A 57,671-nucleotide genomic window follows, 5' to 3' on the forward strand; every position below is an offset into this window, starting at 1 on the left:
AACATACCGATAATTCCTGGTTTCGAAAGCAAACTTGCCAAAGAAATTCTTTTTTCTAGATACCAATCACTAACGGTGTTTGTCAAGAAAGTTGTCGTATTTGTTCCTTTTCATATCTTCATGCAAAAACACTACCACGTATCGCTAGCTGACCACCTTAAAAATAAATGGATCTTACGGTTCCATCCATTTTTAAGGTGGAAAATTATGCCCCCATCAAACATTCCACACGAAATTCGTAATTTACTTGTTTTCTAGATTATCTTTCATTGGGTTTAATGCTACTGAATTATGTGCAGTCCAATCCCTTGTTGAACGTGACCATCGTTCTGGATGCTTTAATTTTGCTTCTTCATAGATTTCTTTTCTCTTCTCGAGAACCTCAATATATTCTCCAGTATGACACTGATGTGGTGTCACAAATTTTAAGCCACTATGTTGATGTTCAACGTTATACCAATAGACAAATTTAGCTGCCCAAATACGTGCCGATTCAAGTGTATCAAAGCCTTTAAATGGATAATCAGGTCGGTATTTCATGGTTCTAAACATCGCTTCAGAATAGGGATTATCGTTGCTGACTCTTGGTCTTGAATAGGAGCTCTGAATTCCTAGCTTTTCAAGCAAGGCCTGAAAGGTCGCAGCTTTCATGGGGCTCCCATTATCCGAATGAAGAACCAGAGGTTCACCTGCAATTCTTTCACTAATAACGGTTTTCTTAACTAGTTCTTCGGCATATACAGCGTCTTCAGATTCCCAAACTTCCCATCCAACTACCTTACGGCTAAATATATCAATGATCATATACAGTCGGTAATAGGCACCCTTAATAGGACCTGGAACCCATGTAATATCCCATGTCCATACTTGATTTGGCTTCGTTGCCAAGTAGCTTTCCGGAAGCTTTCGCTCCGGTCGTTTGCTTCTTCCACGATGATTTTGCATAAATTCAAAACGTAATACACGGTAGAAACTAGATTCAGAAGCGATGTATATAGATTGGTCGGCCAACTTGGGTACAATTTGTGAAGGTGGCAAATGAGCGAACTCTTCTTTTTTAACCACTTCTAGAATTTCCTGTTTTTCTTCAGGGGTTAACTTGTTTTTTGGCTCAGGTCTGATCACAAGCGGACGTTGGTCTTCTTTGATGCCACCTTCTGATATCCAGCGTTCGTAAGTCCGTACACTAATATTAAGCTCTCGACAAGCTTCGGCTAATCGCGCACCATGTTGATTGGCTTCTCTGATTAGTTCTACTGCTAATGCGCGATCTGACGGGCGAATCATTCTTCCCCTGGGTCCCCCCAAATCGCTTGGGCCTTTTTTCTTAAAAGTAATAATGCCGCAGCTTCAGCCAGTGCTTTCTCTTTTATTCTTAAATCTTTCTCTATGGTTTTAGATCGTTTTTTTTCTTCTTTTAGTTCTTGATTCAATTGTTTGGTTTGATCAAATGCACGCCCATTTGCGTTTAGACAAGCAGCTCTCCAAGCATCAATCTGTTCTTTGTAGAGACCTTTTTTTCGGCAGTATTCAGCCAATTCTGTATGGTTTAAGGAGAAGGTTTCCATCACGATCAGGAACTTGTCCTCACTATTCCACTGTTCGGATCCTTGACCATCACCAGGAGTGGCACTCCCACCAATACGAGATTCCCTCCGCCATTTGTAAAGGGTCGTTTCAGTTATTCCAGTCTCTTCACTTAATTGATTAATAGATTCATTGTTTGGTGGCATCATTCTTCTTAAAACAGACTCTTTGAATTCCTTGCTATATCGTTGCCCAGGTTTACTCCTCATGTCGATTGCCCTCCGTGTTTTTTTATAATTATAACACTAAAGTTCTATACGACATCTAGCCTAACACAGGGGGCTAACCTCAGACATTCCGCTAATGACTATGCCTCCAAATGCCCGGTCGGAGTATGACTGTAAAAATTCAAATACAATTGAACCCCCAGTCGAATAACCACAAAGGAAAGCTTTATTGATTCCAAGATAATCCAATATGTTTTTGATATCTTCCACAATTAACGAATAAGTAATGGGTTGAACTGAATACTGACTTCTTCCGTGACCTCGAATATCAAAAGTGATTACTCTAAAATTTTTAGATAATTCATCTACTTGATATTCGAAATTTGCGCTTGTGAGTAATGGAGGGTGAATAAAAACAACTGAAGGTCCCTCTCCTTTAACCTTATAATAAAGGCTGATACTGCCCAAATCCAACAATGGCATGATGCTAAACACCTCAGTAGTCAAAGTGGTTCTAAATACAATTTATCCATTATTTTAATGAAAATACACCACTATTATTTCTTTATAATAGGAGTTATTTTATTAATGGCTTCCTTATTGGTATTATTCTTAACAAATAGGATTACCATACTTTTGAAATAAATCCATGAAAACTTCCTGTCCAATTCGGACAGTCTGATTAATTAGGTAATCAGACTGTTACTTTTTGGACATATTATCCATGTCTTTATCATTAATTTTTATCCGAAGGGAGAATGTCAAATGGACTTTTTTCATGGTCAAGAAACACTTACGGCCATTCAATGGGTTTTAAGGGCGGTAGTAGGCTATTTGTTTATGCTTATCATGGCAAAATTAATGGGACAGCGATCCATTTCGCAGCTAAATTTGCTCGATTTTGCGATTGCTGTAGTCATTGGCAACATTATCGCCCACCCTTTGTCTGACGAAAAATTAGGCTTAAAAGGATCTATGATCACGATGAGTGTACTTGTCTTTTTATACGTATCAAGTGTTTTCGTATTATTAAAATCAAAATATTTAAGGAAATTCGTTTTGCCTAATCCATTCCCATTAATTAAAGATGGTCAATTTGTTTATAAAAACTTAACGAAGGCAAGAATTTCAGTGGATTACATATTATCAGAGGCCAGAAAAGAAAATATTGATGATCTTAAAAAACTTTCGCTAGCCTTATGGGAGCCTGATGGAACGATTTCATTTTTTGTCAGTCCTAATTATCAAGCTGTTACCCGGGGTGATTTAAATATTATGACGGAGCCGTTTGATTTTCCAAAAATTGTTGTAAGAGAGGGGAATATAGAAAAATCCGTCCTGCAGCAAGCAGGAAAAGAGGAAAACTGGCTCCTATCAGTCTTAAAAACAAATCATAATGTTGTCCTGGAAGATGTGTTATTAGCCACTATAGATAAGAGTTATCAGTTAAAAATCTTCTTATATCGATAAGGAAAGTCAGATCAATCGTTTTCTTTATGGAACAATGCGAGGTGTTTCGACTGTTTCCTCTTGAAGTACATGAAGTCCACCGACTACTTCATAAGCTGAACCAATTGACACAAGAAAATCTCCTGTAATAGCGAGTTTTTGTTCTTGCAGACGTTTTACTATATCGATTTCCCCTATTTGACTTGAAACAGAAATAGCCTCTAATATTTGGCCAATCGTCTTAATCAAAACACCAGTTAGTATTTGTTGTTCCCCTATTGAATTTGTGTCTTCCTCAATATGCAAAAGTCCTGATAAACCTTTAATTTCAATAATCTGACCTATTACTTGAATCCATAGCCCCAATTCAACCTCTTTTTCCAGTTCTAAAATTTTTTTATCGCTGAAATCTTGTCTATTATTGCTTTTATTTTTCGGATATTCCATTAGTACCAAACCCCAGTACTCAAATTTTCTTTTATTTTATGTGAATCTAATGCTTTTGTGTTGACCTTCGCTGTGGTCAAACTTAAATTTTGTTATTAGTTTTCCTCCTTCAAATTTGTTTATTGCCTGGTTAAAAGTCTCTGTGCATAATCCCTATAGTGCCCTATAAATAATACAGTCAAAATGATTAAGGAAAAAAACTAATCTAAGGAGTTTAGTAGAAATACTCCACTCGTGGTAAAATATACCAAAGGGAGTGGTGAGACCTTATGGAAAAAAATTATACTGTTTTCTTTCTATTATTATTTATTGCGTCTATTTCTGGTGGAATGGCACTTAAAGATTATTTCGATTTTTCCATGATTATAGGTGTTGGATTGGCGACAATATTTCTTTTTGCTTCAGCCTATTCTCTTGCTAAAAAGAACAGGAAAAGGAACTCATAAAACTAAATGATACCTAGGCTATTGGGAGATGGTTAATTGTTAAAAGTGCTGAGAATTATTTTAGCGGTCATTGTTGTATCAATCTCAGGATATGGCTTACTTACTAATAATTTTGAGGTCCAACCATATATGATGTTTTTGTTGGGCATCATGATGTTAGTAACGGGCATAGACGAACTTCAAAAAGGACGAAAAGAGTATGGTTGGTTGAGTATAATTGTTTTTTTGTTTTGTATATTTGTATCGTTCAAAGGAATGATCTCAAACTAGCAATCTGAATTGGTGAATTTTATAGTCAAGGTGATTTTTCTTGTTTCACAAATACTTGTGAAACAAGAAAAATCGGGCGGTGCCTGGCACCTTTTTTATTCTACCCGCGGAATGGATTGCGAAGAAATTGTAAAAAGCCCTGAGCTTTTCAATTTGAGCTACAGGGCTTTAATCAAATATTCATAATAGAAATGGCTTAATCATTTACAGCCATTGTGCAACTTTATCAATTGAGAGACGAACAGAAGGACGTCCAGCATCTTGTGCTTTACCAATTGAAATCAGCATAACTGGCACGTAGCGGTCTTTATCTAATCCAAATGTTTCCGCAATTTTGTCCTTGTCATAGCCGCCAATTGGATTCGTATCATAGCCAAAAGAACGGGCGGCAAGCATTAGTTGCATTGAAACTAGACCAGCATCAACTAATACAACATCCTTCATTTCTTCCCGAGATATGTTTTCATAATAGCCAGTGAAAGAGTTAAGTAGCTGTTCCTTGATTTCTAGCGGCATAAAGCCTTTCTCTACTGCAGAACCGTAAATTTCCTCGGCATTATCAAAATTGTCCAAATCACCAAATACAGCAATGACAGCAGAGGATGTTTCTACCTGAGTTTGATTGAATCTTGCCAGAGGTGCCAGCTTTGCCTTTGCTTCTGCACTCTCAATCACAAGGAAGCGCCATGGCTGCATATTTACTGAAGATGGAGCAAGTGTTGCTAATGAAAGAATTTCTGTCATTTCTTCATGGCTAATTTTTACGGATGGATCATAATTTTTGATTGAACGCCGTCCAGTGACGATTTTACTGAAGTCATTCGTTAATTGTTTAGTAGCAGTTGTCAATTTTAAACCTCTCCTTATATCACTAAATTTTTGATAGAATGCTTACCAACATTTATTTTAAGAATCTACATTCTTAGGATTGTGTTAGTTTTTTCAGAGAATGAGACTTGATGTTTTTTTAAAATTCCCCTTCAACATTTTAGACTATTTTATTAAAATTTGTCTAATTTAGAAACTCACTATCAAATGCTTGCTTTTTTTCCCAGCATTTAGTATCAATCATTTAAAATAGACGGAGAAATTCCGCTTAATTTGAAAATAGCATTAAAAATAGCTTCAATAGACGGAGAGATTCCGCTTATTGAAGCTAAAAGCATGAAAATGGGAGATTTTTCTTTCCATAGTCGGAAAATCTCCGCTTATTTACCCCAAAAATGAACTCCCATCTGCATCTAACCGGAAAATTTCCGCTTATCTTCTATATTAATTGCTTGATGTTTGTGGAAATTTTGATTATGTCGAGATTGCCAATCTAAGATTCCCACCAAAAAGAATTAGAAATCTGGATATCTGACCCCAATTGTGTTGTTTCTCCGATTTTAGGAGCGATTAGATTAACTTCTTTTTCCTTTGCCGCTATTAATGCTCGCTCAATCGGCTCGGTCCAACCATGATAGGCAAGTGTAAAGCCGCCCCAGTGGATTAACATCATCTTCTTCCCGCATACATCTAAGTGTGCCTGCACAGCTTCTTCGGGTGTCATATGGACCCAGGACCAGCGTCTGTCATATTGACCGCCTTCCATTAATGTAATATCAAAAGGTCCATATTTCTTACCAATATCCTTAAAATGATCACCATACCCACCATCACCGCTAGTATAGAAACGGGTGTTTTTTCCAAGAATGACCCAACCGCCCCAAAGCGTTGAATTACGATTAGAAATCCCTCTACCAGAAAAATGTTTAGATGGGGTCAATGCCATCGTTAAGCCTTGGAAAATCGTTTCATCCCACCAATCCAGTTCCGTTATTTTCCCACCATCGACTCCCCAACGAATCAAGTGAGCACCTACACCAAGAGGAACGAAGAACTGATTGACTTTGGACTTTAGCATTTTAATAGATGGATGATCTAAGTGGTCATAATGATCATGGGTAATCAGGACAGCATCAATTGTCGGCATTTCGTCAATGACATGCAGAAGACTTCCTGTGTAGCGTTTACTTCCTATAAAAGAAACAGGTGAAGCAATTGGCCCAAGCATAGGATCTACAAGAATTTTTTTATGGTCGATATTAACTAAAAAAGCAGAGTGGCCAAGCCAAGTCACACTATCTTCTTTACTATTAATTTTGTTCCAATTAATCTCGGAAACCGGAATTTGTTTGGTAGGTGTACGGTCTTGGCGGCCTGATATGAACTCTTTCAACATCGATACATTATCAGAGAAACTCCTAGCCATGCTTGTCGGCACCTGATTAACGAACTTCCCGTCGACATAATGATCATATTTTTTATATACATCATGTTGTTCTTTACTCGAGGTTCCTCCGAATACCGGATGAAGTTTTAGAAAAATGGTTATGACCAAACATAATAGAAGTAAAAATATCAGTAGATATATCATTTATTTTTCGATGATTCCTTTCATAGCCCTTTGGTAATGGGATTCTTACTATCTTACTATACAATATACATCATAACCCCCCTTTCCATATAACATGTAAAAGAATAATAAAAAAAGCCCTGTTTTGCAGGGCAATCATAATTTGTTATATTCCTCATCTGATACTGGTTCCAACCATTCAGTTGTACCTGCGGTGATGCGATGTGTTCAAACCAGCTGTCTTTCGCAGCACCATGCCAGTGTTTAACCCCATCATAAGTGACTATGACATCGCCTGCTTTTAAGAATTGTGCATATGCTTCATTTTTTCAACTACTGGAAAAATAACGCCATTTTTCACATCTTCATGTTTTGCCACTTTTATTCCTTTTAAAGCTCATTTTATATTGCCCTTTATGTAAAACTACTTAAAAGAATATATAAGAGATAAAAGCAACTCCCATTAAAAAAGAAAGAGCTAATTTTCCCCAATTAATAAGAATTGATTCAACATTTTTTAAGGTTTGGTTCGTTACAAAAAAACACAAGAAAAATACTATAATAATGATAAATCTAAAATTTGAGAGTTTTAATGAATCAAATATATAACTTCCTAAATATTGATTATGAGGAATCTTTATACTGAGAAGTATACAGACAAGCATGATTAATCCTGATGTTACTCCTACCGTTTTTTTTATTTTATCCATTGTAAAATCATCCTTTATGCTTATTATTGGATAGCTGATAATTCAGTTTCTTTTATCTTCCCATGCTCCAATAAAAAACATCTAGTAGCTATTTGTTTACAAATTTCTGGAAGGTGAGAAACGAAAATTATTATTGAACCTTTTTTTGCATGATCTATCAATATATTCTTGGCGATTTTTTGAGCGTCACTATCAAGGGACGAGAATGGTTCATCTAATAAAATAATAGATGATGATTTACGCGCAAAAAAAGCAGACCAATATAATTTATGTCGCATTCCTAAAGAGTATTCTTGAACAGGCTGTTTTAAGGCGGTTTCCATATTAAATTTTTCTATCATTTTAAAGAAAAAGCCATTAAAATCCTCATGGGAGATATTGAATAATTGTTGTATAAACTTTGCATTTTCTTCTCCAGTTAAATAATCAAATAGATATGGTTCAGAAGGTATGTAAATTAAATTAGACAACAATTCTTCCCTATTAATAATCAATTTCCCATCAAGATAAATTTCAATTTCCGTATCAATAAGTTGTGCAATAATGCGAAGTAATGTGCTTTTTCCTGAGCCATTAGATCCTTTTAGCCAAATGATGTCTCCATTATTGGCTGTAAAAGAAATGTTTCTTAATAAATCCTGATCCTTTTCATAGTTAAACTGTAAATCTTTTATTTCTAGCACAACAACACTCCTCAATAAGAAAGTCCAAATTTAGTTTCTAAAATTCCTGCAATAAACAGCAATATAACAATTAATAAGGGTGGCATAATAATTTCTAATTTAACAATTTTGGGGGACACATTTCTTTTTTTAATAGCGGTAATTAAAAAACTCCAAAGCATAAATGGGTAAAGACATGCTATTAGGACCGCAGGTATTTCAAAAATACCATGTGGAAGAAATGCTGTAAAAATTGCCTGAGTCATGTTATTTTGAATAATCATTTCAATGACAATGCCTATCATTACTCCATTTGTGATTAAAATTATTAAGCTGCCAATTCCATAGGTTAAAAATCCTACTAAGACCAGAATAAGACATTGTTTCATATTATGGGAAAAGTAATAAAACCAATTGTTATCTGGTGGATTAGGTGGTAACGGCACCTTATGGCTTTGAAAAACTCCCCCCCACAAACAAGAAAAAAAGAAAACTAACAATATAAGAATTAGTTTTCGAGAATATTTAGACCACATCAATTCATTACGCATTTCAGTTTTAATTTTTTTCATGCTTTATTTACCATCTTTTTTTATATTTTTTATTTACGAAAAAATACCAGCTAAATACTCCTAAAGCAATCAGAAATAGAAAGGAGTCATATAATAGGGATAACCCCAAACTGTCTTTAATAAAAACTGCAATAAAAAACAAAAGAAATAGAACTCCACTAATTGCTCTGTTTGGAATAGTAAAAAAATATTGTAATGTTTTTGATTCATAAGTATCCATACGAATCATATATATATTGGCGTAATCAAAACGACTGCATAACTGCAACCAATATGTACTGACGAGAACATTTACAAAAAACAATACCCAAACACCAACAATACCAATAATAAATTCAATAATAGATCCCTTTATTATCAATGCTCCCAGTATAAACATAATGGTAGTTACAATTTGTACAGGTGATAACAAAATATAGATTAACTTTCTTTTACTACTCATATATTGATTAATATTCAAATGCGGAGACAATTTAGTTAATTCTATTTGTCTCAACTCACTTGAAGGATGAAGAATTGGATAATTCATTAGCCATATCCCGATAGTCTGTGATACTACGAGCCAAGATACAAACCAAAATGCAATGATAAAACTAGAGTAGGAATTTACACTTCCAATAAGAAAAATTGAAAATCCTATTATTGGAGATATTGCCGGTGGCATAAACAAAAACATTTTTTGTGGTATATTGCACGTGTTAATAGTCCTTTCCATCACGACTAAATCTCTATGTATCCATGGATTATTAGGATAAATCCGTCTACTTAACCACTGATAAAACTTAAAGAATGGGTTTTGAGAAGTTAATAAAATCATTGGGTTCTTTTTAGAAATAAAGTTTATTCTAGTTGACTGAAAAATAAAATAATAAACATTTAAACCTATATATATCAGGAAAAATATACCGATTATGTAATAGGACCATTCAGAATGTGACCACTTAATCCAAATATTTTTGACAAATTCAAATCTGATAACAAAAATATGCTTAACTGTATTTGAAAAATACTGTAAAGATTTTACTAAGCCTTGTTGATAAATATTGTTTGTAATAGGCTTTTCTATTAATGGAAGGAGCAATAATTTACTTAATATCCATATTAAGCATGAGGAAAGTAATAATTTTATGAAATAAATTACTTCACTATGTATTGTATTTTCAACTTTCATTCCCCAGGTATTTAATACTAGATTTTTCAATTTTGAAATATAAATAAATGAGACTAACAATATCCAAACTAATGTCAACAAAATTCCAGCCATAAAATTAGGTGATATTTGAAAAATTACAAATATAGCTATTATTTCAAGGGATAATTCATGTAACCAAAACATCAGCAACTCAGAAATCAAAGCGAAATTCAGTAGTTGATTTCGGTTATAGTGCGATTGCCAAAGCAAGTCGTTTAATGGATTGTTGCTTACTCTAGAAAAATGTTGTCGCGCTGTTGTACTTGGAAGCAAAAAATTAAATAGTAATACCCCAAAAACAATAAAATTTCTTACAGTAATATTTGTAATGCTTTCAAAAAAAAATGCAAATAATAAAAGTAGCATATTCTGAGATAGTAAAGAAAATATCCAACTTAATGAAGCAGGAAGTTTTATTCCTAGTTTATTTTTCAATTGCTCTGTTATCCCAGCAAAGTCTTGACGCATTTGGTCGAGAACGATGGTTTTTAATATAAAGCTATAAGAATTCATAATGGTTATGGCCTCCGTTGAACACTATAAAAACCGTAAATTTAAATACATAGGTAATAGAAGAGGGAAAATCTCTTCTATTACCTATTAAGCTAGCAAAAATACCTACCAGACTATCGCTTGAGCTTTTAAATTGTTTGCAATTTTCTTTTTAATGTAAATAATAGCGAAATCAATTGCAGCAGCAGTCGGAGCAAGTCCGCCCGCTGAGAGTATTGCCATAATTGTAGATACCGCAATCGCTGCGTACCCTACAGCATCAACAACATTAACAATTTGTGTTGCAAGCGGCTTACCAACACCAAAAAATCCCATAGCTTCTAACATTCCAAAATCCTCCTTGAATCCAATTTTTGTCTAATATTTAGACTATTTGTCTTTTTTTGACAATTCTCATTGTACTATACAAAAAATGGTAATTCAATTAGAATTTGTAAAAAATGTAAATAATGTTATTTTGTGGTGACTTAATCGTGTTTCTATCATAATATTCATTAATTATTAATTATCAAAACTATCATCTCCATTCACTATTTTCCGATATGATATTTATCCATCTTTTTAGAGGACCATTAATCTTTATTGTTTCTCTGAAGATGGTCATTCCACATGAGCTAGAAAATTCAAAAAAAAGAAAACCCTGTTGACGTTTTATTTGTCGTTTGGGTTTTCTTTTTTTTGAATAAAATAGTCTCTCAATATTTAAGGGGACTATCCAACTACATAAAGCGGTTGCTGCTTATTTGATAAATCTAATAAATTACTGAAGGTTTCCCAAGAGTTAAATCTTCAGGACAGGCCACGAGAAAAATCTATATTTCTGTGCGCAATTTACATCGTGCTTGTATCAATGACAAATCGATACTTCACATCTGAAGCTAATACGCGTTCGTAGGCTTCGTCAATTTGGTCGGCCGAAATGACTTCAATCTTAGGAGTAATGTTATGCTCTGCACAAAAGTCTAACATTTCCTGAGTTTCACGAATGCCGCCAATCATTGAACCGGCAAAGGAACGGCGGTGACCGATAAGATTAAACACATTGAGTGACAATGGTTCAGCCGGCGCACCAACGTTTACTAGAGCACCATCAAGCGCTAGCAGTGATAAATAGGAATTAAGATTAATTTTTGCACTAACAGTATTAATCATTAAATCAAAGGTTCCAGCAAGTTGCGCGAACGTTTCTGGGTTACTTGTTGCATAGTAATGATCTGCGCCAAGCTTGAGGCCATCTTTCTGTTTCTTCAATGATTGTGATAGGACGGTAACCTCGGCACCCATCGCATGGGCAATTTGACAAGCCATATGGCCAAGACCGCCCATCCCAATCACCGCAACCTTTTTCCCTGGACCAGCGCCCCAATGGTTTAATGGAGAATAAGTCGTAATCCCTGCGCAAAGTAGTGGTGCAGCAGCAGCAAGCTCGATTGATTCAGGAATTCTGAGCACGAAATTTTCCTGTACGACGATATGGGTTGAATAACCACCTTGCGTAGGCTCGCCGTATTTGTCAACACCAGCGTAGGTTTGGATATTTCCTTTGAGGCAGTATTGTTCCTCACCTTTACGGCAGTTCTCGCACTCGCCGCAAGAGTCAACCATACACCCAACTCCGACTCGGTCACCAAGCTTGTATTTTGTCACGTGAGGACCAACAGACGTCACAATCCCCGCAATCTCATGCCCAGGTACGAGCGGATAATTCACCGGACCCCATTCTCCGTGTGCAGTATGTATGTCTGAATGACAGATCCCTGCATATTTAATTTCAATTAGAACATCCTGCGAATCAAGTTCCCGACGTTTAATTTCAGCTGCACGAAACGGTTTGTCCGGACCATCAACAGCTCTAGCTTTAGCAGTAATCATCAATAAAATCCTCCTATCGATACTTTATTCAAGAGAGAGTGTATGTCTCAGGAAAATGAATCCATCATGCTTCACTTCTCCCTTCTCTTTCTCTTGCAAAAATAATTCTATCCCCTAGAGTTAACTCGAGGTCAAGTCATTTATTTATTCTTTAGAACCTCATTCTAAAAAAACTCAATCTATTAAACCCGCTAGATTTTCGCATCCATTGTTAAATACCTTTGACATAGATTAATGACAATGATAGAATCCCCTCATTAAGATAGAGTTAACTCGAGGTCTATTTTTATAAAAAGAAAGGAAGATTCCTGTTGAAGACCTATTCAATCAGCGAAGTCGCAAAAGAGTTGAATCTGACCGTATATACCTTGCGCTACTATGACAAAGAGGGACTTATCCCATTTGTCGAACGGACAGAAACTGGTATCCGCTTGTTTAAAGAATCCGATATCGAAGCATTAAGGATTATTGAATGTTTAAAGGCTACTGGGATGCCAATTAAAGAAATCAAACATTTCATCGATTGGTGTTCTGAAGGGGATGCCACGCTGCAGCAAAGATATGACATGTTTTTGGAAAGAAAAGCGAGTGTAGAAGCACAGATGGCAGAACTCAAAAAAACAATGGAACGCATCGAGTACAAATGTTGGTATTACAAGACTGCTTTGGATGCTGGGACGGAGAATGTTCATAAACACGATAAAATAGAGGTTAGGAATTGATAGGAGACAAAGTGTATTGGTAAATAGCAGTATAATGTGAGGTCGGTTTCGCTCCATTCAACAAAAAACCGTACGAGCAATAAACACTCAGTACGGTTTAATAAGTAATAGTATCATAACTTTGACGGGACTACGTGGGAGCCCCACATATCAGTTATCTTGCCATTTCTCTACTTTATCTAACTAATTATTTTTGTTGTCTATTCAATAATTTCCGTATGGAAGCAAAGTTTCATATGGTTTACCATTGTTTCGCCGAGGTCAGTAAATGTTGCCACACCTTGTTTATGAATGGCTGTTTTGAATCCTTCTGCGTCTGCTCCTGCAACAGTTAAAAAGTCGCAAATATCGGTACATACACCAACAGTATGAACCATACCTACTCCTAAACCTCTTAAAGTTTCAGCCAAATCCGTTTGAAAGAATGCATTATAATTCGTTTTGGGCGTATAAATTACATTCTCATGATCTTTATTATTTTGAAACCAACCATGTAATTCTCCGTACAATTGCTGGCCTTTTGTACCTACAATATTGTGCTTTGGCCATAATTCAAAGTGTGGGTCATTAGGTTGGTGTGCATCCATTGTTACTACAACGACATTTCCTTTTGTTAAAAAACTAGTGGCCAATTCGATAATATAAGGCACTATGTCTTGTGCGGGCTTACCAGCCGTTAACGTACCATGATCCGCTATAAAATCATTACTCATATCAACAATTAATAAAGCTTCCTTTGCCATCTTAATTCAACCCCCTGCAAAAATTCGGTGCCAGGCACCGCCCGATTTTTCTTGTTTCACAGATATTTTGTGAAACAAGATTTTTCGGGTGGTACCTGGTACCACAAAAGCACCACAAATATTCTTAATAGCCATGTTGTTCCTTTAGTAAATCATCTTCTTCAGCTGGACTCAATATGCCGTACGCTTTTCCAACTGTTCCTTCCCTGAGTTTCCATATTTCGTTATGCTCGGCGACAATATTACTAAAATCGTTGTTGCTCCATTTATTTATCATGGCGTACAGATCTATATTTTTGTTAAAGTCTGGATTTTCCTGAAGCACCTCTCGAACTGCCAGAAGATTAACCTCACTCATTAGGATAAATCCCCATTTTTCTTCCGAGCGGACTTTCTGATGGGTCATCTTGTGAAGGATTTCTAACAATCCCTTTTCCGACGGAGCATCAGCAATTCCAAGATCAATTTTAGCCTGATCAATTTTACCCCTTAATTCTTTTATATGTGTCTCTTCTTTTTCCTTTACTATTCTAGCAAATTCTTTTTTTAACAAACTAACTCTTTCGATAAGTTCTTGTTTTTCCTTGCCTTTAGATAACAATGCCACCGCTTCCTCCGCAGCATCGTTATTCTCTTGAATCGGATTCATTTCCGCGCTTATCACCTTCGATTCTGCATCAACGATCGCTTTTTTAATATTTTCATTTTCAATTGTTTTTTGGGCTTCAATCGTTTCTTTGGGCTCTTCCTTTTGAAAGAAAAGAAAACCAATTGTTCCTCCGCCTGCTAATAATAAAATTGAAAAAATAATGATTAAAAATTTATTTTGTAAATACAAGTTGTTACCCCCGCTATATATAAGTTTCATAGACATATATTACCATAAATATTCCAGTAAAGGATTTTTATTGGTTCTATCTGTTAGTAAGGATTTTTTAATCTGCTATTTACTGAAAGGGTTTATGATTGTAATTTTTAGGCAAACAGAGAAAAATTCCTATTGTTTCTCCCTAACACAATATTAATTTTAGAAATTTACAAAAATTGTAACTTATGTTAAATTCTTTGTAGTCATTTAATCTTGGGAGGAAAATATATTGTATTCAATAAAAAAACTTGGAATTTTATTAACCATTACCGGTGCATCTTTAATTATTTTTAGAGTATTATATTTTGAACCTCATGAATCTCCCTATTGGTTACTTGCTTCTGGAGTAGTATTATTTATTGCTGGTTCTATTATTACACCTACTTATGAGAAAAAGAAAAAAGCATAAGCTAAAATAAATATAAATTATCCATGAAATTGCACACAAATAAGCGCTCTCCATGTACTTGGAAAGCGCCATTTGTTGAAGCGTGTGGATAAATATCCGATTTGTTACTCTCCTACTTGTCCATCGCCATCTCGATCGTCCATATATTGATAGAGCCATGAATCGCGTGTAATTGGCATTTTAAAGCCAGCAGCTTTAGCTTCAGCGATTGTAACTCTTCCATCATGATTGGTATCCACCTTACCAACATCTTCATTACTAGTTACCGTTTCGTTTGCAGGTACAGTGTTTGTTTGCGGTGGCGTACTGCTCGCACCTGTCGTTTTCCCTAAATTTTTGTTCACTTCATCTGGGTTTACATTGTCAAATTCATCCGTAACGGATCTGCCCTGAATTTTGTATGTGAATTTATAATGGTTTGGAGTTTGCGTCTGAGTATTTGGATATTGAATCACCGCGACGAAATCTGTACAACCGCCTGCATCTCGAATCACTTTTTCCATATAAGCTTGATCGCCGTGCTGATTGAGAATGCTGTTTTGAGGTGTAATGTTATAGGCGTTTGATACTCCCCCAAGTGCGTCTGCAATCACATGACCTTGATCTAAGTCTGGGCTCTCTGTACCGGGAACCCTTGCTTCATCAGAATAGTATCTCCCAGACGATAAAACATGTTCAGTTTTATGATTTTGGAGTGTTATCTTTTTTGCTTCAACACGAATCAGCTGTCCGTATTCATTTGTAAAAGCCCAATATTCCCTGTCGCCAAATCCGACATCAACTCTTGAATTCGGCTTTCTATATCCTGACATATCTCCGCCATCCACTTCAATTACTGTATACTTACTGTAGTCAAAGTCACCATTAACACTTGTTGTCGTTGGTGAACTAGTGGCCGGAACGCTTTCACTAGTCGTTTTTTCGGCTTCATCGTCAGATGTACTTTGCTTGCTTTCAACAGTGGCCTCTTTCTTTTTGCTGACTTCTTGATTCATTTCCGGATTATTTTGTTGAGAACAACTAGTAAATATAATAAGCACTGAAAGGAGTAATAAAATAACCCCCCATGATTTTTGATACCATTTTTGTTGCATATTGCACCTCTATTTAAAAATGGAATAACTATATTTTACTATATTTATCTGAGCAATAGTGTAAATATTAATATTTTTACCTTGATTTCCTCATAAGTAAAGTCATACCAATTCGTTTTACCCCTGAAAAATAAAAACGGCATTCCTTTTTAAAAGAATGCCTTGGTTGGTATATGTTTATTAGGGTTAACCTTTTGATAAAGATATTATGTTATTCGTTTTGGGTAAAATAAACCCAAACTATGCACTCATCCCCATAATAGCCCCAGTAAAAAATGGAATGATCCAAATCATCCAAACCACTAAACTTATTTTATGAAAGCGCAGCTGAGCTTTTTGGTTGTTGGCAACAATCACAATTGACGCCCAAACAACATGAAATAGCATTAATAAAATAGCAAGCGTTCCAGTAATCCCATGTAAATTGAATACAAAGCCGCTTTCATTTATACTCATCAACGTCGTTCCGACCGTATCAAAACCAAGCCCGAGCCAAAAGATTAATAAGTGCCATTTTTTCAAGCTGCCCTGCTGTTTTTCACTCCAAACACCAAGCGTGTATAACAAAAAAGCTAAATTTATCGTAATGATCGCATAAAGAAGCATCGTGTATTTTCTCCTCTCACCCTGTATATGCTCTCAATATCTCTGTTCATTATTTTCAGGGATTAATCGTAAATCCAAATTAAATTCATCTTAAATTTTTCTTAATTTATTTTTTTATAAAAAATAAATAGACTAGCCTCCTTACGTGATTTTAGGAGAGTAGTCTATTTTTTCGATTCAATCCAGCTTCTACAAGCAAATTCCGTTTCAACAATTAATAGAATCAATCTATTAATGTTTTATCCAATTTCATAAACTTCTACTGTAAATCTCTTCCCAGGCCTTGGTGAAATAATCATCAATTTCATTTTGCCGTTCTTTTTGGAGTTTAATGGTTGTGACATATGATTTGGACATTGCCAGAAATTCCGACCAGTTAAAGGCAACTGGATTCCAACCTGAAATCCACATTTTTACAACATTGCCCCCCATCGTTACACTGTGTGCCATGGTGAGCATTGATGCAAGTTTACATTTATGTTGTATATTTTTATTTTTAGTAAATAAAGATTTGAAGTTTTTCATATTGTAGTAAATCCGAATCACGAGTTCTATTATTCCCGGTACAAGACTCATTGTGGCAAAATGTCGTAAATCATATCCGTTCGAATACATAAATCTGGCCACGTTTGTGTAAGACACTGTTGCTCCATTTTCTCTTAATGTAAAAGGTGATTTCGTGTTTATACATTGTAAAAGAGAAAAAAATGGAGGCTGTACACCGGCTGGAGTCGGAATATCCGATAAGGTGTGAGCAAACACCTTGAGGATTGCCTCCAATACATTTGAACTGGCATTCCCCGTGTTTACAACATGAAGGATGCCATTCTTATCAATCGTTGTCATCGTTCCCCGTAAAATATCAATCACGCCAAATACAAATCCGAGAATTGGGTCGTGTCCTAAGCTCATCAACCGATGAAGCTTTGGACTAAGTCCATCAATGTTTATTCCGCCCGCCTGATCATTTCGGCTTAAGTCATATGGAACTTTTGCGTAATTTTCTAGCTTCTTTTGCATTTGACCCAACCATTGATAAAACGGCTGGTCCGAACTCGAATCATTCCCACTCTTCCCCATTATGATTTCGCACTTTTCATTTAAGAACTTCGTCATGGGGCTGCCTTCATAGTGTTTCCCTTTAAAATCCATATCTTTAGGAATTTTAACAATGAAAAAGTCAACTAAAACGGCCACCAGAGAAGCAAAAGCCACAATACTGTAGTCCCACTGATCCCATGGAAGCTTCCCAAACATTTGATCATATTTTTGAAGAGATTGTTTTGCACGCTCTGTCCCCAAAACCTCAAGAAGCGGATCCTTTGTCTCATCAAAACCATGCTTGGTAAGATATTCATTAACACTATCGAAATACTCCTTTTCATTTGAAAAAGGTAACAATGGTAAGGGCTTTAAATGGTCCAAATTTTTTGGTAAAATCGGCTTTTCTATCATTTCCTGAACCTCAAAGGAGAGATCCAACTCATCTCGGTTAATCCCTAAAGTGCTGAACAACTGCTCAAGCTCTTGATCTACTGAATCCAATTCTACAGAAACGATTTCCTCCGTTTGTTTAACCCCTTTGGTAATCTCTGTTAACTCCGATAACCTTTTATTGACCTCCCTTAGCTGATGATGTTGAGCAAGCACCGCACGTTCAGCGTCACGCTTCTTCATGCTGGAACCCCTTTTGAAGCTGAATTTCCCGCCCACGCATTGTGGTTAAAGCATCCTTCAAGATTTTTATCTCTTTTACGACCTTAGTTAATCTCGCTTTATTCAACTGAGACTCCTCAGCTATCTCAATAACCTGACTAGTAAAATAGTTAATATCTTCTATTAAATAATTAATTGTGTTTTGACTGTTCAAAATAGCTTCTTTTAATAAGAATTCACGTTTATTTGCTTTTTCTCTTTCACTTCCACCCGTTGCCCATTTAACCGTCTTATACGTTCCAACTCCAATTAAAACCGCAACACCAATTCCAGTTACCATCGCACTTAAACCGAAAAGACCGCCTAAACCGAGCGTAGCTAAACCGGAAGTAATCCCAACAGCACTTACACCGGCTGTTCCACTTAAATATACCGCAGCAATCGGTACACCCACTGCTCCACCTTTGGCTGCCATATCCTTAATGTTTTTAGTAATTTCACTATCACTGATTTGTCCATTCAAAATTTTACCCTCTAGTTCACAAGCTTCTTCTAAAAAGGAAATTTTGTCATCAGAAACCGAATAAATACGAGCAATTGAATGAATGAAATTTCTTTGAGTCTCTGCTAATCCATTTATGCTTGCCTTAGAAATGCGGATACAATCCTTCAATAGTGAAAGGTGAAGAACCTCCTCAGACCCCTCTGGTATTTCTGTATCCATCTCCCCTAACAAGCTATGTATATCCTGATCTGTCATGGTTATGTAATTCCGAATTTCCATACGTTGTTGAACATCAAACTTTAATTGTCCCATCAAAGAATAAATTTCCACTAATTCTTTCTGATCCATGTCTTCATCAACATTGCAAAGATTCACAATGATTTTCAGGTAATTAATTTTTACCTGCTCATCCATATCCTCTAAAATCACATAGGTTTGTTCCTCTTTATTAGCCTTCTGACCTACTTTTTCCTTAAGATCATCGACCATGATCTCAGCTTCTATTTTTAAGTCATCTACTTTATCAACAACTTTATCTTTTATATTTTTAACCTTCTCATCTACTTCCCATTCCATCATTTTATATTCGGCTTCATCTTTTAAATCAACTAATTTATCTTTAATATTACGAAAAAAACTCATCTAAATGCACCTCCAGTAGAGTAAATCGATATTATTCTACTATTATATCATTGCTGTAATAACCAAAGGTGCCTGTCACCACCCGTTTTTTCTTGTTTCACAAAGCTTTGTGAAACAAGATTTTTCGGGCGGTGACAGGCACCATTTTTTTTACCTGAATACCGATTTCGAGGGGCCTTCCCTTTAGTAAAGTGGTCACCATAGTTTACTTCATTTATTTCTTTTATATTATTTACTTTATTAAAAGCATTCCCCGTAACCTTATTTCCCCCACTACCAATCTTAACCTCATCACTATTTTCAATTACTTCGCAGGTTCTCCCTACAGAACCTGCCCTCGCATATGCTGGTGCTTTTTGCGGAACATGGAGGTAATTTCTTACTCCTGAAACCACTTTATCCGATACTTGCGCTACCTCAATTGTATCTTTTATAACCTTATTTTTCACGATATTGGCGCCGTTTTGGAAGGCTGCTTCTGCTCGTCTCAAGCGTTCTGTTCCAAACTTAGATGCGGTTTCTACTAAGTTACTTATACGAGAAGTAGCTCCCTGTTGAATGCCACCTTTCACACCGGAACTTAAGCCTAGCTTCCCCATATTATCACTAACACCTGCGAGACGAACAGTGCTGCTGAATTTTGTTAAGCCACTGACGCCTGGGACAATATCAAGCGGTGCTTACAGCCCTCGCACCCAATGTTCGGATTCCCAAGCTCTCGACCAGAGAACATAAAGACTTTATAAGAAAACAAAACACTTGATACCTTAAAGGCTATCAAGTGCTACTTCTTTTCATTATAAGAATTCCTGCAACTCTAACTGCAACATCATTTTCTAATTTGATAAGTCTAATCCAACCGTTTATAAAATAAAAGAGTAATCGTTAGTTTTGTATTTGTAATTCTCTTAAAACTTCTGTCCGCAAATCACTCGTAATATTTCCATTCTTATAATCATCCAATAAAGAATTAATTCTCTGAATATAACTATCTGAATTCTGTACACATCTTTCAAAACAATCCATAAAATGGTCTACTAATGTATCATCAACTAAACCAATTGGTTCTGGATAATATTTGACACCTTCTCTTTCATATGCCTTTCTGCTAATATAAGCAACTGCATCAATAACACAGTTCCAAGCTATAACATCTGTTTCATTATCTGACATCTCTTGAATTATTGTTATACCATTTTCCTCATTATCTAATAATTCGTAAAGTATATCCCCAATATTTTCTTTACGTTTTAGCCACTCCCAACATTTATATATAACTTCCTGGGCTATAATTTGATCTTCCTTTTGAGAGAATACCAACAAAACTTTTTCAGAAAGTCCAAGAAAAAATATTACTTTACCATCTTCTGTTAAACTACTAAAGTTAGTATTAGTATTAGCCATAATTAACCTCCAACTAATCAATATACTTTCCATTTTTAATCATTAGATTAAGCCTACCAGTTACTTTAATACTTTCATCAATTTCCGATGTTACTTCGATTTTAAGATTAGGATATTTTAAACTTAATTGCTTTAACACACCAGGCGGTACTTTATCGTTCCCTAATCCCTGATAACACTTTCTACATACACCTGAAGGATTCGATTGATGTAGTTTTAATGTTCCTGTTACATCTTCTGGTTTAATACCTGCCTTTATTACTGCTGAATCAAATTCATTCAGAACTCCTTCCTCTGCATGCCTGGTGAACAATGGGTTATTTCCTGGAGCTTTAATATTCCTGTTAGGCATTACTTCATCTAAATCAGGTAATCTAGCTTCTTTACGTACTTTTGGGGATCCTCCTTCAAAAGACAAATTTTCTAATCCTTTTACATCGGTCTTTCCAACTGCAACTGTTTCAGTTTCTGGTACATTCCATTTTTTCCTCAGTACATCTATATCAGTCTTACCAATATCAATCTTACTTTTATTGTCCGCAACCTTTGTTACCCCACTACCAACCTTAACTCCATCGCTCGTGTTAAATAAAATTCTAGGCTGTTTTCGTAAACTTTGTTGTTTTTGATTATGAATATTTTTGCTAAACAAGAACAATTGTTCTATAATATGAAAATAAGTAAATATGGAGGTGTAATTTATGAGACCTAATCTAACGAAAGATATAAGTGTAGAAAGTTTTAAAGATTTCTATTGGTTAAAAGAAGAATTACAATCTTTTTGTAGAGAAAATGGTATAAGTGCTTCTGGTTCTAAAATAGAGATTTCCAATAGGATTGAAACATTTCTTCGGACAGGGGAGATAAAAAGCCCTACCAGAAAATCAAAAGCGAATAAGAAGATGGAACTTCAAGTAGATTTAAGTCTTGATACAGTCATTACGGAAAACCATCGTTGCAGTCAAAATGTAAGAGAGTTTTTTAAGACAGTTATACCTAAATTTCATTTTTCCACCTATATCCAAAACTATTTAAATAACAATGTCGGAAAAACATATCGTGATGTAGTAGACGCTTGGTACGAGGAAGAAGAACGAAAGAAAGACCCTTCGTACAAGAAAAACATTGCACCTCAATTTGAATATAATCAATTCATTCGTGACTTTTTTGCTGACCCGAAAAATCAAGGGAAAAGTCGGGAAGAAGCGATTGAAGCCTAGAATGAAATCAAGAAACTTCCTGGAAGCAATAAATATACGTCTAATAATTAGTTAAGCACATCTCAACATTACTACTGTGGTGTGATTTGACTTTCGGCAGGCAGAAACAAGCATTTGTTTGACACGTTCATCAAATGCTATTTGTTTACCTAATTCAAGCCAACGGAACCAGTAGAGGTAATTATCCAAGTATTTTGTTGCCACACCTTGAAAACGCTCCATCCAACCTTTCAAACGATTATGAGAGTTATTAACGTGTTGGATGTGGTATATCCCCCTTTTTACACGCTGTTTTTTGCGTTCATTCACTGTTTCGTGCTGTAAGCCTTTTAGTTTAGCGAACTTTTTATAGTTAGTTGCCGTATCTGTACATAACAAAGAAGACGGGTGAATATACTCACCTATCAATATGGTTTTTAAATGTATAAATCACTTTAAATGTTTAATAAGTGTCATCATTTTAAACCGACAGTATGACACCATTTTTATCTTAACAAATTTCACTAATCCAATTTATACGCGACAATTCTTCCTTCGGGATAGTTACCATCCCAACCACAAGGAAAAGCACCAAATTGATATATCTCAAACAGTTCTTCAAAAAAAGAACTACTATTTCCGTTTATCGCTCTATTGATAGCACAATTAGTCAGGTCAGCTACAACATCGTTATAAAATATACTATATTTAAATGAGCTTTTCCGTAAATTATCAGCAATAATTTCTAATAATTCTTCCAATCCTTTAGGTTTTTCATTCTCTGACATTGCGTAATAAGTACCCCAAACTTCACTCATTTCTAACTCTCTAATATCTTTCCAATTATACTCATCATCACCAAATATCTCTTCATAAGCTAAATGCTCTGCTTTTTTTATATCTTTAATAATAACAATCTTTTTAGAAGCATTATTAGTAAGTGCCCCCTGAAAATTTTTCGAAAACTGAATTACTTCTTCGACCAAAATATTAAATATACCATAGTTCATTACTTATTATACCACCTTTCCCAAAGGTCGACTGTTGCCCCTCCTCCTCTTTTCCATACAGGGGTTGCAATCTCCTTTTCCATTCTTTCTATTTTGTACTGTTCCATTCCAATTTTTTTGATCTTCTTGAGTTCATTTTCAAGGTAATCATCTTTCATGTATAAGGGTAATCCCTTATCTTGAAGTAGTCTTAACTTATATTGTAGTTCATAAACTAGCTTTTCTATCATTGATATGTTTTGATTAATATCTATTTCATCTAATTTTTTTCTTACAAAATTACTATAGACTGAGTGATATCCTTTATGTCTAGAAGTTGCACTAATATCAGCATCTGGAACCCGTTGGAAAAATCCATTTGAGGCATCGTCCATTTCCATTCCTATTTTTTGTAATACAGGATGACTTCTAAATTCCTTAGGAATAATATGTTGTGCTTGATAAGGAGTTCTTTTTGTAGTTATAGGTAGACCCATTTCTTCAAACATATTTTTCCCCAGTTTTGTTGAACTCCCTCCTGTAACCTTTCCAGGAGTACCAGGAATAAGCCTTTTAACATCACCCGCACCTTTAGTTCCCCCACTACCAACCTTAACTCCATCACTCGTATTAAATAAAACACCATTCTCTATAGTATGTGTATTTTCAATTACTTCGCGGGTTTTCCCTACAGAACCTGCACCCGCAAATTCAAGTACTTTTTGGGGAACATGGAAGTAATTTCTTACCCCGGTAACCACTTTATCCGCTACTCGCGCTACCTCTATTGTATCTTTTATAACCTTGTTTTTCACGATATGGGCGCCGTTTTGGAAGGCTGCTTCTGCTCGTCTCAGGCGCTCTGTTCCAAACTTAGATGCGGTTTCTACCAAATTACTAATACGAGTAACTCCCTGTTGGATGCCACCTTTCACACTTGAACTTAAGCCTAGCTTCCCAATATTATCACTAACACCTGCGAAACGAATGGTGCTGCTGAATTTTGTTAAGCCACTGACGCCTGGGACAATATCAAGCGAAGCTAACTGTTCTAATAAAAAAACACTCGTTGCCAAAAGGCAAACAAGTGCTTTATTTTGTGTACTATGCTGAAATTAATAATTTTTGTCAAGTTGCGTAGTTATCGTACATATTGCCATAACAAAATAATGTTTAACCAAGCCAAGATTATATAACTTTCACGAAACCTCTATATTTACATTTTTTACACAAACACTTAGTCATGCAACTTTTCTAGAAATGCCGTAAAGGATTCTGCAACATAAAATACATTTTCTCTTGCACGTTCTTCAGCCATTTCTTCTGTTAATCCCTCTTCTAGTATTAACATTTCTTTTTCCCAGGCATTTTCGTGCTCCCAAAAAACTACAATTGGATTATCTTCATGATTTTTATAATCAAAACAAATTAAGTTTCCTGAAGGGTCGAAGGCAAAAGGAATTATTTTTTTGGGGATTGTATCCTTATAATCATTGAAGACTTCTAGTATATACTCATCATCTTCAGTGTCAAATGTTAATAGTGTTCCAAAGACTCTTTCTTTCCCATCAACTTGAAATAAATCTGGACTAACATGAGCTCCATTATAATTCATCGCAATTTCTATATACTCTAAAGGCAATTTAACTCCTAATTTTTCTCCTACTTTCTCCACTTCTATTTTAGTCACAGGGTCATCCCAGGATCTCCACTGAATATTACTCATCTGATACCATCTCCCCACAATTTATTTCCACCTAAATGATTCACTTTATGCGTCTTAGTGACTACAAGTTGCATCTTGCCTGGTACCTGGTGATGATGCCAGGTTAACCCTTTTATTCTTGCTTCGCCATTTTCAATATCTCTAACTTGTTTTAAGGTAAATAAATCCTTAGATATGTTTCCTTGCTCAATTGCTTCATTTAATAACCTTGTACATTCTCTAAATTGTGTCTCGTCAGTTGCTTTAAATAGACTCTCTTTTAGTTTCAATGAAAATTTAACATCATCACCTTTAAATATTGGAAAACCTAAAACATCATAATCTACGCCTTTCACATGTTTTCCCCCTGCTAATCCTTTATTAACTATATTATGCTGTGGTGAAGCATTTAAATAATCATCCACGTGCCCCACTACTTCTTTAAATTCTTCTATACTATCATAACCATATTCCTTAATTGTTGTATCATCTACTACTTTCAAAAAGTCTTCCACACTTTCATAACCTTTTGGAACAATGGACCTATTTATCAAATTTCCGTTTATATCATAATCGTTTTTTATTACTTCATCAATTTCAGAACGGTAAGTATCTATATGAGTACCCTTATTTCCCCCACTACCAACCTTAACTCCTTCAATCCTACTTACATAATCTCTTAAACCATTTTCAATACTATGTGTATTGACGGCTGAATCATGGGCTAATCTTTTATTGCCCATCGTATCTTCCACGAGTTTTATTCGAAGTGGGTTAAGGTTTTTCGCTCCAGTAACCACTTTATCCGCTACTCGCGCTACCTCTATTGTATCTTTTATAACCTTATTTTTCACGATATTGGCGCCGTTTTGGAAGGCTGCTTCTGCACGCCTCAAGCGCTGTGAGCCAAACTTAGATGCGGTTTCTACTAAGTTACTTATACGAGAAGTAGCTCCCTGTTGAATGCCACCTTTCACACCGGAACTTAAGCCTAGCTTCCCCATATTATCACTAACACCTGCGAGACGAACAGTGCTGCTGAATTTTGTTAAGCCACTGACGCCTGGGACAATATCGAGTGGTGCTAACAGCCCTCGCACCCATCGTTCAGATGTCTCGAGTTCCCGATCTGAGACTAAATCCTTTCCAGACACAGCCGAACTCAATTCATAAGCACCGTAGACAGCTCCCAACGCCATTCCAGCCGGAGGGCAGAATAGCGTAACTCCAGCGATTACCACAATTGCATCCGTCTGTAACAACATTTCTTTGTATTTTTGCGAGTCACTAATGGATTCATACTCGAAAGCCCGTGTATTGACAATGGCCTGTTGGTATTCTTTCTGAGAAAAATCTTGATCGGGATTGAGTTCTTTCCATGCCTCGTATTCCAATTTCATTTGTTTTCCGTAGAAGTTATCACCACTGAAGATGTCGTCTAGGCTTATTTCTGGTTTTTCTATTTCAACTGAGTTGTATGCACCTGCCGTAATATGAACTGTTTCACTAATACCGAGCCGGTTTTTTGTCCTTGTACTCTGTATTTCACAAAAGGATTAATCATGTCTTTCAATAAAAAAACACCTGTTTGCCTAAAGGCAATCAAGTGCTTTGTAGTAGCTATCTAAAATGACTTATTTACTTTTTACATGACGTGAAGCTGTTTTTCATATTGCGGAAAGCTATAACAATTATTATGGTAAGGTCTAGCTAAAACAAGATGGTTATGTAAACATTTGGAATAACAAATGTTTACATCCCTACTATTCTTTGCTTTCTATTTGAGAAGCTTCCCAATATGAATTTTACAGATATGGATGCCTTATACCCGGTACTTCCTTGTTCAACAACTTTACCAGTGTCTTGTATCTCTTTTAAAAAGTTACCTAAATAATAAATCAGGCCCCATCTAAAATAATACGTGGGGCCTATTTGACTCTTACCCCTTAATTAAACAAAAACGATAACTGGGGACCAGTTATCGCTAATTAAATCAAACCAATTTGGAACTAAAAAGTAACCATGATTTTATTTTCTATGATTGTTCTAAAGTTAGAGTAATTTCTCATCATATTATTACCGTACGCACTAACAGCCTTATTACCATATATCATACTTTCATAATTAGCTTTAAATTCTTTTTTTATTGGCTCTTCCAAACTTGAATAGTATCTTTTGACAACATCTTCTGCTAATTCACGTGAACCATATGTTAAGATAAAATTAATATCAATTACATAACCATTTTGCGGATAAAAGCCACTTGTAACAACCTCTTTTACATAATTGTCCAGGTCATTCATGCATCTTTCTACAATCGGCATGAATACACTATCTAACCAATTAGTGAATTCATTAACTGTCATACCCAAATCTTCATCATGTGCTATGTTCCAATATAATTGACCAATTGGCACATTACATTGACGAGTATTAATATGAAATATTTTATCTTTGGATTTAATAGGGAGAATTGCACATTCTCCATAAAATACTACATTTTTATCAGTTATATTATTCCAGCCTGTATAAAAAAATACTTTATAAATAAAATTCTTATCTTTTTTGGTCATCCAATGGCCAGACTTAGAATATTTCCAACCCTTATCTAAATACTTTTCGGATATTAGATTACATACGTTTTCAAATGCTTCATTTGCTTTCATAACTACACCTCATATTTAAGCCGTTTCGGATTCAAATATTTTGAACTCAATCCTTAAATCTTGTGTATTTTTCTCAAAAACATCCAATAGTTTTTTACAATTATCAGTTGGTTGATATTTAAACCTTAGATCAAATATAAATCCATCTACTAATTTAGCATCGTGATAAACACTATAGACTTGCCCACTTTCAATAAAAGATATATAAGCGTTAATTTTATCTTGTAACAATTTTAAGTGTTGGAGTTCATTCTCCCAGTCTAAATGATCTGCAATCATTAATGCTAACTTATTATCATTCTTACTCTTTCCAATACCGTCTATTGTATTTTTTTCTAATATTGACACTAACCATTCACCTCATTTATTCATCAAAATAAGTTATACCTTCAGGACGAACAATTTGCACCCGTGTTTCACAAGGTATTTCGTATCCTTCTGTAAAATCGCCTTTCCCTTCACCTACGACAGACCCACCAGAATTCTTCAATTCAGGAAATCCTTTTACCTGATTAGGGGTATATGGAGCAGAAGCGGAACTTTTATGTTCTTGTATAATAACATTTCCGAGTTCATCAGATGCAATTGCGTCAACTCTTACCTTAGTTCCTTCATGCGTTACAATTGTTATTTCTCGTTGTGCATTTTCATACTGCTGTGAAAATTCACTGAAACTTTCATCAGAAAATTCTTGCCCCTGTTCTCGAAGAGATGCCCATTTTTCACTTGCTTCTTTCCATTCTAATGGGCCTTTAGGCGTTTCACCAGCTTTATATTTCCTAATACAATATTCATCATATTTTGATTGCAATTCATCATCTTTAAATCTGTCTGTATTATCAAGTAAATCCGAATTCCCCTTTCCAATATCTCCCGCACCCTTATTTCCCCCACTACCAATCTTAACCTCATCACTAACGTTCAGTATAACCCTAACACCATTCTCAATCGTATGCGTATTTTCGATTACTTCACTGGTTTTCCCTACAGAAGCCTCACCCGCAAATGCTGGCGCTTTTTGGGGAACACGGAAGTAATTCCTTAACCCAGTAACCACTTTATCCGCTACTTGTGCGGCTTCTATTGTATCTTTTATGACCTTATTTTTCACGATATTGGCACCGTTTTGGAAGGCTGCCTCTGCACGCCTCAAGCGCTGTGAGCCAAACTTAGATGCGGTTTCTACTAAGTTACTTATACGAGAAGTAGCTCCCTGTTGGATGCCACCCTTCACACCGGAACTTAAGCCTAGCTTTCCAATATTATCGCTAACACCTGCGAGACGAACAGTGCTGCTGAATTTCGTTAAGCCACTGACGCCTGGGACAATATCGAGTGGTGCTAACAGCCCTCGCACCCATCGTTCAGATGTCTCGAGTTCCCGATCTGAGACTAAATCCTTTCCAGACACAGCCGAACTCAATTCATAAGCACCGTATACTGCTCCCAACGCCATTCCAGCCGGAGGGCAGAATAGCGTAACTCCAGCGATTACCACAATTGCACCCGTCTGTAACAACCATTCTTTGTATTTTTGCGAGTCACTAATGGATTCATACTCGAAAGCCCGTGTATTGACAATGGCCTGTTGGTATTCTTTCTGAGAAAAATCTTGATCGGTATTGAGTTCTTTCCATGCCTCGTATTCCAATTTCATTTGTTTTCCGTAGAAGTTATCACCACTGAAGATGTCGTCTAGGCTTATTTCTGGTTTTTCTATTTCAACTGAGTTGTATGCACCGGCCGTTATATGAACCGTTTCACTGATACCTAACCTGTTTTTTGTCGTGTAGTTGGAGGGCGATAAATTGTGCATTGTATCCACAAAATCATCCATATCCGTATAAAATCTTTCATCGATTGTCCGGTCAACGATATCGCCTACTTTTCCAGTAAACCCATGCAAGACTTGAAAGTCCTCATATAATGCCTTGTATTTCGATTTTTGGCTCGTGTGGTGAAACGATATCACGCCATCGCTATCATATTTCTCGATTAACTTTTCAATATCCTCTAAATTATCACTTAGATCCTTAAGGGAATCAATCATCCCTTTGCCCCAAGGTCCTGGGCCGATTAAACTTCCAATTCCTTCACGCATCTTTTCCCAGTCTTTTGGGATATATTTTACATCCATCATAACCCCCCAGTATATTTTTCTAGGTATCTTATATCAACAATTCCAAATCTGATTACCAAAATTCCTAGTAGCAAACTACTAAAGTTTCTTTTATTGGTGTGTCATGTTTCGTCAAAATCAGAATTGGAATGACCCATTAATTTCCATCTATTAAATTATAAGAGAAAGTACAATGTGGAAAAATGAGTAATTTGACCTAAAAGTAGTAAACATTGTCGAAAAATGTATATTGGAGAAAAGGAAGGGATTCTTTAAGAGAGTCTTTTTGATAAAGAAGGGACAACCAAGAGTGCCTGTCACCACCCGATTTTTCTTGTTTCACAGATCTTTGTGAAACAAGATTTTTCGGGCGGTGACAGGTACCTATTCTTGGTACCTATTCTTTTTTGAAGTACCCCGCTATTGCTGGAAACCTTTCAAATTCTTTTCTCATTTCGCGAAATGAGATGAGCTCCCTTCCCCTAGTTAACTGGAAGTCTAGTGAATATTCATGGCAGTTAAGAGGGGCTTTATCAAACATTTCAGTATAGAATCGGATGGCTTCAGAATCGCTTTTTGCAAAGATAAAGACAAAATTCTGTTGATCCATTTTTAGGGAGAAAATGCCTGCTTTCCGAACAATACCTAATACATTATTGTTCGTCAATTCAGCCACTATTTGATTATCTGCTTCTTGCATATTCAATTTTGCTATGTCGTCTTCAAGTGTTATTTTTTTCTCGATAAGCAAATGGTAAATACAATGAGCTAATGTGGATTCTTCATAAAGGATTGAATCGAAGTAAAGCTCTCTCACAACCATAAGTGCACACCTCACTGATTGATTTTTTCAAAAAGAAGAAATATCATGGGAGCCTGTTTATTTTTTTAGATTCGCAATGCTTCCAGTGTGTTGATTGTATTGTGTAAAAATAGTCCCAATTGGGCCATTACGATTTTTCGAGACGATGATTTCTAAGTTGCGATTATCGGTATCTTTGTCATAATAGGACTCACGATACAAGAACAAAATAACATCGGCATCTTGTTCTACGCTGCCCGAATCACGAATATCAGACATCATTGGCCGTTTATTTGCCCGTGATTCCACAGACCGATTTAGCTGGGCAAGACAAATTACAGAACAATCAAAATCCTTTGCCATCGTCTTTAGAGCCTTTGAAATTTCCGTTACTTGTAAATGAGGATTCCCTTCGTAAGATTGACTCGCACGGATTAAAGTTAGATAGTCGATAAACAGAATCGGTTTCTTGTCTGGATATTCATGCAGCAACTTTCGGGTTTTCGCTCTCATTTCCGCAATCGTTTGCCCGGCTCCATCAAAAATATGTATATTCGTTTCACTAACCAGACCAATGACGCTTAACCAGCTGTTTTTTTGTGTTTCGGTCAACATCCGTTTCGGATTCCGCATTTTTGTTCGATTATAGCCACCTGTCGAGGCAATTAACCGTTTGGTGATTTGATGCTCTGGCATTTCCAAGGAAAAAATGATCGGCAAATAGCCATCCCACCCCGCCATTTTCGCAAAATGGAGCATCATATCCGTTTTTCCCATCGATGGTCTGGCAGCGAGTATCGTTACCTCGCCATTCTGAAAGCCGCCTGTCATTTCATCGAATTTATTAATACCTGTAGGAGGACTTTTCTCTGTTATTTGCTCTTCCCATGGTGCCTCATAAATATTTGTCAGTGCTTGTTGGATCGAGGTGTGATCTTCCAGCTTCACTTGCGAAATTTTATCCAATTCGGAAATCACCCTATCAATCTCCCAATCATTCATTGCTGCAAGGGTTAAAATATTTCTTTTTTCCCGCTCTTTCCACTGGTCCAGAATGAGACTCTCGATATTGTCAAATTTCTCGATATCGGCATGTGCTAGTAATTCTGACAGATAACTCATTCCCCCTAAAGACTCAAGATTGGGTACGGTGGTCAGTGAAATTAAATCAATATTTTTCCCCGTTTCGTTTAACTCCACCATCGTTTTCATGATGTCTTTATGCAGGGAACTTTCAAGTTGGGAAGGTTGAATGACAGTTTCTCTAAGTAAATAGTCGGCCTTCATTAAGCAGCCCAGAAAAGCTTTCTCAGACATACTCATCATTCTTCACCTGCTGTTAAATCAAGGACAAACTCCCCTGGGACAGCTCTTCCTAAAGGCATATATGGGCTAACATTCTTTGATTTTCGTGCTGCCTTTTGACTCTCATGAGAATCTATTTCTTTTACACTCAGTAACGATTCATTTTCCCAGTTTTTAAGAATTGCACTTACATAGCCTAGGGTCCGCTTGTTGTTAGCACAGGCAATATTCATCGCTTTTAGGATGACTTCCTTTGGATTTATGAAGCGAGAATCATCGAGCCAAGCTATTAACTGCTGCTTCGCGTTTACATTCGTTAAACCAAAGCCATTTTCGTCCCAACACTTCATGATGTCTCTAACAGCTTCTGCTTTTTGTTGATTCATTAAAGAGTTTTCTACTACGGGCTCCTTCTTAAAATCAGGATAGTTTGCCAGTTCTTTTTCTTGTTGTTCTTCTTTTTCTTTTTCTTTTTCTTTTTGCCCACTTATCGTCTGACGAGTCGTGAACGCATCGTCTGACACCAAGTGATCAAGTGTAGGCTGTGTATCATTTTCGGCTACATATTGATCTACATGATTTAACAGCGTCTGTTCTTGTTTGCAAAAGGAGTCAAACAGGTTGCGAATATCTTGATTTGGAATGGATTGAGAAATATATCGAATGAGAGAAACATCCTCAACCTCTTTTAATTCGGAATTGATACAATCCATGATTGGCTTTCCGCCCTTGTTTAGGTTAGATTTTGCCCAGTTATGTAACGCAATCTCTCTTGTTTTCGGATTATAACGAATCAATTTGTGATGCTGAGTGAACCGTTCCATTAAAGCCTGAACCGTCTCAATCGAATAGCCCATATCAAACGCCATTTGTTTCTTCGTAATTTTATAAATCCCAATTTGAGTTGTTTGAGAATTCGTCAGTAAATAAAGATAAAAATATTTATCCTCCGGGCTCATCTCTTCCGAAACAACTGGATTATTCCAAAAATCCGTACGCACCATTCTAAATTTAGCCATCCTCAATCACTGCCCCTTTTCACCAGATATTTTCCAACCTCTATATAGGTTTGACTGGTGAAAAAGGACACTGTGGATATTAATATTTTGTGGAAAATTGGTGACGGTTTTAAAATGAAAATACAAAATGGTGCCTGTCACCACCCGTTTTTTCTTGTTTCACAGATTTTTGTAAAACAAGATTTTTCGAGCGGTGACAGGCACCGAGATAAGCCAATAAAACTTTCAGCAAAGTTATTATTATCTTTTTTTAACATTATCGGGGAAAAAACATAGGGACAGGTTTGTTGGCCTATTTTCCAATAAATGTTGGGACGTAGAACCTGTCCCTCAGTCCCTCGATTCATTCCAGATTCTACAATTCAACTTCTTTAAGTCACGAAAAATGTACCTATGCATTTTGATTCGACTTTCTTGATTTTCCCATTTGCAGTATTCATTCTCCGCCTTCAAATTGAATGTCCCAATCCTCAATTTCATCATTCTCATCGTCACAATCTAAAACATCCCAATAAATAATCGCATCATCCACTACTTTTACTTTTTTAATCTTCACTTCCCCCTTATATCGTAAGAACATATAATAATTCTTTTCAACATTGCCATTAGCTTTCTTGTATAGAAAAATCCCTATTGGATTGTATAATATTTATCATATGTACTATCTTTAAATTTGTCCCAAAAAATAAAGCGAGTTTTACCACTTATCTGTTTTAGCAATAATAGAAGTCGAATAAAAATTTATTCTTTTAAAAAATACATGTTATGATTAGGAATAGTAACTAACAGTAGGTGATATTTTTGAAAAAAACAGTAAAAGTCGTAGCAGCCATTATCGAAAATGATCAAAACGAAATTCTTTGCGCCCTTAGATCACCGCAAATGGCAATACCAAATATGTGGGAATTTCCAGGTGGGAAAGTAGAGCCAAATGAAGATATCTTCACTGCTTTAAAAAGAGAAATTACGGAAGAGTTACATTGCGAGATTGAAACGAAGGAATTACATAATGATATTACACATGAGTATGAAACCTTTATTATTAACTTGATTGCAATTAAATGCAGCATCACTGGTGGAACGCCAACACCAACAGAACATTCCAAATTAATTTGGCTTAAAAGAGAAAATCTGTTCTCTTTAGTTTGGGCCCCCGCTGATATTCCAGCTGTTGAATTATTAGTTCATGAAAAATAGTCTTCTCCGCGGAGAAGACTATACTTTTTTAGTGAACTCAGTAAAGAGCTTGACTGGTAATTCATTTTCTAACTCAAGTTGTACGGTTATAGGCTTATTCCCTTCGAAATCGATGGTATTACCTTTTCCAATATAAATGAATGGTTCATTTTTCCCATCTATTTGCTTATACTTTCTCACAAATAAATGAAGATTAATTCCCCTACTCTTATTGTAAATGATGTTTTGACCAGAATTGGTATGTTGTGAAGTTGTATGTGGTGTTTGCCATTGAAAATGACGTGTGTCTACAATTTCATCCTTGTAATTCAGTTTCTCCTCAACATCCGCCTCTTTGTGCAAATCGATATAAAGAAAATAATCTTTGCCATTCGTAAGCAAACCTGATCCCCTAAAGGAGCTATGGCTTTTTCTAAAATTAGACAGTAATGCTGCATCAGCCATTTTGTATTGCTCATATAGCTTGAAGTGAGGGACTCCATAATACTCATTCCGAAATTCCTTCTCGTATCTAAAAATTCCGTAATGAAGAATATCTTCAATATATTTCTTATACTCAGGGTTTCCAAGTAGGCTTTTAAAGATTGGACTCTTAATAAGCTTATTTTCGGTCAAAGAAAATAGCTTCAGCTGACTTTTAAGCTGACCACTGTCATAAAAGTTTTGGTTCCAACACTCAAAAGCATGTAATACGCTATCATGATCCACATCTTTTATCACTTTCAAAATCTCTGTTTTTGCTGTTTCAAGACTAATTTCTTCATAATCTAAGAGATGTCGAGAAATTACAAATTCATAAATCCGCTTAAGCGGCAGTTTGCTCGATAATTCCTTTAATGCCCCTTCAAAATGGTCATTCAAAAGCAGCTCTTTTAACCCCTCATCCTTCTCAACCTTGGCAACAAACTGAAGATACGTTTTCTCTCGGTCAATAAACTTAACAGGGTCTGGTGCTCCATCATATTTCATATAATCCATTAACAAATAAGGAATTCGCCCCTGATTAAGCTTTTTAAACTCAAAGTACTCTTCCTTCAGGTACTTCATCGAATTGAAGTTTTCTTGATCGATTTGCATTAAGATTCGTTCCTGTGAGATCTTATCCATTTGAATATGAGTGCAACCAGGAATGTTAGCAAAACCAGTAGCAATGGCTACCTTTAAGCTTTCTTTATCATAATAACGGCTACCATTTAGGGCCAATGCAATTAAGAAGGTTTTATTATGATTCCCGATAAAATCAAGAACGGTCAAGAAGCTTTTACTTCCATGCTTCCTTAGACCACGACCCAGCTGCTGGATAAACACAATCGGAGAATTAGTTGGTCTTAACATCAACACACTATTAATAGAAGGAATATCGACACCTTCATTAAATATATCCACAGTAAAAATAAATTCTAGTTCATCCTCATCATTCTCTAAGCGGTTAATCGTTCTCTCACGCACATCTGCTGAGTCTCCACCATGTAAGCATGTACTATTATAGCCTCTACGATTAAACTCCGCCGCCATATACTGAGCATGCTCAATACTTGCACAGAACCCAAGGCATTTGAGCTTTTCACCATCATGACTATAGAAATTCATTTTTTCAATAATAAAATCAACCCGCTCATTCACCTTTAAGCGCTTGGTAATTTCTGCAATATCATCAATAGAGACATCACTCAAATCAATGCCTTCAATATCAGTTATTCCAAAATAATGGAACGGAATGACAAGCTCGTCCTCTAATGCTTCATGCAATCGAACCTCTAAAGCGACATTATTATCAAAAAGATCAAACACATTATAACCATCACTCCGTTCAGGAGTAGCCGTCATTCCAAGTGTAAACTGTGGCTCGAAATAATTTAATACATCCTGGTAGGTTGGACTGGTCACATGATGGGCCTCATCAATGATCAAGTAATCAAATTCATCTCTTCCAAATTCATGGTAATACTTTGAAACAGTTTGGATTGTAGCAAAGATGTAATCTGCATCCTTATGCTTGTAATTCCCCGTCAATAAGCCAAAAGTAATTTTTTCATTCGGGAGCAGCTTTTCAAATGTTTCCTTGGCTTTTCTTAAAATTTCCTCACGGTGAACAATGAATAGAAGCCGCTTCGGTTTGTAGCTTTTAACATCAAAAGCAGACATATATGTTTTCCCAGTACCCGTCGCCGCGATAACCAGAGCCTTTTTCTCACCGAAATTACGAAGTCGATCTAAATTTTCCGTTGCTCTCCTTTGCATTCGATTTTGAACAATATATTCCACATTTTCATAGATAAGCCGTTGAGCAGATTGAGTATTTTTAATACTTTTCAAGAAATTTTCGTATCTTGTAATGAAGTCCTCATCGGCTTCAACACTCACATTCCACAGGTTATCGTATTCTCTCAAGACGTCCTTAATAAAATTCGCATCTTCCTTGGAGATAATCTCCACATTCCACTCTATGTTACTTTTCAAAGCACTTTGAGTAATGTTCGAGGAACCAATGATAACCTTATAACAAGCCTCATACTCAAATATATAAGCCTTCGTATGAAAACCAATCTCTTTATCCGTTACAAAAACCTTCAAATCAACATTACCGAACTCTTTTATTTTCTCCAAAGCTTTGGCATCGGTAAAATTAAGATAGGTAGAGGTAATAATTTTACCAGTTACCCCTTTTTCCTTTGCTTCCTTTAATGGATCCAGCAGCAGTTGAAGACCGCTGAAGTTAATAAAAGCCACACTAAAGTAGAAGCGTTTACATTCATTCATTGATCTAACTAACTCTGTTAATAGATTTCCGCTATCAGAATTAACGATAAGCTTTTTTTCAATCGATTCCATCGTAGAACCCCTGACTGTGTAAAAAGATGTTATGTTAAAATTTTACTATAATAACAAGGGGTTAGGAAGATCATTTGCTGATTAATATTTTTCTCGTACCGGTATTGTTCTAATGCTGAATGATGATATTAAAATACCCAAAGCCAGACATAAGGCTAGGGGCTTTCCAACGTTATCTTACATTTTTTAACCCGGCTTACTCGCAATTCATCATCAAAGGCATAAGTAATAACTTTTACGAAGAAGATCTTTATGATTTCAATGAATGGTGTAGATGGAAAAATACAGCAGAGGTAATAAATGAAATTAAGTGTGAGATAGTTTTCTAAAAGAAGGAAAAGGAAGATTTAGAAATTCAAATGAGAGTTATACCCTTTTATCAACCATCCCCCCCGTCCTTAGATAGGTTGGGGGAAAATAAAAATGTTTGATTAACAAAAATGTACATTTAAAAAAAGAGCAAGAATGTACATTATTTGTTGCCATTAATAATTTTAAATTAACTAATTAGTCTTTTTAGGTCTTATTATTGTTCAATTTCAAGATTTAATATATATATTATCGCTTCGTCATCCATTCCTTTTTCTAGTGCTTTTCTAATTGATATTAGCTTATCTTTTAAATACTCCTCTTTAGGTTCATTAGGTAGTAAGGCTAAGCACACCAATTTATTATCAAGAAGTTCTTCAAAGCTCAATCCAGATTTTTTAAATCCAGATTGTTCCCAATATGCAGCCAGAAACAGATCTTGTTCCAGACGATCTATATATTCCATTGTAATCTCTAATCCTATAATATCCGGTTCAAAAATCATTTTTTTAATACGTATGCTTCGGTTTCATTGGCAACCACGTCATTCTTTAGAAAATAACTTACAATCCCATTCATCTCAATTGCTTTAACGGACTCCTCTAACAACTGCTGCATAAAAAATAAATTATTTGATTTAAGCATTTCATAATCCAAATTTGAATGTAAAGATGCCAAAATATCCTTTGGCAAGTCAATACTTTTTATGTTAAGTATTTCAGTATCATTTAAATCGCATTTTTCACTCTCTATTTCTTTATTTTTATAAAAATCATTCAAGAGTTTTTCTGTCTTAACACAATCCTGAGAAAAAATTACTTCAAGATGCTAAATTTATAATTCCTTCTATGCTCTTTTAATCGACGCTTAATACAATTTGTTGATTTAATTCACTTTTTATCAAGTCATAAATCATTTAGTTTTATCTAATAAAATATAAAATGTTTTATCCCGTGACCAAGTTGTGTCCAAAGGGTTGACCAGTTTTCTAATTTTAATAATGGGATAAAATACATAATTGAGAAGGTTTAGAAAAACCTCTTCTTGCATATGTCACCCAAAGGGGATAATGAATTGAATCAGTGACCACAACCCTATCATTTCTTTGAAGGCTTTTTACAATTCCAATAGGTCTGATTTAACCATGTTTTTTGATTTTATAAAGGACCTTTAATAAAAGCTTAATATATTCTCCTTTACTACTATAGCTAATATCAGCATTATACAATTCAAAGAACTACATTTTTAAACCATAACATAAAGTCCAATAGAGAGTACAATGCAGCCTTGACTGTATATGAAGTCGGCTTTATGTTACCACTATTCGCAGAATTTGCTGTATGAACTCCGTAATCACAACTAACTGAATATGTAGCGAGTATGGGTTCATTGATAAACTTAGGAAATTCATATCCTACACTTGCTGCGCTATTTTTAAGGTGCCTATGAGATTTTCTGAATGAAATCTCCCTTCTATCATTTAATGCCTGGTTATCAGGCAAAATTATTTTATTTACGGAATTTATTTTCTTTACAATATCCTCTTGAATATCTCTAATTCTCCCCAGTGAATTTTTTATTGTGGTATTATCCTTAGAATCTATATTTTTAATAATTTGAATTAGCTCTTCTCTTCTTGAAATATCTAGTAGATTTCTTTCAAAAATCTCAAAAATACTTTCATATTCTTTCATTATTACTATCTCGTCTATTTTCTTGTGTATCTCTTTAATATGAGTAAACATTTCCTTTTCTGAGGAATTACCTTTTCTATATACCTGTTCTCCCTTTCTATACTTTTGTACGTATTTAAATCCTTCAACATCACCCGTTAAAATTACTCTTGGCTTAGTATAATATTCCTTATCTAAATACGTAATAGCACGTGCGAGAAATCCTTCATCATCAAATTCATCTTCTGGAGTTATCATACCCTTAATGTCCAAAATTACAGCAGATACTCCGCTTGCAACTTTAGGTAAAAATTCTTGCATTTCAACTAAAGTTTGAACATGTAAAATATCGATATTTTCTTGAGCTCCATATTCTCTCAATGATTGAGCATATTCAGTATCATCATCTACTAATAATACATTAATAGCCATGGTTTCACTCCTTATTTATAAAAGTAAATAAAAATTTTGCACCAGAATTAACACCAACAATTTCAAAACTTCCATTATGCGAGATTACAACTCGATTTAAATATGCGCCACCTAATCCACTTCCATTGCTATCTTTACTCATTCTTCCTGCCAGAATAAAATCTTCTTTTGTCATACTGAATTTATTACCATTGTTTAAGTATTGAATAATCACTCTATCCTTTAATTTCTTAATACTAAATTTAAGAAAACAATTTTTCATGTCAGTAAACGCATGCTCTTCAGCATTATTTATTAAAATATGGATCATTTCTTTAAAGCTCTGTATATTTATATTGAAATATGCGTCATCTCCTTCAACAATAAAATCATAATTTATCGGTTGATATAATGCTCGATCTCTCTTTATACTCAAAATAAGTTCTTTAACATTCACCTTTACAAAATCATCAGATTCTAAATTTAGATTCACCGTTTTTTGAGTATCAGTAAAGGTCTTTTCAATTAAATCTAGTCTCTCTTTGGTACGTTCGTAAATTTCTTGAACAGATACTAAATCTCTCTTTCCTAATAATCCGTTTCTTACTTGTACTGATGAATTATGCCTTTCAATTTCATCCTTATCATATATAAAACTTGTTAAATTATGTTGTTGTAACACTTTAGCAATACGCTGAACATCATGGCCAATTACAGAAATATGCTTTCCCACATTATGGATTAGCATATTTACAATCCTATTTTCAGCTTTTACTTTTTTAACTTCTAAATCGTACGACAACTCTTCATACATTTTTTTATATTTCTCTAATTCTTTTAATGGTTCTTCTTGATCTCTAATATATTGAAGTTGTTTTTCATATTCTGGCTTAGAAATGATTACATTTAAAAAGTCATTATATGTAATTCTTTTAACAGAGGTACCTCTTTTGTAGCCATCTATCTGTCTTATAATTCTCGGATTATATAATTGATAATATAAATAATCGATATTGATAGGCTCTCCTGATTTAGATACAGGTATGAGAGCTAGGCAACCATTTGACAAAACAATACTTTTAATTTCAGATTTATCTGGATCAAATATAGTAGGCTTTAAGTCTTTCCCTTGCAATGACACAATTATAGCCTTTTGATCTATTATTTTATTAAAGTCACGGCATTCTAAATAATCGAAATCATCATTATTTTTAAAATCCAAATACACTTCATCCGAGTCTCTTTTTAGATTACTTTGTTTAATATATGGTTTTCCTTCTGAAAGAGTTGCTCTATCCCTTCCTCTTTTAATCGGTTTGATAACACTCACAATATCTTTTAACAAAACTCCTGTTCCTTGACCTAACATTAATTTTGCTTCAGCATATACAGGATCATAATGCGAAAAGTTCAAATTGTAGTCTCTGCTAACGATAGTCTCTATTGAAACTATCCTGCTATTATCAGTTTCAACGTAATTTTTATAAGTCTTTATTACTCTTTCTATATTATTATCTTGAACATTCACTAAATGGATTTTATCTTTCTTATAAGGTTCCTTTTTTTTATTTAGAACAATAACAGTAGGTTTTATTGCTCCGTTAAAAGGTTTATAATCTGAAAACTCGATAACAGCTTCAATCAAATCATTATGGATTATACTTTTGCGACTTTCTTTATCTTTACCTCCAGAAAACAACACACTATTTGGAACAACAATATAAGCTTTTCCATCTTCACTCAATAGCTGAATAATATTAGCTACTATTAAAAAATTCATATTTTTAAAGTCTCTTATATTATATTCTCTATAGGATTTACCCATTAAATACTTATCATAGGCACCAGAACTATAGCTATATGCTAGTTTTAAGTTATAAGGAATATGTGTAATTACTTTATTAAATCTTCTTCTATATCTTTCTACCGTATTCTCTTCCGAAAATATTGAATCACCTAAAATTAATCTTATATTACTCATACCTGTTAAATTAAATAACATGCTACAAATATCCAGAAAGGTTGGATTAATATCCTGTCCAATGATGTCCATATTATAATATTTAATATCAGCAATACTATTAAATAATAGTCCACCTGTACCAATGAAGGGATCAAAGACTTTATCATTTTCTTCAATTTGCACAATACCCGATATTATTCTTGAAACAGTTTCATCAGTTAAATAATAATCCTCCTTTCTGAAAGAAAGTAACTTTAACATAATAACGTAGAAAGCTTCAGCTAATAGATCTTTTTCATAAACTTCCTTCAAAACATCATAACTATCTAAAAATCTAATTACTTCTTCAATCGTATACCTTGTCTGTGACGTTGTAATTTTTTCAATCCCTAATCTGCGATAAGATTCTCGTTTATATGAGTTTTTAGCAAAGCTCATTATCTCATCAAATAGGTATTCTATCTGCTCTATTCTGTCTGATTCATAAGAATGTACTACTTTTTGCCATAGAATCGAGTAGTCTCTCCCAACGGTACTTTTAAACCTAAGAAAAATTAATTTAAGTATAAAATTGACTCCCTCAGGATTATACCTTAAATACGGATCTCCTCTTATAATTTCGAAAATATAACTAAAATCTCTTTTAAAATAATTTAAGTAAAACTCTTTATCAATCATATGTACCTTCTTTCCTACAATAAATTAGGTAGTACTATTAATTAATCTCTTTATATATTGTGAAAATTCAATATAGCTTATTGTGAAGTTTGTAAATCCATTGCAATTATATATTCTAGGAAGAATTAACTAATTCCTGCGCCTTTGGTAAACAAGTTTTCAAAATGAGTAAATCTATAAGTCATGCTTAAGAATGCTATAAGTAAAGGTATTTTTTATAACATATATACTGTAGCATTCAATTGTGATATTAAAGATTGGTAATAAAAGTTCATCTCTAACTCCTTTGGTAACGTTGCAAATTCTTATTTTTATGAGTATTAATAGCAAATTTCGCCATATCTAGCCTTACCTAGCTCATTTTTCTCCTTCTTTTTAGTCAAAATTATTGATAATATTTTGTTAAAGTAAAAAACCCCACTTGTTAAATGAATTGTTTTCATTTTGTGAAAAAATATATTGCTCATAATTCATGAATACCGTAGGCTTCACATCAAAGTACACGATAGACAACAGTTGCCAATAAATTTAACATCTACAAACCACAATACAATCCTCATGGGATTTAATAATAACAATCGCTAAAAAGGAGTCTTGACAATTACGATTTCAAATACATGTTGTATATAATATAATTACAAACATGGAAGGAGGAAAACCTATTGGAAGGATTTATGTTTATTACAACACCAGAAAATTGGGAAAAGTTAATTAATAATCAATTAGGTGGATGGCCAATTAAAGATATTTACAAAAAATCAGCTAATAAATTACAACCTGGCGATAAAGTACTTGTGTACCTATCTAAGAAAAGTACTGTAGTCGCAATATTAGAGATTGTAGAAAATGTGAAAATCCCAAGAAATAACATTTTGTTTAATGATGAATACTATCATTACTACTTACCATATCGGATTCATACTAAATTAACTAAAGATAAAGAAATTTATATTAAGGATTTACTTAGTGAGTTAACATTGACTAAGGGAAAAAAAAGATGGGGGACTACACTACAAAAATCAGTTGTGACATTAGTTGAGGAGGATTATTTACTACTCTTATCAAAGGTAGAAGGTAATTTGAAATCTATAAAAGAAAAACACTTTACTGTTTGAGTGTTTTTTACCCTAGTATAGTACTAATCTTTTTTTACATGATAATCAACCTTCGAAAAGATATAATTTTTAAGTTTAGACAGAGAGTTTACCCCTGTAATAAAATGGTTATATTTTTCTGAATATCTGTAATCAACTATAACTAGATGATTCATAGAATTACAGTTTAAGTATTCATATGCTATAGAAATAAACCCAATTAAAATAAAGAAAAACAACAAAAGTTCATGTGGTCAACCAAAAAAGGTTATAAATTTAAAGACAATCATTTTGTTGTAAATGATTGTCTCTTCAATATAAACATTATTAATAATTAAAATAAAATCACCTTATCTTTTACTGCACGTTCCTCTACTATTTGACAATCCCGTATTACATATATATATACCTTCTCCAAAATATCACCCAGGTCTTCTAAGTGTTCTTCTGTGAATATAAAGCTGCTATCATTAGTTACAATAATATATCTTTCCTCGCCGGTGAATCTTTCACTATAAAAGTCAACCAACGCCAAATTATCAAACATTTTAACATTTTGGCGACCATTTTGCTTTTCGTAATCCTCTACGAGTGGTTGGTAATCCGCTGCTAAAACTCGATTGGACCTTCCAGTTGGTATTAATTCCAATTGAATAATCCTCTTAGGAGGCTTCATGGTAATGTTTCTTTGACGGTCAATTAATGCTGTACGATCTTCCTTCTTAACATCGATATCAATAAGTTGCGCATTCATTTGGTTGATTAGCGCTGAATTTTTGTTATCAAAATTCTCCATCTGATATTTTTCTAATTTGGACAGTGTATCATTATATTGGCTAATAAAGGCTTTTGTTAAGTAGTTCGATAATTTATTTAACTGAACATCCCTCTTTGAACGAACATTATCCCTTACCTTAATCGCAGCAGCCAATGCTTTCTTCATCATCTCGGAGTCTTGCAGAACATTAAGTTCAGTTAATGGATCCTCAAATTGGCCTAGCGACAACCAGTATGGGTCTAATTGAATAATCGTGCCGTCCTGTCTAGTTCCCAAATAAATGAGGGCATTTTGAAGTTCCTTCCCGGTTCCATCGTTTACGGAAAGACTGTATATTTCAATATTTAGCTGCTCGGGTACATCATATGAAACCATATAACGACCAAGCGCATGTTTTCCACTATCTATTTTTGCCATTTCTAAAGCCAATTGATAAATTGGATGATCCTCTTGTATCAATGGAATATCTGGTTCAACATATTCCTTGCATCCCGTAAACCTGTAGGTTTCTGAATTACTCAAGTTTAACTGTGGAAATGATTCACGAAGGAATTTTGGAATACGCTCTATTCGCTTCACTTTGCCCTCATTTGATTCTAAAATACGAACATTTCGCTTTTTTAAAATATAATCCACAAAGGAGTCATGCACACGATATGGAATCTTCCTAATGGTTATATCACTTTGTTCACGCTTTAGTGACGGTACGTCAATCGTTTCCTCATCCAGCCGCTCTTCTTTCAGTACTTTTAACAGTTTTAAGTTCTCTTCTGAAATGGCTTTGTCCATTCTTGAAACAACATCATCTAACTTCTCCCGATGTAAAATCGCTTCCTGCATTAGAGAAGACAAGCTATCAAAATGGTCATCCAATACTTCACCGATAAAATTGTAAACAAGATCTGAGCCCAAGTCCTCTTTCATTTTTTCCATTTTTTCAAGCAGGCGTGTCATTACATGACCTTCTCGGGTATTTTGCGCCACTAAATTAAAGATAAAGACTTCATTTTTTTGACCAATACGGTGGATACGTCCCATCCGCTGTTCTAGCTTATTTGGGTTCCAAGGAATATCATAATTGATCATTTGATTACAAAACTGCAGGTTAATGGATTCGCCGCCGGCATCTGTGGCAATCATAATTTGGCATTCATCTCGAAACAACTCAACTTGTCGTCTTCGCTCATCCATTGAAAAACTTCCGACAATTTTTGTCACTTTGGGAACCCGCTCTAATAACTTCCGTTCCAAATAATTTAATGTATCGGCTGCTTCAGTAAAGATTAATATCTTTTCTCCCTTATGAAGCAGCCCATCTATCCCAAATAGCATTTCTTCAAGTTCCTGATATTTTCTCTCAATTGTATAATTCTTCAGATGGGTGGTTTTTGCTAACAAACGTTTAAGTTCTTTTAATTCCAGCTCCAGTTCTACAGTATCAATAATATCGATTGCCTGCTCGAGCCTTTTATCCAAATGCTCCTGATGCTCATTAGACTCCTCGTTGTACTCCGTTAAATCTAATTTCTCAAGCTTTTTTAAATATTTATTCCGTTCCTGTTCGGTTTGTTGATGGAGCTTTTTTAAACGTTTATAACGACGTTCCAAGGACAAATGAATTGCTTCAATTGAGGAACTAAGCCTGCGTTGTAATAACATCATGGCAAATGCTATACTATTATTGCCGTTATTCATTGCTCGATTGAAATGATCCCTAACATAGTTGGTAACAGCATCATATAAATCAAGTTCTTCATCTGTTAAGTGGTATTGGATCGTTTTTGTCGTCCGCTTCGGGAAAATCGGTGTGCCATCAAAATTCACTAAGTTCTCTTTTAATCTTCTTATGATAAATGGATTGCTTTTCTCCTTCAGGGTTTCATTAACTCCAGTACTTGAAAATATATCTTCATCAATAAGCCTCATTAGGTGGCGGAAATTTTCCATATCACCTTTGTGTGGCGTCGCCGTGAGTAATAAACAATTCGGTGCTTTTCTAAAAATAACTTCACCCAATTGATAAAGCTTTGTCCGTGTAGTCTTTTTCTTGATTGTTCCATGAGTATAAGCCGCCATTTTGTGGGCCTCGTCAACAATAACTAAATCAAATTGAGACTCGTTGATTAGCTGTTTTACATCATCCTTAGCGCCCCAGTAAACGGAAGCCAAACATTGATTGTTTGAAATAAATGGATTTTTTCCACCATATTCATTCACAACGGCCCGATTAATAATATGGAAGGGCTCTTGGAATTTTTCCAGCAATTCTTCCTGCCATTGCTTTAAAACAAGCGGTGGAACCAATATCAATATTCTTTCCACACTATGTCTTGCTTTTAGTTCCTTAATAAGCATACCAGACATTATCGTCTTTCCTGCCCCTGGATCATCCGCCAATAAAAATCGCACCTGCGGTACTTGCAGCATTCGTCCATAAACTGCTTCAATTTGGTGTGGCAATGGTAAAACATTGGCATTACCCAATGCTCTTGTCTTAGCATACATCGCTTCATTTTGCATTGCATTATAATGCAAGTAATGATGGATATCCCGCGAACTTAATTGTTGTTTTTCGCTTTCAGGCGTATTTAATCGTTCCATTGAATTAAATGCATCTTTTTCTACTAACAGTTCAAAGAATTGATTAGAATTTCTCCCAATCGCCTCAATCACAAAAAAAGTATCATCGATTGCTTCACATTTCTTTATTTCCACCGTTTCAGGATATTGTGGTCCTTTCACGATATCACCAATTTTAAACATAGGAATCCCCCTATTAAAGAACCCCTATTCACAGGAATAAGGGAATTAGCCTTTTAATTCTACCATTGTCATATCAATGCTTTTTATTACGTCAAACTTATTTTTCATTAAATCTCCAGCTGAGATGTTGTAATTAAAAGGAAAGAATAGGACGTTACTATTCATTAGTTCGATAGGAAGTATATGCGAAGTATTAATAGTAAGCAGTACCTCCGCCATCAACTGCAACAATTCCTGTGAATGGATTTCAATTTTTTGTGACAATGAATACGCGCGATTTTTTTGAAGTTCTGTAATACCCCAGGACTTTATACTCGTCAAAACTGCACTTGTGGCAACCTCAACGCGGCGGCGCTCTCCATAAAGAATTTTCATTTTCTTGCCTAAAATCTGACTAGGAACGACATCCTGCATTCGAAACTGCAGTCCAATTTCCTTTACGAATTCTTTAAAGAAAGGATAAGCTAACATCGTCATACACCAATGGAGCAAAACCTTCTCTTCCCGTTTTAAAAGCGGCAGCATCTCAAGAGCCCGGTCACGAATAACAATGTGGGCATCTTCTACCAAATACCATATTTTCATTAACATTGTAATAGCATTTTTACGTGATTTGGCACCATTGATATCTGCCCGAAGGAAGTTATCCAAAACCTCGTACATTTCCTTTCGTTCCAACCTACGTGCTTCATTTGCCGTGAAATCAAGGTGATGAAGTAACACCTTTTGATCAAATCCAATTGGTTTTGCCATGATAATCTACCTCAAGTTTCAGAAATTACTTTAATAAAAGGAACAATAACTTCCTCTATACTAATACTGCCATGACTTATGATCGTCTCCCCTTTATTCACAAATGCAGCATTACCCTTAGCTAATAGTACATGAAATTTCTCTGGCAAGCCAATATCATGCCATTTAATCGTTTGAGCAAATTTTTCCGTTGCCAAATCACGCAATTCTATAGAATCATACATCCGTACCCGTTCACCTTTTGTTTCAGCAATAACTCCTTCATTAATTCTTCCAATTCCTACACTTTCCCTATTTCCATGGTCGGCGGTTAAATATATACTAAAGCCTTCATTTTGCAAATCCTGAATGAGTTTCACGAGGTAATTCGTTCCCAACCATATATTTAGTTCAGAAAATACACTTTTAGATCCTTGCACTGCTCCATGCAAAAATTGATCAATTATATCAATGACTGCTCCGTAGACCCTTATATTAGGTTGTTTTAAAGGCGAGATATTGTCTCTGTGATAAAACTCTTGTCCTAAACCTCTTTGATAGGATACATTTATTCGCGAGACACCTCTATCTTCCCAGAATGTATTCCATAACAAAGCTTCTTTGTTTGTCGTTGAAATAGAATTAGCAAAATAAGATGGTCTAAGTCCCGAAAAGATCGCTTGTCTAGAGACGGCTGTAAGCGTAGGTACCCAGGCAAATACGCCTTTTTCCTCAAAAGATAATCCGTACTTTGCAAGATACTCACGAATCTGAACCCATTGGACAAAACTCATCCCATCCATTATCAACAAAGCAACCTTCTCCTCATTTTGGCTTGCAATATAATGAGGAATTTGGTGAACCATTTTGGGAACCGGCAAATGAGGTAATGATATCAATGAACCATATTGATGAAGCATCCATCTTTCAAAATGTTCATCAATCTGATTGCTTATTTCCTTAACCTCTTGAAAATACAAACTTGTTGATAATGAGAGAGCCTTTAACTGCCCATAAGCTTGAGCAACCTTTGTCCAATCCTTATACCTATTTTCCGAAAGTTGAGCATCTTTTAGCTGAAAATATAGGTACTCTAATTTTTCGCTATTTTCTTTCTCACTATCTGATTCAATCCCAACACGCATCCATGATGGAAATTTATCAAGCTGATAACCTTTTACACGCTTTACCAACCCTTCCAAAAATAAATTATCTAGTATACTCCTAATTAGTGGATTAGTAAAAGAATGGACTGAATAATCCTTAAATTCCTCTACGGCAACTCCGTTTTGTTGTAGTGATAATTGATCAACTTGTTTAACGAAATTATTCCATTCATCTTCTAAATATTTGTAGAAGAAGTTCGCAGACATGACCAAATCTTGAATTGGAAGTTGCCTTAAATCAGCCTTATGACTAAGTTTATTAACAACAAAGCTTCTTATAACCATGGGTATAGAGTCTAATTCATAATGAATAGTTAATAACAATTTCCATAATTCGGCCCTACTATGGACCACATCATATGGTAATTTATAAATGTTTTTCGATATAAAATCCAATGTCTCATTATCAGAAGAAGAGCCCTGATATCGCTCCTGAGCGGCATACAAGGCGTCAAATAATTCTTTATCTAGCTGTCTAATTACAGGAGTTGAGAATTTAGGAAAGATAATCGAAACATCTAAGCGAGTTCGTTGTCCTGATTGAATCAAATCATAAGGAAAAACATTGTAGTCTGTCCCTTCAGCTCTAACAAGAAGACAGATTTCTTCTTGTTCGATTTTAGTTCGGTAATCGCGTTCATATTCATAACGAAATATGATACTTTCGTTAAAGTTAACAACCTGAATATTATCCTCTTTCAATTTTCCAAGGATCAATTCATCTAAAAGTAGTTGGTCATTATCAAGGACAAGGTACAATGCGTTATTTGCAATGAATTGTTTCAAAACTTGGTCACGCCAATTGGCCAATTTCATCTTCCCCTTGCTTTACATTATAACCCCAAGCGTATCAGTGCTCTATCATAGTACATTAAAAGCTTATCATCCTCTTGAATAACACTTTCAGGAAGGCGATCACCTACAGTAACAATCTTTTGGTAATCCTTATCTCCCCAAGACTTTTTAAAGCCGGCACGAATGGCTTCTGTGCGGAACTGTTTGAGTTTTTTCTTACTCTTTGACAATTCCTCAACGAACCCTTCAAATTCACGGAGTAGCGATTTTTCACGCAATTTTTCCAAATCTGCTTGTTTGTTAGGATCTGGGACATACCAACGATTTAAAGCTTTTTCTTTTATTTTCGCATCATTATTGTCTAAACCTCGTAAATCTTTATAATTTTTACGCAAATAGCTTGCAATTTGGTCAGGTACAGTCCCGTCCCCTTCATAACGTAAGAAATTTTGATGCAACAAATCATCTAATTCAGGCAACATTTCATGCTTTGCAATATGTTGAATTTCTTTCATAAAATTCGGATGAAGGTCTTGACGGGTTTGTGGTTTTAATAGTAGTTGTTGTCGAATCCATTCTATCGCAGTATTTTCATCAAGAACAAATAAATCCATTTGAGTGAATTCCTTTACTAAAATTTTGTTCTTATTATATATTGCTAACTGCTCTTCTAAAAATACCATCCCATCTTGATAAAAAAATCTATTTCTAAGGCCCTCTTGAAATTCACCAGCGGAGAATGGAAGCTGAACACCCTTAGCAAAAAAGTATGCGATTGTTCTGTCGTAAAGCACTCTTGGGTCTCGTTCAACTATAAAAACCGCTTGTCCATGTCTCCCAATAAATGGAGGTAAAAATTCAAGATGTTGTCGTACAAAAACCCAAACAGTATTTTCATCCACATTAAGTATATTATTTCCTTCGGTAACAAAATCAACTTTTGGCTTATAAACTGAGATTACCAAATCTTGTTTAACACTCGTTAGGTTCGTCATGGCTCTAATTCCACCATGTTTCTTATCAAGTATTGATACGTTAGCCACAACAAAACCAGCCTCTTGAAGTGCTACTTGAATAGAATTCCATACACTTGCCTGTGTGTTCGAGAACTCAACAGTCATCCATTTTCCTGGTTTTAAAATTCTAAAACATTCGGAAAAGCAACTTGTCATTAATTCCCTATAATCATTAAGATCTTTTCCCTGTACACTATTTTGAATAGCCTCTTTTTTGTTATTTGTTAATACACCTAACCAAGATTCCCAAATAATGTTTACTTCTGAGTACATAATGTTAGCTCCAAATGGTGGATCCAAAAAAATATAATCTACGGTATTATTATTAATTTTTAAAGTTGTACTACTTGAAACTTGAATCATGTTCTCTTCAGTATTCCATTCCGTATCAATCAATTTATCTAAATATAATTGGAAAATTGATTGCTCAACCACGAGACTAGGGATGTACAATGTCCCCGTCAAAGGACCATTAATACGTCCGTTAGGATTATGTTTATTGATTATGTATCTATTCATTTTTGTAGCATTTCGAGATAGAAATGAGGTTAGTAGCCAACGCATATCTCCCCCAAGTTTTTCCCAAAAAGCGCTTAGAATGGCTAAATTACGTGATGTATAGAAATGATGAATATGACTAAAACCATGTGACTCAATTGGTTGCCTAGTATTATAACCATCAGGTAGTGGATTTGAAGGTACATGGAATTCATTTATAAAATCATTTATTTTTTGTAACAAAACCTCATCAAATTCATCAGGGCTCTTATCAAATCTTTTTTGATTAAATGTAAAATTTATCTTAAACGGAGACTGTTTTGCCTGCTTAAAAACTGTTTGTAAGTGAATGTCATAAATACTTTCACGGAGATGTTGCGCACTTCTTTTATCAATTTTTACACCGCAATTTGGACATTTAAATTCTTTATGAACTGTTTTATTTTTGTAATCAACAGCAACATCAGCATAAACTATCTCCGATGTACATTCTTTACATAAAAATACATCGCTCCATACTACGTAATTAATTTGTCCCATTACATTACCATAACTATTAATAATTTGTCTTACAGCCTTTATACTATTAACAGATTTTAGTTTAGCAACTATCTCATTTTTTAACAAATCATCATTTGTAGCTAAAGTGCTGTAGAAAAAACCATAATCTTGATTTATTTTCTCATAAATATCGTGAGCCTTTTTTCTAAAATCCTCTTTGTTTACTGGCTTATTATAGTTATATGATATAAAGCTGGCCATTGGAGACAAATCATTTAAAACTGCTTTTCTTTCACCCAGCTTCGAGAAAGTATTTATTGCAATGGAGCTATTTTCATCTTTGATATATGAATATATACCTCCTTCGGTATCAATACCATATCCTAAGGATTGAACTTTCTCTTTGTCCCCGCACATATAAGCAGCTACACCAGTCATTCCGGTTCCTGAAAATCCATCAAAAATTATGTCCCCCGGATCAGTATAGTGAAGAATATACCTCATTATTGCTTTATATGGTACTTTAGTGTGGTACGTGTGTACATTATAGATAGGGTCATTTTTGCCTTCAGAAACATCAGAAACATAAGGTTCCCGACGATACTCCTCACTTGCCTTACGTTTAAATTTGTTTAATTTATTTTTTTCAGCTTCCTCCATGAATTTATCTATCCAAGGATTTGGACAAGCAGTATAATACGGAGGATCTGATAAAGCAATTATATCCTCGTCATTTCCTATAGGGAATCCCTCAATCATTTTTAATTCGGGTAACTTTTTTCTCAGTTCTTCTCTAAAATAAGCTCTTCTTTCATCATCATTTTTAAAAGTCATGTCCAAACAGACAACCGGTTGATTGTCTGTTTGAGAATAAATATTTTGAAATGATAACTGGTTTGTTTCGTTTGACATTTAGTAACACCTCGTTATTTCTTCAGCATGACGCGAATTCGATTTGTTTGCTGATTTCCTACTGTCTGTTGAATAAGCATCTCAAATCTTTTTCGCAGTTCTTCTACCGTCAATGGACTTCCATTTGCCATCATGTTAGTAATTTGAACTAATGTAATTTCTACTTTATTTATCCCCTTTAGCAAATCATTAATTGCTTGAATTAATCGTATATCAATTGGCAGGCTAAAGGATTTTTGGGAAATGAATTGTTGAACCAATTCTTGCTGTTCTGGTCTTAGTAATGCAATATTTTCTTTAATAGATGAATCATTCAAGTTATTTAACAGCGAATTTGTCCAGTTATTTAGTAATTCGCCAAGTTCATCTTCTAATGTCTCCAACTTAAACTGATTTAGATCTACTTCCTCTTTCGGCCTAAATTTACAATGAGGGCATGTCGCTGTATGCTGTAAATCCTCCCTTTTCAATTGATAGCAGGTAATGAATGAATTAAACTTCCTTTGCCAATCAGAAAGGACATGGTTCGGCAAAATATCAATTTTTTGGGCCAATTCCCGTAATGCTTTCAAACGCTGATCATTTAGCAGGCTGCTCTTTTTCATGTCTTGGGTAGCATTTAGCCTTGATTTGTCATGCAAACCCATGTATAAACGGATATATTCATCTTTCAGTTGTTCAATAGAACGGCTTTCAACAGAGTAGTCAACGCCTTCTTTTAGAGCGATAGAAAGGTCGTATAACGCTGCATCCACCTTTTGACTCCATTCATGATTCCGATCAAGATGGAGTTTCGCCTGAGTAAGATAATTAGCTACATTTGTGAATTCTCCTACTTTAATCTCGAGCTTTTCCAATTTGTCTAATTCTTTCAAATAGATATCTTGTGCTAAGATCTCATCTGCGGAATATCTCAAATTATGCATTTTCGCAGGTGAATCATACCGTTGTATTCCTTCTAAAAATCCTTTTAATTCATCCATTTTTTGAACATACTGGCCAACCTCTGTTATTGAAAAAAGGGTTCCGTCCCAGATTGGCAAACCTGTTCGAATTGTAGGAATCATCCTGACAACTTTTTGTAATTTATCGTTACAAAATTCCATTACTCTCCGAATGCCAAAAGCCAAATTATCTCCCTCAAGGTTTGGTATATGTACATCGGATATTTGTAAAAATGCATTAATCGCCGCAACTGGAAGGCCACTAGGTTTTTTCACATGATTAAAATAGGTAAGCTTTTCTAATGGCAATCGGGAAAACTCAGCATAATTCATTGCATCATAAGACTTACCATCTACGTTAACAACTAATTCTCCCGCATGGACAAGTGCAGCAAGCACAACTATGAAAAGTTCCGGTTCCAGCTTATATTCAAAAGTAAGCCTTTTGTCTTCCGTTCCTCTAACAGTAATCGTTTCAATTAATTCCGAAGCATTTATAACCTGTCCGTGCCCTTTTTCTTTTAATTTATTGATTACCCATTTGGCATAACCGGACTTATGAACATTTACCTTACCATTTTGGTCAAGTAGGACTAATCCATCTAATATAGCAGTACCTTGTCTAGTCTCCCTACCTGAGATTTGAAAAATTGCATCTGATACATAGGAAGGTAAGTTCTCTTTATTCAAATAAACGTTTTGTAGCTTTCTGAATGAAGGGTAATCAGTATATTTTTGTTCAAACCAATCCGTCAATAACCCTTCAGCAACAGTATTAATAATTTCAATCACTCCGGCATTTTGTGGCAGCAACATGCCGAACTCCAAAATATTAGCCGTTTTGCCACGGTAAGTTAATTCATAAACATGAACAAAATTCTCACCTAACCATTTTACAAGTTCTTTAAAAAAAGTTTCTGCCTTTCTCACATACAATTGTTTTGTTGCAGAAGTTGCATTTATTCCCAGTTCTCTTGAGCCAGCATACATCTTTAACAATCTTATAAATTTCTCTTCCTTTATAGCCAGTTTAAAAAAGACTTCATCCGCCTTTTGTTCATCCTTAAATTTCACTTCACTGAATGGTTTTAACATATAAATATAGAAATCACGCTCAGGTTGGGCAGTCGACCTTTCATTTGGTGCACCAAAGAACAAGTATCCTTGCCGAGTCACTTTATGGGCTTCCCATGGCAGATTATGTTTCCAGATTTTATATCCAGTTACATAGGTATTATCTGCTACCCCTGTGGCTTGTTTAAGTACCTCAAAATAATAGCTATCCAATTTATCGTCTTCAATGGTTTCTGCCTTTTGTTCAATCAAATCATCAACAGCAATGTCTTTTTTTAAATCTAAATAATATTGTCCATTGCTTTCGTTTGTTGAAATATATTGAAAACTGACTGTTTTTAATATCTCTTTTAATACTACTTCAACAGTAGTCTTTAAATCATCCGAAGGGTTTTCATCCTCCAGCAGCATCTCCAAACTCACTGAAGGACTAAGGAACAAATCGTCACGGAGTTCCTCTGAAGTCAAGCCAACTTTATCAAAAATATCACTTGTAGCAAGACGGTATACTGCAAGAGCATTTACAATTCTAAAGGCCATCGGCTGATATATTTTTTTGGTAAACGCATTTTGAATACGGTCCTTTAAAATACGCGACTTGTCCAATACTTCACGAATATCAGGATTACTTTTGTAAGAAGGATCTTCTTCAATGTATTTCCAGTAGCTATCATAGGAAACAAGACCTGGGGCACCCTCTGGAACATCACTCTCAAGAATCCTCTTAATTTCATTACTTATCGTTTTCAATGCCACCCTTTTTTCAGCAATATTTACTTTCTCAAATGTTGTTAAATAAGCTGGATGAATTGGGAAGAGATTGATATACATTTCTATATCTTCACTTAAACGGGTATACAAAGATGTAAATCGGCTTAAATGCTCACGAATAAGAGCTTTTTGTTTTTCATCCTTTTTAAGTAATCTTTGTGAAACAACAAATGCAATATCTTCACGGACAATACGGACTTGTTCAAAACGTTCTTTAACTCTGCGTAAAGAATCCGCAACAAAGCCAAATTTAGGATTATCAAAAAGCATTTCCTGAATACCTGCTATAAAACGCAAGCGGGTTTTACTACATACTTCCCCTAATTCCCGTAAAAATCCGAGATCTAATGTAAGTTCCTGCTCTTTTCGGCTTCTTAAATAGTCTAATAACTCGTCCACGACAAGCATAAGCCCTTGGTCCGGGAATGCTTCATGGAAAAGCCCTATCATTTCCGTTAATGCATCTTTATTATTGCGGGCTTCATCTATAGATGGGAATATAAAATCAACCCCAATATCATAAAGCCCTTCTTCTAATGCTTCACATAAAATGTCTCTTAGTGAAGTCCGAACGCTGCCAATTTCAGTACGTATAACTTTAAATTGCCCTTCTATTTCTTTTGCCTTTTGTGCTACCCGCTCATTCTTGATATAATTACTTGCACCGTCAATTTCGGCAATCGTTGAAATCACACTCATTAAGTGTGATTTACCTGTTCCATAATTACCGACAATGAATAATCCTTTATTATCTACCGGCCGGTGGAACTGTAAATGTTCAATGACTGCTTCATCTAGCTGCTCCGCCATTCTTTCTGAAATAACATATGTATCAATTAAGTGAACTGCTCGATCCTTATCATTTGCATCTGTTAACTGAATAACCGATTCAATTGGTTCAAATTGGACTAAATCACGATATTTCATTTGTATCTTCCCCCATTATTCCGTCACTATAATTCCATCGAATTCTTTGCATTCATAATATTCAGGATGCCCAGGCACCGCATACACAAAACGTCTGCCGTCATAACTGCCTTTCCAAGATACGACCAATGTATAATTCCTGCTTAAAGGCTGCAAAAGCTGAATGACATCTTGTTTTAATGTCGGATCAAACAATACCTCAATATGCTCCAAGCATAGAGTACTGCTTCCCGCATTTCTTAGGATATCACTTAGTAGGCTATGTACTCTTCCGGCCATCCGTTTACTTGGATACTCTTTTAATTTCTCACTTAGCAGCATGCTAATATTTAGAAGTGGTATTCCAAAGCTTTCAGCCGCCTTTTTAACAGCGGTTCCTTTTGAAAGCTCACAAACAAGAATCATTTTATAATATCTTGTTGAGATACCTTCTAACTCCTGCTCAATCTTTTTTACAAGGTCAGCACTCATAAAAACACCCACAAACTTTTAGTTCTTTAGTATCATTCTACCTAATTGCACAGTGTTTTTGTATTGTTTTCCAATGAAAAGTAAAAAGTATTTATTATAGCATATAAATTAGGTGCGTTATAGGAAAATTCAAAAAAAAAGCACCTGTTCGGCGCTTTTTACTGTTAATTTAAAGTATAATGATGTAACAAAAATTTACTAGAAGGTGATTTAACAAGTGTTCCTTCTTTTATTGACTCAATGATCATTTATTATTTCTTAGTTAATCCACCCATTTCATCCTTTACAACAACTTTTTCAGAATCTTGTTTGCGTTTCTGCCAGTTTTGATAATAGGTTTTGGAATCAGGTATTTCCGTGATGTTCCCAATAGAAGACTGTACCATATGCAAAGCTGGTGGTCAAATCCGGTTTAATGCATCACAATTAAGACGGAATGCATTTCTTTTTACTCCAAATAAGCTTATAGGATACATACTTTAAAGTTCTTTTCTTAGTTAAAGTTAAATAATCCTGATATTGTGGATAGGTAATCGAATTTGAATTTTGTCAGGGAATAAAGTACAAATTCAAATCTTTGCTTTTGGTCTTTCTCTTTGTAATTGCACTCTTTTGACTATTTTTTTAATTCACAAAAACTAACAGTAATAATAACTCTCCTAAAATCTTTATCTTGAAAAACAACAAATAAATTGGTTTCAGGTATATTCCACCGCGTTAATGCGTTTTTTTTCTTCATTATATGGAATAGTAAGCAGCTGCCGGCGTAATCGTGATGTGTCAATGTTACGTTGAATGCATCGCATTCTCGCATGTTCACTAAACACAAATGTAAATCTAATCATCATTTCCCCTTTAATCTGAATTATTTTCAATGACACCTAAAGACAGTTCTAGCCCCTTCTAATTTGCCTCGACTCCAACTATTTTCAGCAATACTTACCTTCTCAAGTCGATTTTCAGCATTTTTAAAGGTCCACCCTCGTCCCATAATAGGCTACAGCAAAAAACATTAATGTGAGAACCTCATTACCCCTTCAATCTTCAACTTAATTCCCACATCAACCTCCCCTGGAACCATTTGGACTGCACCCATCCTGTACTTCTCATGAAAATCCTCGCTAAAATATCTTATCCCATTTACCTGTTCCGATTTTGTTGGAGTTAAAATATAAACCTCCTCCACAGCCCTATCACCAGTCTCACGGTGAATAATTCCATCGCGATACTTATGCATTTCTCCAAGGGCAGTGCCGAGATTATCCGGCACCCGGTATTTTGGATCAAAGACTATGATTCTTTCTCCTCCTTCTAACACGATATCGGGAATCATTTTTTGTGTATAAGTATGGAAGGTCTTTGAATTGTATTGAAACGTCCGTTGATAATAAAGCGATAAATTGCCGTGCAATTTGATTTCACTCTGTT

The 57,671-nt window shown here is 35.1% G+C and carries 48 protein-coding genes and 4 pseudogenes (1 of these 52 cut by a window edge); 8 read left to right on the forward strand and 44 right to left on the reverse strand.

What is annotated here, in order from left to right; all coding sequences use genetic code 11:
* Positions 1-243: 243 nt before the first annotated feature.
* Positions 244-1,796, reverse strand: a pseudogene (locus HHO41_RS13120) (IS3 family transposase).
* Between the two features lie 75 nt (positions 1,797-1,871).
* Positions 1,872-2,237: pseudogene (locus HHO41_RS13130) on the reverse strand (alpha/beta fold hydrolase); the annotation flags it as partial.
* 282 nt (positions 2,238-2,519) lie between these two features.
* Between HHO41_RS13130 and HHO41_RS13135 the strand changes: the two are divergent.
* Positions 2,520-3,224 (forward strand): DUF421 domain-containing protein, encoded by a 705-nt coding sequence (locus HHO41_RS13135; protein WP_169099328.1) that lies wholly within the window; start codon positions 2,520-2,522, stop codon positions 3,222-3,224.
* A gap of 24 nt (positions 3,225-3,248) precedes the next feature.
* On the opposite strand, the gene HHO41_RS13140 is transcribed toward HHO41_RS13135, so the two are convergent.
* A complete protein-coding gene (locus HHO41_RS13140) occupies positions 3,249-3,650 on the reverse strand; it encodes a hypothetical protein (RefSeq protein ID WP_169099329.1) in 402 nt (133 codons plus the stop codon).
* 269 nt (positions 3,651-3,919) lie between these two features.
* Between HHO41_RS13140 and HHO41_RS13145 the strand changes: the two genes are divergently transcribed.
* A complete protein-coding gene (locus tag HHO41_RS13145; protein ID WP_169099330.1) occupies positions 3,920-4,096 on the forward strand; it encodes a hypothetical protein in 177 nt (58 codons plus the stop codon).
* A gap of 132 nt (positions 4,097-4,228) precedes the next feature.
* Positions 4,229-4,366 (forward strand): YczI family protein, encoded by a 138-nt coding sequence (locus tag HHO41_RS22735; RefSeq protein WP_348981277.1) that lies wholly within the window; start codon positions 4,229-4,231, stop codon positions 4,364-4,366.
* Between the two features lie 204 nt (positions 4,367-4,570).
* Here the strand turns inward: HHO41_RS22735 and HHO41_RS13155 are convergent, their stop codons facing one another.
* The 9 genes and pseudogenes from HHO41_RS13155 to HHO41_RS13195 all read right to left on the reverse strand — a co-directional run bounded on the left by HHO41_RS13155 (position 4,571) and on the right by HHO41_RS13195 (position 12,285).
* Positions 4,571-5,215, reverse strand: a complete 645-nt coding sequence (locus HHO41_RS13155) for a nitroreductase family protein (protein WP_169099334.1) — start codon at positions 5,213-5,215, stop codon at positions 4,571-4,573.
* A 472-nt stretch (positions 5,216-5,687) separates the two neighbouring features.
* Positions 5,688-6,785, reverse strand: coding sequence for an MBL fold metallo-hydrolase (locus HHO41_RS13160; RefSeq protein ID WP_169099336.1), 1,098 nt, complete (start codon positions 6,783-6,785; stop codon positions 5,688-5,690).
* 135 nt (positions 6,786-6,920) lie between these two features.
* Positions 6,921-7,078 (reverse strand): annotated as a pseudogene (locus HHO41_RS22375) (cupin domain-containing protein); the annotation flags it as partial.
* A 114-nt stretch (positions 7,079-7,192) separates the two neighbouring features.
* A complete protein-coding gene (locus HHO41_RS13170; RefSeq protein WP_211171151.1) occupies positions 7,193-7,474 on the reverse strand; it encodes a hypothetical protein in 282 nt (93 codons plus the stop codon).
* A gap of 23 nt (positions 7,475-7,497) precedes the next feature.
* Positions 7,498-8,157, reverse strand: coding sequence for an ATP-binding cassette domain-containing protein (locus tag HHO41_RS13175; RefSeq protein WP_169099338.1), 660 nt, complete (start codon positions 8,155-8,157; stop codon positions 7,498-7,500).
* An 11-nt stretch (positions 8,158-8,168) separates the two neighbouring features.
* Complete coding sequence (locus HHO41_RS13180; RefSeq protein WP_169099340.1) at positions 8,169-8,708, reverse strand: stage II sporulation protein M; 540 nt, start codon at positions 8,706-8,708, stop codon at positions 8,169-8,171.
* A gap of 7 nt (positions 8,709-8,715) precedes the next feature.
* Entirely contained in the window at positions 8,716-10,413 is a 1,698-nt protein-coding gene (locus tag HHO41_RS13185) for a hypothetical protein (protein ID WP_169099342.1), read from the reverse strand.
* Between the two features lie 105 nt (positions 10,414-10,518).
* On the reverse strand, positions 10,519-10,740 hold the full coding sequence (locus tag HHO41_RS13190) for an uberolysin/carnocyclin family circular bacteriocin (protein WP_169099344.1): 222 nt from the start codon (positions 10,738-10,740) through the stop codon (positions 10,519-10,521).
* 504 nt (positions 10,741-11,244) lie between these two features.
* Positions 11,245-12,285, reverse strand: a complete 1,041-nt coding sequence (locus tag HHO41_RS13195; RefSeq protein ID WP_169099346.1) for an NAD(P)-dependent alcohol dehydrogenase — start codon at positions 12,283-12,285, stop codon at positions 11,245-11,247.
* A gap of 311 nt (positions 12,286-12,596) precedes the next feature.
* Between HHO41_RS13195 and HHO41_RS13200 the strand changes: the two genes are divergently transcribed.
* Positions 12,597-13,007, forward strand: coding sequence for a MerR family transcriptional regulator (locus tag HHO41_RS13200; RefSeq protein ID WP_169099348.1), 411 nt, complete (start codon positions 12,597-12,599; stop codon positions 13,005-13,007).
* Between the two features lie 200 nt (positions 13,008-13,207).
* On the opposite strand, the gene HHO41_RS13205 is transcribed toward HHO41_RS13200, so the two are convergent.
* Both HHO41_RS13205 and HHO41_RS13210 read right to left on the reverse strand, forming a co-directional pair.
* Positions 13,208-13,750, reverse strand: coding sequence for a cysteine hydrolase family protein (locus tag HHO41_RS13205; RefSeq protein ID WP_169099350.1), 543 nt, complete (start codon positions 13,748-13,750; stop codon positions 13,208-13,210).
* A gap of 124 nt (positions 13,751-13,874) precedes the next feature.
* Positions 13,875-14,588 carry a DUF6241 domain-containing protein gene (locus HHO41_RS13210; RefSeq protein ID WP_169099352.1) on the reverse strand — a complete coding sequence of 238 codons (714 nt, stop codon included), beginning with the start codon at positions 14,586-14,588 and terminating at the stop codon, positions 13,875-13,877.
* 259 nt (positions 14,589-14,847) lie between these two features.
* Here HHO41_RS13210 and HHO41_RS13215 point away from each other — a divergent pair, with 259 nt between their 5' ends.
* Positions 14,848-15,027, forward strand: coding sequence for a hypothetical protein (locus HHO41_RS13215; protein ID WP_169099354.1), 180 nt, complete (start codon positions 14,848-14,850; stop codon positions 15,025-15,027).
* Between the two features lie 104 nt (positions 15,028-15,131).
* Here the strand turns inward: HHO41_RS13215 and HHO41_RS13220 are convergent, their stop codons facing one another.
* The 7 genes from HHO41_RS13220 to HHO41_RS22380 all read right to left on the reverse strand — a co-directional run bounded on the left by HHO41_RS13220 (position 15,132) and on the right by HHO41_RS22380 (position 21,586).
* On the reverse strand, positions 15,132-16,121 hold the full coding sequence (locus HHO41_RS13220; protein ID WP_169099356.1) for a DNA/RNA non-specific endonuclease: 990 nt from the start codon (positions 16,119-16,121) through the stop codon (positions 15,132-15,134).
* Positions 16,122-16,361: 240 nt separating this feature from the next.
* On the reverse strand, positions 16,362-16,727 hold the full coding sequence (locus tag HHO41_RS13225; RefSeq protein ID WP_169099358.1) for an HsmA family protein: 366 nt from the start codon (positions 16,725-16,727) through the stop codon (positions 16,362-16,364).
* A gap of 249 nt (positions 16,728-16,976) precedes the next feature.
* Positions 16,977-18,404: a hypothetical protein gene (locus HHO41_RS13230; RefSeq protein ID WP_169099360.1), complete on the reverse strand. Its 1,428-nt coding sequence runs from the start codon at positions 18,402-18,404 to the stop codon at positions 16,977-16,979.
* Entirely contained in the window at positions 18,391-19,530 is a 1,140-nt protein-coding gene (locus HHO41_RS13235) for a hypothetical protein (protein WP_169099362.1), read from the reverse strand. The genes HHO41_RS13230 and HHO41_RS13235 overlap by 14 nt, the downstream gene beginning before the upstream one ends.
* 47 nt (positions 19,531-19,577) lie before the next feature.
* Positions 19,578-20,129 carry a hypothetical protein gene (locus tag HHO41_RS13240; protein ID WP_169099364.1) on the reverse strand — a complete coding sequence of 184 codons (552 nt, stop codon included), beginning with the start codon at positions 20,127-20,129 and terminating at the stop codon, positions 19,578-19,580.
* A 286-nt stretch (positions 20,130-20,415) separates the two neighbouring features.
* On the reverse strand, positions 20,416-20,934 hold the full coding sequence (locus HHO41_RS13245) for an Imm6 family immunity protein (protein ID WP_169099366.1): 519 nt from the start codon (positions 20,932-20,934) through the stop codon (positions 20,416-20,418).
* Positions 20,935-20,947: 13 nt separating this feature from the next.
* The gene (locus HHO41_RS22380; protein ID WP_248278458.1) at positions 20,948-21,586 is read right to left on the reverse strand and encodes a hypothetical protein; all 639 of its coding nucleotides are present in this window, start codon (positions 21,584-21,586) and stop codon (positions 20,948-20,950) included.
* 49 nt (positions 21,587-21,635) lie between these two features.
* Here HHO41_RS22380 and HHO41_RS13255 point away from each other — a divergent pair, with 49 nt between their 5' ends.
* On the forward strand, positions 21,636-22,154 hold the full coding sequence (locus HHO41_RS13255) for a DUF6434 domain-containing protein (RefSeq protein ID WP_169099368.1): 519 nt from the start codon (positions 21,636-21,638) through the stop codon (positions 22,152-22,154).
* Positions 22,155-22,205: 51 nt separating this feature from the next.
* Here HHO41_RS13255 and HHO41_RS13260 read toward each other — a convergent pair.
* The 11 genes and pseudogenes from HHO41_RS13260 to HHO41_RS13310 form a co-directional block, all read right to left on the reverse strand.
* Positions 22,206-22,562 (reverse strand): annotated as a pseudogene (locus HHO41_RS13260) (IS1595 family transposase); the annotation flags it as partial.
* Between the two features lie 95 nt (positions 22,563-22,657).
* A complete protein-coding gene (locus tag HHO41_RS13265; RefSeq protein WP_169099370.1) occupies positions 22,658-23,143 on the reverse strand; it encodes a hypothetical protein in 486 nt (161 codons plus the stop codon).
* On the reverse strand, positions 23,143-24,057 hold the full coding sequence (locus HHO41_RS22740; RefSeq protein ID WP_348981276.1) for an AHH domain-containing protein: 915 nt from the start codon (positions 24,055-24,057) through the stop codon (positions 23,143-23,145). The genes HHO41_RS13265 and HHO41_RS22740 overlap by 1 nt, the downstream gene beginning before the upstream one ends.
* A gap of 302 nt (positions 24,058-24,359) precedes the next feature.
* Positions 24,360-24,848, reverse strand: a complete 489-nt coding sequence (locus tag HHO41_RS13275) for an SMI1/KNR4 family protein (protein WP_169099372.1) — start codon at positions 24,846-24,848, stop codon at positions 24,360-24,362.
* Positions 24,845-26,227 carry an HNH endonuclease gene (locus HHO41_RS22385; RefSeq protein ID WP_248278459.1) on the reverse strand — a complete coding sequence of 461 codons (1,383 nt, stop codon included), beginning with the start codon at positions 26,225-26,227 and terminating at the stop codon, positions 24,845-24,847. The genes HHO41_RS13275 and HHO41_RS22385 overlap by 4 nt, the downstream gene beginning before the upstream one ends.
* Before the next feature lie 609 nt (positions 26,228-26,836).
* Positions 26,837-27,493: a hypothetical protein gene (locus tag HHO41_RS13285; protein ID WP_169099374.1), complete on the reverse strand. Its 657-nt coding sequence runs from the start codon at positions 27,491-27,493 to the stop codon at positions 26,837-26,839.
* 15 nt (positions 27,494-27,508) lie between these two features.
* Complete coding sequence (locus HHO41_RS13290) at positions 27,509-27,841, reverse strand: DUF6572 domain-containing protein (RefSeq protein WP_169099376.1); 333 nt, start codon at positions 27,839-27,841, stop codon at positions 27,509-27,511.
* Positions 27,842-27,857: 16 nt separating this feature from the next.
* Positions 27,858-29,630, reverse strand: coding sequence for a hypothetical protein (locus HHO41_RS22390; RefSeq protein WP_248278460.1), 1,773 nt, complete (start codon positions 29,628-29,630; stop codon positions 27,858-27,860).
* Positions 29,631-30,009: 379 nt separating this feature from the next.
* Positions 30,010-30,435 carry a hypothetical protein gene (locus HHO41_RS13300; protein WP_169099378.1) on the reverse strand — a complete coding sequence of 142 codons (426 nt, stop codon included), beginning with the start codon at positions 30,433-30,435 and terminating at the stop codon, positions 30,010-30,012.
* Between the two features lie 57 nt (positions 30,436-30,492).
* Positions 30,493-31,731: a replicative DNA helicase gene (locus HHO41_RS13305; protein ID WP_248278461.1), complete on the reverse strand. Its 1,239-nt coding sequence runs from the start codon at positions 31,729-31,731 to the stop codon at positions 30,493-30,495.
* A gap of 5 nt (positions 31,732-31,736) precedes the next feature.
* On the reverse strand, positions 31,737-32,738 hold the full coding sequence (locus tag HHO41_RS13310; protein ID WP_248278462.1) for a DnaD domain-containing protein: 1,002 nt from the start codon (positions 32,736-32,738) through the stop codon (positions 31,737-31,739).
* A gap of 801 nt (positions 32,739-33,539) precedes the next feature.
* Between HHO41_RS13310 and HHO41_RS13315 the strand changes: the two genes are divergently transcribed.
* Positions 33,540-33,935, forward strand: a complete 396-nt coding sequence (locus tag HHO41_RS13315; protein WP_169099380.1) for a (deoxy)nucleoside triphosphate pyrophosphohydrolase — start codon at positions 33,540-33,542, stop codon at positions 33,933-33,935.
* Between the two features lie 18 nt (positions 33,936-33,953).
* Here the strand turns inward: HHO41_RS13315 and HHO41_RS13320 are convergent, their stop codons facing one another.
* The 5 genes from HHO41_RS13320 to HHO41_RS13340 form a co-directional block, all read right to left on the reverse strand.
* Positions 33,954-36,767 (reverse strand): DEAD/DEAH box helicase, encoded by a 2,814-nt coding sequence (locus HHO41_RS13320; RefSeq protein WP_169099382.1) that lies wholly within the window; start codon positions 36,765-36,767, stop codon positions 33,954-33,956.
* Between the two features lie 526 nt (positions 36,768-37,293).
* On the reverse strand, positions 37,294-37,542 hold the full coding sequence (locus tag HHO41_RS13325) for a hypothetical protein (RefSeq protein WP_169099384.1): 249 nt from the start codon (positions 37,540-37,542) through the stop codon (positions 37,294-37,296).
* A gap of 35 nt (positions 37,543-37,577) precedes the next feature.
* Positions 37,578-37,856 (reverse strand): hypothetical protein, encoded by a 279-nt coding sequence (locus HHO41_RS13330; protein ID WP_169099386.1) that lies wholly within the window; start codon positions 37,854-37,856, stop codon positions 37,578-37,580.
* Positions 37,857-38,305: 449 nt separating this feature from the next.
* Entirely contained in the window at positions 38,306-39,181 is an 876-nt protein-coding gene (locus HHO41_RS13335) for a response regulator transcription factor (RefSeq protein WP_169099388.1), read from the reverse strand.
* 4 nt (positions 39,182-39,185) lie between these two features.
* Positions 39,186-41,801: an N-6 DNA methylase gene (locus HHO41_RS13340; protein ID WP_169099390.1), complete on the reverse strand. Its 2,616-nt coding sequence runs from the start codon at positions 41,799-41,801 to the stop codon at positions 39,186-39,188.
* A gap of 662 nt (positions 41,802-42,463) precedes the next feature.
* Between HHO41_RS13340 and HHO41_RS13345 the strand changes: the two genes are divergently transcribed.
* Complete coding sequence (locus HHO41_RS13345; protein WP_169099392.1) at positions 42,464-42,916, forward strand: EVE domain-containing protein; 453 nt, start codon at positions 42,464-42,466, stop codon at positions 42,914-42,916.
* Between the two features lie 313 nt (positions 42,917-43,229).
* Here the strand turns inward: HHO41_RS13345 and HHO41_RS13350 are convergent, their stop codons facing one another.
* The 7 genes from HHO41_RS13350 to HHO41_RS13380 all read right to left on the reverse strand — a co-directional run.
* Positions 43,230-46,436 carry a DEAD/DEAH box helicase gene (locus tag HHO41_RS13350; protein ID WP_169099395.1) on the reverse strand — a complete coding sequence of 1,069 codons (3,207 nt, stop codon included), beginning with the start codon at positions 46,434-46,436 and terminating at the stop codon, positions 43,230-43,232.
* A gap of 45 nt (positions 46,437-46,481) precedes the next feature.
* Positions 46,482-47,189 (reverse strand): hypothetical protein, encoded by a 708-nt coding sequence (locus HHO41_RS13355; RefSeq protein WP_169099397.1) that lies wholly within the window; start codon positions 47,187-47,189, stop codon positions 46,482-46,484.
* An 11-nt stretch (positions 47,190-47,200) separates the two neighbouring features.
* Positions 47,201-49,144, reverse strand: a complete 1,944-nt coding sequence (gene pglZ, locus HHO41_RS13360) for a BREX-3 system phosphatase PglZ (protein WP_169099399.1) — start codon at positions 49,142-49,144, stop codon at positions 47,201-47,203.
* Positions 49,145-49,167: 23 nt separating this feature from the next.
* On the reverse strand, positions 49,168-52,056 hold the full coding sequence (locus tag HHO41_RS13365; protein WP_169099401.1) for a DNA methyltransferase: 2,889 nt from the start codon (positions 52,054-52,056) through the stop codon (positions 49,168-49,170).
* Between the two features lie 14 nt (positions 52,057-52,070).
* Positions 52,071-55,772, reverse strand: a complete 3,702-nt coding sequence (locus HHO41_RS13370) for a DUF6079 family protein (protein WP_169099403.1) — start codon at positions 55,770-55,772, stop codon at positions 52,071-52,073.
* Positions 55,773-55,787: 15 nt separating this feature from the next.
* On the reverse strand, positions 55,788-56,243 hold the full coding sequence (gene brxF, locus HHO41_RS13375; RefSeq protein WP_169099405.1) for a BREX-3 system P-loop-containing protein BrxF: 456 nt from the start codon (positions 56,241-56,243) through the stop codon (positions 55,788-55,790).
* A gap of 1,012 nt (positions 56,244-57,255) precedes the next feature.
* A protein-coding gene (locus tag HHO41_RS13380) for a DUF2357 domain-containing protein (protein WP_169099407.1) crosses the window boundary here: on the reverse strand, positions 57,256-57,671 show its 3' portion. It continues 1,075 nt past the right edge of the window; only the last 416 of its 1,491 coding nucleotides appear in the window; its start codon lies off the right edge, out of view; it ends in the stop codon at positions 57,256-57,258.

It is taken from the genome of Bacillus sp. DNRA2 (genome assembly GCF_012843265.1).
In the GTDB taxonomy this organism is placed as follows: Bacteria; Bacillota; Bacilli; order Bacillales; family Cytobacillaceae; genus Bacillus_BU.

Bases quoted from the DNA above. Each gene is read 5' to 3' on its own strand.
- HHO41_RS13135 (WP_169099328.1), top strand. From the start codon at position 2,520: ATGGACTTTTTTCATGGTCAAGAAACACTTACGGCCATTCAATGGGTT.
- HHO41_RS13140 (WP_169099329.1), bottom strand. From the start codon at position 3,650: ATGGAATATCCGAAAAATAAAAGCAATAATAGACAAGATTTCAGCGAT.
- HHO41_RS13145 (WP_169099330.1), top strand. From the start codon at position 3,920: ATGGAAAAAAATTATACTGTTTTCTTTCTATTATTATTTATTGCGTCT.
- HHO41_RS22735 (WP_348981277.1), top strand. From the start codon at position 4,229: ATGTTTTTGTTGGGCATCATGATGTTAGTAACGGGCATAGACGAACTT.
- HHO41_RS13160 (WP_169099336.1), bottom strand. From the start codon at position 6,785: ATGATATATCTACTGATATTTTTACTTCTATTATGTTTGGTCATAACC.
- HHO41_RS13170 (WP_211171151.1), bottom strand. From the start codon at position 7,474: ATGGATAAAATAAAAAAAACGGTAGGAGTAACATCAGGATTAATCATG.
- HHO41_RS13180 (WP_169099340.1), bottom strand. From the start codon at position 8,708: ATGAAAAAAATTAAAACTGAAATGCGTAATGAATTGATGTGGTCTAAA.
- HHO41_RS13185 (WP_169099342.1), bottom strand. From the start codon at position 10,413: ATGAATTCTTATAGCTTTATATTAAAAACCATCGTTCTCGACCAAATG.
- HHO41_RS13190 (WP_169099344.1), bottom strand. From the start codon at position 10,740: ATGTTAGAAGCTATGGGATTTTTTGGTGTTGGTAAGCCGCTTGCAACA.
- HHO41_RS13195 (WP_169099346.1), bottom strand. From the start codon at position 12,285: ATGATTACTGCTAAAGCTAGAGCTGTTGATGGTCCGGACAAACCGTTT.
- HHO41_RS13205 (WP_169099350.1), bottom strand. From the start codon at position 13,750: ATGGCAAAGGAAGCTTTATTAATTGTTGATATGAGTAATGATTTTATA.
- HHO41_RS13220 (WP_169099356.1), bottom strand. From the start codon at position 16,121: ATGCAACAAAAATGGTATCAAAAATCATGGGGGGTTATTTTATTACTC.
- HHO41_RS13225 (WP_169099358.1), bottom strand. From the start codon at position 16,727: ATGCTTCTTTATGCGATCATTACGATAAATTTAGCTTTTTTGTTATAC.
- HHO41_RS13230 (WP_169099360.1), bottom strand. From the start codon at position 18,404: ATGAAGAAGCGTGACGCTGAACGTGCGGTGCTTGCTCAACATCATCAG.
- HHO41_RS13235 (WP_169099362.1), bottom strand. From the start codon at position 19,530: ATGAGTTTTTTTCGTAATATTAAAGATAAATTAGTTGATTTAAAAGAT.
- HHO41_RS13240 (WP_169099364.1), bottom strand. From the start codon at position 20,129: ATGGGGAAGCTAGGCTTAAGTTCCGGTGTGAAAGGTGGCATTCAACAG.
- HHO41_RS13245 (WP_169099366.1), bottom strand. From the start codon at position 20,934: ATGGCTAATACTAATACTAACTTTAGTAGTTTAACAGAAGATGGTAAA.
- HHO41_RS13255 (WP_169099368.1), top strand. From the start codon at position 21,636: ATGAGACCTAATCTAACGAAAGATATAAGTGTAGAAAGTTTTAAAGAT.
- HHO41_RS13265 (WP_169099370.1), bottom strand. From the start codon at position 23,143: ATGAACTATGGTATATTTAATATTTTGGTCGAAGAAGTAATTCAGTTT.
- HHO41_RS13275 (WP_169099372.1), bottom strand. From the start codon at position 24,848: ATGAGTAATATTCAGTGGAGATCCTGGGATGACCCTGTGACTAAAATA.
- HHO41_RS22385 (WP_248278459.1), bottom strand. From the start codon at position 26,227: ATGAAATTGGAATACGAGGCATGGAAAGAACTCAATCCCGATCAAGAT.
- HHO41_RS13285 (WP_169099374.1), bottom strand. From the start codon at position 27,493: ATGAAAGCAAATGAAGCATTTGAAAACGTATGTAATCTAATATCCGAA.
- HHO41_RS22390 (WP_248278460.1), bottom strand. From the start codon at position 29,630: ATGGATGTAAAATATATCCCAAAAGACTGGGAAAAGATGCGTGAAGGA.
- HHO41_RS13300 (WP_169099378.1), bottom strand. From the start codon at position 30,435: ATGGTTGTGAGAGAGCTTTACTTCGATTCAATCCTTTATGAAGAATCC.
- HHO41_RS13305 (WP_248278461.1), bottom strand. From the start codon at position 31,731: ATGTCTGAGAAAGCTTTTCTGGGCTGCTTAATGAAGGCCGACTATTTA.
- HHO41_RS13310 (WP_248278462.1), bottom strand. From the start codon at position 32,738: ATGGCTAAATTTAGAATGGTGCGTACGGATTTTTGGAATAATCCAGTT.
- HHO41_RS13320 (WP_169099382.1), bottom strand. From the start codon at position 36,767: ATGGAATCGATTGAAAAAAAGCTTATCGTTAATTCTGATAGCGGAAAT.
- HHO41_RS13325 (WP_169099384.1), bottom strand. From the start codon at position 37,542: ATGGAATATATAGATCGTCTGGAACAAGATCTGTTTCTGGCTGCATAT.
- HHO41_RS13335 (WP_169099388.1), bottom strand. From the start codon at position 39,181: ATGGCTATTAATGTATTATTAGTAGATGATGATACTGAATATGCTCAA.
- HHO41_RS13340 (WP_169099390.1), bottom strand. From the start codon at position 41,801: ATGATTGATAAAGAGTTTTACTTAAATTATTTTAAAAGAGATTTTAGT.
- HHO41_RS13350 (WP_169099395.1), bottom strand. From the start codon at position 46,436: ATGTTTAAAATTGGTGATATCGTGAAAGGACCACAATATCCTGAAACG.
- HHO41_RS13355 (WP_169099397.1), bottom strand. From the start codon at position 47,189: ATGGCAAAACCAATTGGATTTGATCAAAAGGTGTTACTTCATCACCTT.
- HHO41_RS13365 (WP_169099401.1), bottom strand. From the start codon at position 52,056: ATGTCAAACGAAACAAACCAGTTATCATTTCAAAATATTTATTCTCAA.
- HHO41_RS13370 (WP_169099403.1), bottom strand. From the start codon at position 55,772: ATGAAATATCGTGATTTAGTCCAATTTGAACCAATTGAATCGGTTATT.
- brxF (WP_169099405.1), bottom strand. From the start codon at position 56,243: ATGAGTGCTGACCTTGTAAAAAAGATTGAGCAGGAGTTAGAAGGTATC.